The organism is Enterococcus sp. AZ194 (assembly GCF_051713825.1).
Taxonomy (GTDB): Bacteria; Bacillota; Bacilli; order Lactobacillales; family Enterococcaceae; genus Enterococcus_K.
Genome location: NZ_JBIOQR010000001.1, coordinates 2,160,001 through 2,217,671, shown reverse-complemented (window position 1 = coordinate 2,217,671; position 57,671 = coordinate 2,160,001). Strand labels below are relative to the sequence as shown.

At 38.8% G+C, this 57,671-nt stretch carries 44 protein-coding genes, 1 tRNA gene, 2 rRNA genes and 1 pseudogene (2 of these 48 only partly in view); 34 read left to right on the top strand and 14 right to left on the bottom strand.

Translation table 11 applies throughout. The annotated features are described in order from the left end of the window. Nucleotides 1-206, top strand: a pseudogene (locus IGI37_RS10290) (GyrI-like domain-containing protein); its annotated part reaches 67 nt to the left of the window's first position; the annotation flags it as partial. A 485-nt stretch (nucleotides 207-691) separates the two neighbouring features. Here IGI37_RS10290 and IGI37_RS10285 read toward each other — a convergent pair. Next, on the bottom strand, nucleotides 692-1,465 hold the full coding sequence (locus IGI37_RS10285; RefSeq protein WP_438761679.1) for a Cof-type HAD-IIB family hydrolase: 774 nt from the start codon (nucleotides 1,463-1,465) through the stop codon (nucleotides 692-694). A 188-nt stretch (nucleotides 1,466-1,653) separates the two neighbouring features. Here IGI37_RS10285 and IGI37_RS10280 point away from each other — a divergent pair, with 188 nt between their 5' ends. From IGI37_RS10280 to IGI37_RS10270, 3 genes are read left to right on the top strand one after another with little or no spacing between them, the layout of a single operon-like run. After that, entirely contained in the window at nucleotides 1,654-2,010 is a 357-nt protein-coding gene (locus IGI37_RS10280) for an SdpI family protein (RefSeq protein WP_438761677.1), read from the top strand. Beyond that, entirely contained in the window at nucleotides 1,991-2,710 is a 720-nt protein-coding gene (locus IGI37_RS10275) for a winged helix-turn-helix domain-containing protein (protein WP_438761676.1), read from the top strand. Before IGI37_RS10280 ends, IGI37_RS10275 begins: the two co-directional genes overlap by 20 nt. Next, nucleotides 2,710-4,137, top strand: coding sequence for an ATP-binding protein (locus IGI37_RS10270; protein ID WP_438761674.1), 1,428 nt, complete (start codon nucleotides 2,710-2,712; stop codon nucleotides 4,135-4,137). The genes IGI37_RS10275 and IGI37_RS10270 overlap by 1 nt, the downstream gene beginning before the upstream one ends. 538 nt (nucleotides 4,138-4,675) lie before the next feature. On the opposite strand, the gene IGI37_RS10265 is transcribed toward IGI37_RS10270, so the two are convergent. The 3 genes from IGI37_RS10265 to IGI37_RS10255 all read right to left on the bottom strand — a co-directional run bounded on the left by IGI37_RS10265 (nucleotide 4,676) and on the right by IGI37_RS10255 (nucleotide 8,424). After that, nucleotides 4,676-5,209, bottom strand: a complete 534-nt coding sequence (locus tag IGI37_RS10265) for a hypothetical protein (RefSeq protein ID WP_438761673.1) — start codon at nucleotides 5,207-5,209, stop codon at nucleotides 4,676-4,678. After that, nucleotides 5,206-5,961: a hypothetical protein gene (locus IGI37_RS10260; protein ID WP_438761671.1), complete on the bottom strand. Its 756-nt coding sequence runs from the start codon at nucleotides 5,959-5,961 to the stop codon at nucleotides 5,206-5,208. Before IGI37_RS10260 ends, IGI37_RS10265 begins: the two co-directional genes overlap by 4 nt. Before the next feature lie 336 nt (nucleotides 5,962-6,297). Further along, the gene (locus IGI37_RS10255) at nucleotides 6,298-8,424 is read right to left on the bottom strand and encodes an LTA synthase family protein (protein WP_438761669.1); all 2,127 of its coding nucleotides are present in this window, start codon (nucleotides 8,422-8,424) and stop codon (nucleotides 6,298-6,300) included. Between the two features lie 205 nt (nucleotides 8,425-8,629). Here IGI37_RS10255 and IGI37_RS10250 point away from each other — a divergent pair, with 205 nt between their 5' ends. After that, the gene (locus IGI37_RS10250) at nucleotides 8,630-9,802 is read left to right on the top strand and encodes a class I SAM-dependent rRNA methyltransferase (protein ID WP_438761668.1); all 1,173 of its coding nucleotides are present in this window, start codon (nucleotides 8,630-8,632) and stop codon (nucleotides 9,800-9,802) included. Between the two features lie 194 nt (nucleotides 9,803-9,996). On the opposite strand, the gene IGI37_RS10245 is transcribed toward IGI37_RS10250, so the two are convergent. Next, on the bottom strand, nucleotides 9,997-11,037 hold the full coding sequence (locus tag IGI37_RS10245; protein ID WP_438761667.1) for a tagatose 1,6-diphosphate aldolase: 1,041 nt from the start codon (nucleotides 11,035-11,037) through the stop codon (nucleotides 9,997-9,999). Between the two features lie 131 nt (nucleotides 11,038-11,168). Here IGI37_RS10245 and ybaK point away from each other — a divergent pair, with 131 nt between their 5' ends. After that, on the top strand, nucleotides 11,169-11,657 hold the full coding sequence (ybaK, locus tag IGI37_RS10240; RefSeq protein ID WP_438761665.1) for a Cys-tRNA(Pro) deacylase: 489 nt from the start codon (nucleotides 11,169-11,171) through the stop codon (nucleotides 11,655-11,657). 162 nt (nucleotides 11,658-11,819) lie between these two features. Here ybaK and IGI37_RS10235 read toward each other — a convergent pair whose 3' ends face one another. Beyond that, a complete protein-coding gene (locus IGI37_RS10235; protein ID WP_438761664.1) occupies nucleotides 11,820-13,094 on the bottom strand; it encodes an NAD(P)/FAD-dependent oxidoreductase in 1,275 nt (424 codons plus the stop codon). A gap of 129 nt (nucleotides 13,095-13,223) precedes the next feature. Here IGI37_RS10235 and gdhA point away from each other — a divergent pair, with 129 nt between their 5' ends. Together gdhA and IGI37_RS10225 are read left to right on the top strand one after the other, a co-directional pair. Beyond that, nucleotides 13,224-14,573, top strand: a complete 1,350-nt coding sequence (gene gdhA / locus IGI37_RS10230; RefSeq protein ID WP_438761662.1) for an NADP-specific glutamate dehydrogenase — start codon at nucleotides 13,224-13,226, stop codon at nucleotides 14,571-14,573. 113 nt (nucleotides 14,574-14,686) lie between these two features. After that, nucleotides 14,687-16,033, top strand: a complete 1,347-nt coding sequence (locus tag IGI37_RS10225) for a glucose-6-phosphate isomerase (RefSeq protein WP_438761661.1) — start codon at nucleotides 14,687-14,689, stop codon at nucleotides 16,031-16,033. Between the two features lie 269 nt (nucleotides 16,034-16,302). Here IGI37_RS10225 and IGI37_RS10220 read toward each other — a convergent pair whose 3' ends face one another. Further along, nucleotides 16,303-17,193, bottom strand: a complete 891-nt coding sequence (locus IGI37_RS10220) for an AraC family transcriptional regulator (protein ID WP_438761660.1) — start codon at nucleotides 17,191-17,193, stop codon at nucleotides 16,303-16,305. A gap of 224 nt (nucleotides 17,194-17,417) precedes the next feature. Here IGI37_RS10220 and bglB point away from each other — a divergent pair, with 224 nt between their 5' ends. From bglB to fucO, 10 genes are all read left to right on the top strand, one after another. After that, a complete protein-coding gene (gene bglB / locus IGI37_RS10215) occupies nucleotides 17,418-18,524 on the top strand; it encodes a beta-galactosidase BglB (RefSeq protein ID WP_438763632.1) in 1,107 nt (368 codons plus the stop codon). A gap of 167 nt (nucleotides 18,525-18,691) precedes the next feature. Then, nucleotides 18,692-19,708, top strand: a complete 1,017-nt coding sequence (locus IGI37_RS10210) for a TRAP transporter substrate-binding protein (RefSeq protein WP_438761658.1) — start codon at nucleotides 18,692-18,694, stop codon at nucleotides 19,706-19,708. A 22-nt stretch (nucleotides 19,709-19,730) separates the two neighbouring features. Further along, nucleotides 19,731-20,207, top strand: a complete 477-nt coding sequence (locus tag IGI37_RS10205; RefSeq protein ID WP_438763631.1) for a TRAP transporter small permease — start codon at nucleotides 19,731-19,733, stop codon at nucleotides 20,205-20,207. A gap of 2 nt (nucleotides 20,208-20,209) precedes the next feature. Further along, nucleotides 20,210-21,505, top strand: coding sequence for a TRAP transporter large permease (locus IGI37_RS10200; RefSeq protein WP_438761656.1), 1,296 nt, complete (start codon nucleotides 20,210-20,212; stop codon nucleotides 21,503-21,505). A 207-nt stretch (nucleotides 21,506-21,712) separates the two neighbouring features. Next, on the top strand, nucleotides 21,713-22,549 hold the full coding sequence (locus tag IGI37_RS10195) for a sugar phosphate isomerase/epimerase family protein (RefSeq protein ID WP_438761654.1): 837 nt from the start codon (nucleotides 21,713-21,715) through the stop codon (nucleotides 22,547-22,549). Between the two features lie 275 nt (nucleotides 22,550-22,824). Further along, on the top strand, nucleotides 22,825-24,291 hold the full coding sequence (gene rhaB / locus IGI37_RS10190) for a rhamnulokinase (protein ID WP_438761653.1): 1,467 nt from the start codon (nucleotides 22,825-22,827) through the stop codon (nucleotides 24,289-24,291). Continuing rightward, the gene (rhaA, locus tag IGI37_RS10185) at nucleotides 24,292-25,575 is read left to right on the top strand and encodes an L-rhamnose isomerase (RefSeq protein ID WP_438761651.1); all 1,284 of its coding nucleotides are present in this window, start codon (nucleotides 24,292-24,294) and stop codon (nucleotides 25,573-25,575) included. A 55-nt stretch (nucleotides 25,576-25,630) separates the two neighbouring features. Next, nucleotides 25,631-26,458 carry a rhamnulose-1-phosphate aldolase gene (rhaD, locus tag IGI37_RS10180; protein ID WP_438761649.1) on the top strand — a complete coding sequence of 276 codons (828 nt, stop codon included), beginning with the start codon at nucleotides 25,631-25,633 and terminating at the stop codon, nucleotides 26,456-26,458. 12 nt (nucleotides 26,459-26,470) lie between these two features. Beyond that, entirely contained in the window at nucleotides 26,471-26,782 is a 312-nt protein-coding gene (rhaM, locus tag IGI37_RS10175) for an L-rhamnose mutarotase (protein ID WP_438761647.1), read from the top strand. A 164-nt stretch (nucleotides 26,783-26,946) separates the two neighbouring features. Further along, nucleotides 26,947-28,098, top strand: a complete 1,152-nt coding sequence (gene fucO, locus IGI37_RS10170; protein WP_438761646.1) for a lactaldehyde reductase — start codon at nucleotides 26,947-26,949, stop codon at nucleotides 28,096-28,098. A 157-nt stretch (nucleotides 28,099-28,255) separates the two neighbouring features. On the opposite strand, the gene IGI37_RS10165 is transcribed toward fucO, so the two are convergent. The 3 genes from IGI37_RS10165 to IGI37_RS10155 form a co-directional block, all read right to left on the bottom strand. Further along, nucleotides 28,256-28,405, bottom strand: a complete 150-nt coding sequence (locus tag IGI37_RS10165; RefSeq protein WP_438761645.1) for a hypothetical protein — start codon at nucleotides 28,403-28,405, stop codon at nucleotides 28,256-28,258. Between the two features lie 817 nt (nucleotides 28,406-29,222). Next, nucleotides 29,223-31,019, bottom strand: a complete 1,797-nt coding sequence (locus IGI37_RS10160) for a glycerophosphoryl diester phosphodiesterase membrane domain-containing protein (RefSeq protein WP_438761644.1) — start codon at nucleotides 31,017-31,019, stop codon at nucleotides 29,223-29,225. 511 nt (nucleotides 31,020-31,530) lie between these two features. Then, on the bottom strand, nucleotides 31,531-32,127 hold the full coding sequence (locus tag IGI37_RS10155; protein ID WP_438761642.1) for a TVP38/TMEM64 family protein: 597 nt from the start codon (nucleotides 32,125-32,127) through the stop codon (nucleotides 31,531-31,533). A 312-nt stretch (nucleotides 32,128-32,439) separates the two neighbouring features. On the opposite strand from IGI37_RS10155, the gene IGI37_RS10150 reads away from it, so the two are divergent. Further along, entirely contained in the window at nucleotides 32,440-33,792 is a 1,353-nt protein-coding gene (locus IGI37_RS10150) for an Nramp family divalent metal transporter (protein ID WP_438761641.1), read from the top strand. Nucleotides 33,793-33,944: 152 nt separating this feature from the next. Here the strand turns inward: IGI37_RS10150 and IGI37_RS10145 are convergent, their stop codons facing one another. Together IGI37_RS10145 and IGI37_RS10140 are read right to left on the bottom strand one after the other, a co-directional pair. Beyond that, nucleotides 33,945-34,403 carry a threonine/serine exporter family protein gene (locus tag IGI37_RS10145; RefSeq protein WP_438761639.1) on the bottom strand — a complete coding sequence of 153 codons (459 nt, stop codon included), beginning with the start codon at nucleotides 34,401-34,403 and terminating at the stop codon, nucleotides 33,945-33,947. A gap of 12 nt (nucleotides 34,404-34,415) precedes the next feature. Continuing rightward, nucleotides 34,416-35,171, bottom strand: coding sequence for a threonine/serine exporter family protein (locus IGI37_RS10140; protein WP_438761637.1), 756 nt, complete (start codon nucleotides 35,169-35,171; stop codon nucleotides 34,416-34,418). 198 nt (nucleotides 35,172-35,369) lie between these two features. Between IGI37_RS10140 and IGI37_RS10135 the strand changes: the two genes are divergently transcribed. After that, a complete protein-coding gene (locus tag IGI37_RS10135) occupies nucleotides 35,370-35,930 on the top strand; it encodes a TetR/AcrR family transcriptional regulator (RefSeq protein WP_438761635.1) in 561 nt (186 codons plus the stop codon). A gap of 374 nt (nucleotides 35,931-36,304) precedes the next feature. Beyond that, nucleotides 36,305-38,200: an asparagine synthase (glutamine-hydrolyzing) gene (gene asnB, locus IGI37_RS10130; protein ID WP_438761633.1), complete on the top strand. Its 1,896-nt coding sequence runs from the start codon at nucleotides 36,305-36,307 to the stop codon at nucleotides 38,198-38,200. A 128-nt stretch (nucleotides 38,201-38,328) separates the two neighbouring features. Here asnB and IGI37_RS10125 read toward each other — a convergent pair whose 3' ends face one another. After that, nucleotides 38,329-39,135, bottom strand: a complete 807-nt coding sequence (locus tag IGI37_RS10125; RefSeq protein WP_438761631.1) for a Cof-type HAD-IIB family hydrolase — start codon at nucleotides 39,133-39,135, stop codon at nucleotides 38,329-38,331. 324 nt (nucleotides 39,136-39,459) lie between these two features. Between IGI37_RS10125 and IGI37_RS10120 the strand changes: the two genes are divergently transcribed. Then, nucleotides 39,460-40,899, top strand: a complete 1,440-nt coding sequence (locus tag IGI37_RS10120) for an NCS2 family permease (RefSeq protein ID WP_438761629.1) — start codon at nucleotides 39,460-39,462, stop codon at nucleotides 40,897-40,899. Nucleotides 40,900-41,125: 226 nt separating this feature from the next. After that, nucleotides 41,126-42,322: a multidrug efflux MFS transporter gene (locus IGI37_RS10115; protein WP_438761627.1), complete on the top strand. Its 1,197-nt coding sequence runs from the start codon at nucleotides 41,126-41,128 to the stop codon at nucleotides 42,320-42,322. Nucleotides 42,323-42,393: 71 nt separating this feature from the next. Here IGI37_RS10115 and IGI37_RS10110 read toward each other — a convergent pair whose 3' ends face one another. After that, complete coding sequence (locus IGI37_RS10110; RefSeq protein ID WP_438761625.1) at nucleotides 42,394-42,582, bottom strand: YjzD family protein; 189 nt, start codon at nucleotides 42,580-42,582, stop codon at nucleotides 42,394-42,396. Between the two features lie 108 nt (nucleotides 42,583-42,690). Between IGI37_RS10110 and dnaE the strand changes: the two genes are divergently transcribed. The 11 genes from dnaE to IGI37_RS10055 form a co-directional block, all read left to right on the top strand. Continuing rightward, nucleotides 42,691-46,023, top strand: a complete 3,333-nt coding sequence (gene dnaE, locus IGI37_RS10105; RefSeq protein ID WP_438761623.1) for a DNA polymerase III subunit alpha — start codon at nucleotides 42,691-42,693, stop codon at nucleotides 46,021-46,023. A gap of 170 nt (nucleotides 46,024-46,193) precedes the next feature. Beyond that, nucleotides 46,194-47,156 (top strand): 6-phosphofructokinase, encoded by a 963-nt coding sequence (gene pfkA, locus IGI37_RS10100; RefSeq protein WP_438761621.1) that lies wholly within the window; start codon nucleotides 46,194-46,196, stop codon nucleotides 47,154-47,156. Between the two features lie 109 nt (nucleotides 47,157-47,265). Continuing rightward, complete coding sequence (gene pyk, locus IGI37_RS10095; RefSeq protein WP_438761619.1) at nucleotides 47,266-49,032, top strand: pyruvate kinase; 1,767 nt, start codon at nucleotides 47,266-47,268, stop codon at nucleotides 49,030-49,032. Between the two features lie 299 nt (nucleotides 49,033-49,331). After that, nucleotides 49,332-49,886 (top strand): YceD family protein, encoded by a 555-nt coding sequence (locus IGI37_RS10090; protein WP_438761618.1) that lies wholly within the window; start codon nucleotides 49,332-49,334, stop codon nucleotides 49,884-49,886. Nucleotides 49,887-49,946: 60 nt separating this feature from the next. Further along, nucleotides 49,947-50,126 carry a 50S ribosomal protein L32 gene (gene rpmF, locus IGI37_RS10085; RefSeq protein ID WP_438761616.1) on the top strand — a complete coding sequence of 60 codons (180 nt, stop codon included), beginning with the start codon at nucleotides 49,947-49,949 and terminating at the stop codon, nucleotides 50,124-50,126. 179 nt (nucleotides 50,127-50,305) lie between these two features. Further along, the gene (gene gndA / locus IGI37_RS10080; RefSeq protein ID WP_438761614.1) at nucleotides 50,306-51,724 is read left to right on the top strand and encodes an NADP-dependent phosphogluconate dehydrogenase; all 1,419 of its coding nucleotides are present in this window, start codon (nucleotides 50,306-50,308) and stop codon (nucleotides 51,722-51,724) included. A 174-nt stretch (nucleotides 51,725-51,898) separates the two neighbouring features. Beyond that, nucleotides 51,899-52,585 carry a response regulator transcription factor gene (locus IGI37_RS10075; protein WP_438761612.1) on the top strand — a complete coding sequence of 229 codons (687 nt, stop codon included), beginning with the start codon at nucleotides 51,899-51,901 and terminating at the stop codon, nucleotides 52,583-52,585. Next, entirely contained in the window at nucleotides 52,582-54,087 is a 1,506-nt protein-coding gene (locus tag IGI37_RS10070; protein ID WP_438761610.1) for a HAMP domain-containing sensor histidine kinase, read from the top strand. Before IGI37_RS10075 ends, IGI37_RS10070 begins: the two co-directional genes overlap by 4 nt. Before the next feature lie 663 nt (nucleotides 54,088-54,750). Beyond that, nucleotides 54,751-56,310, top strand: a 16S ribosomal RNA gene (locus tag IGI37_RS10065). A 79-nt stretch (nucleotides 56,311-56,389) separates the two neighbouring features. Then, nucleotides 56,390-56,462, top strand: a tRNA-Ala gene (locus IGI37_RS10060). Nucleotides 56,463-56,657: 195 nt separating this feature from the next. Next, nucleotides 56,658-57,671, top strand: a 23S ribosomal RNA gene (locus IGI37_RS10055) (it continues 1,900 nt past the right edge of the window). The 16S and 23S rRNA genes sit together here with 1 tRNA gene alongside, the layout of an rRNA operon.

Sequence of the window (57,671 nt, the reverse complement as noted above, 5' to 3'; positions counted from 1 at the left end):
TACCTGCGCACACTTGGGCTATTTTTCCAAACAAAGGTCCGTTTCCTGAGACGCTGCAAGAAACAATGGCAAATATTTTTTCTGAATGGTTGCCTTCTTCTGACTATCAGCTAGTGGAGGCGCCTGAGATTACGTTCACAGAGTATTCTGAAAATCAAGAAGAGTTATATAGTGAAATTTGGATTGCAGTGAACAAGCCGTCCTAAATATCTTCAATTGAAAAAGTTTTAGGGCCCTTGTCAAATTGACGCGGGCCCTAGACTGTCTGAGGGAAAATAACAGATTATTTACTTTGTAGCTTATGAGTTATAGCGTTTGTGGTAAGGCACAAATTATGTAAAGAATAAGAGTAAATAGTGCCATGATAATAACAAAACTACCTAATAGTAGAGATTTATTTTTTTTAGTATATCCGTAAATAATTGAGCCAAGACTGATGAGAAAAAGAATAATAAAAATAACTAAAATTTCCATAAAGTAACTCCTTTACATAAACTAGCTGTAATCCATTTATTTTTTTGAATGTCTATCAAATCGTTTTATTTATAAAAAACATCTTGTTTATTCTATGCTATTGTCGAAAAAGAATCAACTAGCTTCATGATTTCTTAACAAAAAAAGACCACCCAAGAGGGCAGTCCAGAAAAGTCGTTGATAGTGCTAAACAAATACTTTTAAAAGGAAACGGTTGTTAGATTAAATCAAAGTGTTTAAGTGCGTGAACAATCCCGCCCTCTGTATTTTTCTTCGAAACGAAACTCGCGATTTCTTTTAGTTCAGTAATAGCATTGCCCATTGCGATTTTGTGGTCACAGGCTTCTAATAAAGCAAAGTCGTTTGGCCCATCTCCAAAACCATACGTTGGCACACCTTCAAGATTCATAACCTCTAAAAGTTTTGCAACGCCGCTTCCTTTTGAAATTCCTTTTTTTACAGTATCGATAGAGTAAGGACCATTACGGTAGAAAGTTAATTCAGGAAAGGCTTCGTGATAGACTTCATCTCCAGACTGACATAAAACGAGTAACATCTTAACGGGATGTTCTTTGAAACCAAGAGGATGAATCGGTGGCACTTCTGAATGAATAAAGTTATAAGAGTCAACTAGCGTTTGATTGTGGCCTGTACACCAAATATGTTCCTCATTGTAATAGGACAGAAGATCACCTTGTTTTTCCGTTAATTCATACATCCGTTGACATTCTTCTTCTGTAAAATAACTTGAGTAAACGGGTTCTCCATCAACACGAATAAAAGCCCCATTCATGACAATATTTGAGGTGATGCCGGCTTGTTCTTTGATTCCAATAATTTCAATTTCAGTACGGCCAGTAGCGATTACGGGTAAGACCTTATTTTTTTTAAGTGCACTCATAGCATTTGCGACTTCAGGTGTAATCTTTGAATGAGCGTCTAGTAGGGTTCCATCCAAATCAAAAAAGGCAACAGCACGGTAGTTTGACATAATCTAAGCTCCTCATAAAATATAATTTGTAACGATCCAATGAATTATTTTCTGTTATTTATAGTAACTTACTCTTTATCATATCAAAAATTGAATAAAACCAAAAGCTTTCGTGAAGAAATGTTGAAGATAATTGGTGTTGGACTGCTTTTAGAGTATACTATTAAGAGAAGGTAGGGGAGATTGAAATGATTTTTTTATATGTTGGAAGTTTTTTATTTGTTTTAGGACTTCTATTTAAACTAATACCTGCAAAGCGTCACTATCGTATGTATGGGTATCGGTCGGTATTGGCGGAAAAAAGTGATGCGCATTTTCGATATGCGCAAAAGGTCGGTAGCTGGAATTTCCTTATTTTTGGCGGTATGATGGCCTTGATTGGTTGGGGATTAAAGACGACAGAGCAGACGAACTTTTTTTTAATTGAAATGCTCGTTTTAGTCTTTCCAATCCTACCTATTTTTATTTTAACTGAAAAAAAATTAGAGAAATTTGATAAAAAATTCGGACAGGAGAGTGAAGCAAATGAACATCTTAATGATTGAAGATAATGAATCTGTTTCAGAGATGATGCAAATGTTTTTTTTGAATGAAGGCTGGGAAGCGACCTTCAAATATGATGGGAAAGAGGGCTTGGAGGCCTTTTTAAAAGAACCAGAAAAATGGGATATGGTGACATTGGACTTAAATTTACCAAGCATGGACGGTATGATGGTGGGACGAGAAATTCGTAAAATTTCAAGTACCGTTCCGATTATCATGCTGACGGCTCGTGATTCGGAAAGTGACCAAGTGATTGGGTTAGAGATGGGCGCAGATGACTATGTGACCAAACCATTTAGTCCATTAACCTTGATTGCTCGAATGAAAGCTTTGCACCGTCGTAGTGAGCTTGCCGAGCAGGGACCTGTAACAAGCCAAGAAAGTGATCAACTGTTTGATGTTCAGACGGCGCATTTTAAGATGAATACCAAAACTCGAGAAGCTTATCTGGCCGGAAAACCAATTGATGGGCTAACACCAAAAGAATTTGATTTACTCTTTACATTAGCTAAAAAACCGCGCCAAGTGTTCTCGCGTGAGCAGTTACTTGAATTAGTTTGGGATTACCAATATTTTGGTGATGAACGGACGGTCGATGCACATATTAAAAAGTTACGTCAAAAAATCGAAAAAGTGGGTCCACAAATTATTCAAACCGTCTGGGGTGTCGGGTACAAGTTTGATGATTCAGGTGTTGCCTAATGAGATACCTTTATCAACAATTGCTAGCTTTCTGGGGTGTCATTGCGTTGATTCTACTGATCGTAGGGGTATCTTTTACCCAATTTACCAAACAAACAATTGAAGATAATAATTATAAACAGCTTTCTGATTATGCTGAATCGGTTCAGAAATTGGCACAGAATAATCCGTTTGAAGAGTCGTTAAATTATACAGAAACTGTCTTAAGTCAGCAATCAGTAAATTTTGTGTTTATTGCTAAGAACAACCAAATTATCTATCCACAAAATAAAGAAAAAGAACTGAATGTTAAGATTTCTGAGAGTCAATGGTCGGCCTTTGCACGTGGCGAACGAAAAAAAGTGACGGATAAAAAGAACATCTATGGTGAAAATCAACCAACGTCTTATATGATGGTGCCCGTTAATCTGCAAGGAGAGTTCTACGGCGTCCTTATTTTGAGTCAACCCGCGAAGAATATCGAGGATAGCGTTCAATCGTTTACGGTCAATTTGTTTAAGGGCTTCATCATTTCGAGTATTATCGCGCTGATTGTGAGTTATTTATTTGCCTCATTTCAAGTGAAACGAATTACGCGGATGCGTGCGGCAACAAAAGAAATCACAAACGGGAACTTTGACATCGTATTACCGGCACACGACAAAGATGAGTTTGATGATTTAGCAGAAGACTTTAACAAGATGGCAAGCTCTCTTAAGGCCTCACAGGAGGAGATTGAACAACAAGAGGAACGGCGCAGACAATTTATGGCGGATGCTTCACATGAGATGCGGACACCACTAACGACCATCAATGGGTTATTAGAAGGGTTGGAATATAACGCGATTCCTGAGAGTCAAAAGGAAAATGCGGTTCGTCTGATGAAAAATGAGACCGAACGTTTGATTCGACTAGTGAATGAAAATCTTGATTATGAAAAAATCCGAACCAATCAGATTAGTATGGTCATCAAAAAATTTGATGGAACGCAGACATTAGCGAATTTGTTAACGCAGTTGGAGAATAAGGCGAATGCGGCAAACGATCAACTCATTTTAGAGACGTCAGAGTCAATCGAAGTCTATGCGGATTATGACCGCTTTGTTCAAATTATGGTGAACATTTTACAAAATGCGATCCAGTTTACCCAAGATGGTGAGATTCGCGTCAGTATTGAAAAAGGCTATCTTGAGACAATTATCAAAATTTCCGATACGGGAATTGGGATGAGTGAAGAACAACAAAGAAGTATTTGGGATCGCTATTATAAGGTTGATCCGTCAAGAAAGAATACGAAATACGGCGAGTCTGGTTTAGGCTTACCGATTGTACAACAGCTTGTTCGTTTACACAAAGGAAAGCTAGAAGTAGAAAGCGAGTTAGGTCATGGGACGACCTTTATGATTAGTTTCCCAGATGTCGAGCTGACAGAAGCAGAGTCCGTATAAAAAAGATGGTGGAGCCAGAGCATGGGACATAACTTTTTGAGTTATGTCCCAGCCTCTCTTTATCCGAATAAACGGTGGGTACAGAAGCAACTCCATCTGCACTACGTAAAAACCATACTCCGATCTCATCAATCTCTAAAGGTGAAACACCTTAAGAATTGAAGGACGTTGTTCCGCTCTCAACAACTTCTACGCATGAGACATGCTAGAGTTGAAGGTTCGGAAATAAGCTGAAATTCACAAAAATTTGAAGAGCACCATGTAGGAATCAATCAACATCGAAAGAAAGGCTTTCGTGTTTCTTGTCATTTCCGTGAATTCCTTCTTATTGCTGTAAAACACAACGAAGTATGAGTTGATGTTGCACAGTACCTACCTGGTTCTCGGAGTTAAACACTTCTGTCCCAACCGGTATTTTGTGCGCTTAAAAATGTATCTGTTCAATTTACAATTATCAAATTTTTATGGCTCTTTGACAAAGAGCAAAAAAAACGAACCTCCTTTAGCCAAAATAGGCTTAAGCGAGGTTCATTTTGATTTACAAGCTATCTACAGGGCAGATGAATTCGTCCATGTAAGGGCTATTGGCGATAGATTCATCTGGTGTTAAGACAACAATTGCCAGTTGTGTTCGTTTGGCAAGCTGCCGCAACAGAGGGAGAAATTCTTGGATTTGTTGAACAGAAAGAGTCGGGAAGACATTTCCAACAAGGATAGCTCGTTTTTGTAACAACAAATTATGAGCTAGTTGAAGTTTTAAGCCTTCCAAACTAGAGAGTTCATCTAATGATTTGGTGATGACCTCAGCATCTAGATTGACCAAAGCAAGTGTTTCTACCAGCTGTGACTTGGCTTCTTTTTTCTTTAATGATGAACCAAGTAGCAGATTATCTGTGATAGATAGATAAGGTACAGGTAACCATTCGAGATGAAGCAACCCAAACGGCGAATCAACGGTTTGAAAGACATACTCGATAAAGTAGGTCAGATCTTCATCCAAACGTTCTGATGGCTCTAAAATAGCAGTTAAATGTGTTTCTTCAAACAGGTCAGCTAGTTTATGAAAGGTCATCGTGACCACCTTCCTTTCTTTGTCCAGTGTTTAATAAAAAATAGGCTAATTGAACTAATGATAAAACTTATGGCAATGGCCATGGCACAAAAAACTTGTAAAGTAGTGATGAAAATATCGGATAACCAAAATTGATTGGTAAAGTCTACTTTAAAGAGACTGACATTATCAAAGGGTAGACCAATGACATAGGAATGATTTTCTGCAGCCTGTGTTGCTACACTGACTGTATAGTCGTTTAAATTTAACCAATGCAACACTTGAAAGTTGATCGTTTGTAGCAATGTCTCATAAGTCGTTTGAAAGACAAAAAGAATCGAACCGATGACTAGAGTGACAACTACTGCGGGCAGTAAAGATTCTACGAGTAACAAACGAAGAATTTCTCGAAACCGTAAACCGACGATACGCCATTGAAGGACTTCAGCTTTTTTTAAACGAAAGAAAGCCGTTAACATAAAGATCGCCAATAATAGAAATAGACCCATTAAAACATAGAGGACAGATTCATAGATATGAGTGACCTCAGTGACTTGATGACTATCTAAAGGAGGCGTGGCTGCGGGCTCCTTTAATTGTGACTCGATCAATGCGATTCGAGTCGCCACTTGGGTATGTAAAAGAAGAATCATCTTCTTTAAATTGAGTAGTAGAGTAAACAAGAACAAGAAGAGAGTAAAAAATAAACTATAGATAATAGAAAACTTTTTGTGGTAACGAATACTTGCCACTGCATAGGAAAGTGTCTTCATGCTTTTCACCTCATCATCAGTATAGGCAATGATTATGAATAAAGTATGAAGAACTGCAATAAAAAAAATGAAGGATTTACGAAAGGTGGGCGAACGCTCAAAGGAGTGTTTTTAATTTTGTTAGCTGTTTTTTAATTGAGGTGAGAGAGACTGAAGAGGTCAGGGAAAAGCGCTACGTCAAATGATGTGGAGGGCTAGAATGTAATCAACTATTCATACAAATTAAGTAGCTTTGTCGTAAGTCCGAAGTAGGAGTGTCTTTAGAAAATGGGTTAAAAAAAAGTCGAGATACACAAAAATTGAAAAGGCAATTTTGTGCATCTCGGCTTTAGTTGATTATTTGTCGGCGTCTTCTGTTGAAGGTTCGCCATTATATTGTTTATACGTTTCTGTCTTATACAAATCAACGGTTGATTTGTTTTTATTTTTGCTGAATACGCTTGTTGATTTATCGCCTAGTTTGTTTTCTTGAGCAATCAAACGGTCTAGAGAATTCTTATAAGTATAATCTGTTGGATCAACCGCTTCTAAACCACTCTCCGTGTAGAAACGAAGAAGGTCGCCATTGTTAATTTGATCAGATGTACTTAGTTGGTTATCGACTTCATCTTTCCAAGCGGCCACTTTTTGTGTTAACGATTCAGAAAGAGTTGTAACGGCTTGACCTGTTTGGTTTTCATAAACAGTTCCACCACGATAAGTGTAATCAGGAGTGACAAAATCACCATTTCTAAAGGCAACGACTTGGTCATGCTCTTTAGAGAATAAATCTTGACCTAGTTGGATATAATTACTTGTATCTACCCCTAATAAATGAAGCAGAGTAGGTAATGCGTCAACTTGACCGCCGTACGTATGATTAATTCCACCATTTTCTTGGCCAGGAATGTGAATCATATAAGGAACACGTTGCATTTGTGCATTATCAAAGTCTGTCCAAGTTTCTTTGTCTTTACCAAGTAAAGGCGCTAAGTTTTTATTACGAGATTCAGAAACACCGTAGTGGTCGCCGTAAAGGACAACAACTGAGTTTTCATATAAACCAGACGCTTTTAAGTAGTTAAAGAATTCTTCAACAGATTTATCTAGGTAGTTGGCTGTAGCAAAGTATCCGTTGATTGTTTCATCAGGTGTATCTGCTAGAGGGAAACCACCTTCGTCATTCGTAAATTGTGAATAAGGGTAGTGATTAGATACTGCGATAAATTTTGAGTAAAAAGGTTGTTGTAAGTGCTCCAAATATTGAACCGATTGATTAAAGAACGGTTTATCGTGCAAGCCATATTGGAATGAATTCTCATCGTTTACGTCATAGTAAGAAGCATCGAAAAAGTTTTCATAGCCTAAATGTTTGTACGTTTCGTTTCGGTTCCAGAAGTTCCCAGCATTTCCGTGGAAAACAGCACTTGAGTAACCTTGTGTTTGATCGAGAATAGCAGGGGCCGATTCAAACGTGTTTTTATCCCCTAATTGAGTGAATAATGATCCTTGATTTAGACCAAATAACGAGTTTTCCATTAGCGTTTCTGCATCACTGGTTTTCCCAGCAGCAACTTGATGGAAGAAGTTATCAAAAGCAAAGGTGCTATTGCTGTGATATAGGCTATTTAAGAACGGGGTTACTTCATGTTCCACGCCGTTTTCATCTTTTAATTTATAGTCTAATAAGAACTGTTGGAAGCTTTCTAAATGGATATAAATAACATTTTTTCCTTTAGCGATACCAAACATCTCATCATTTGGAGCAGCATAGTGATTCTTGACATATTCTTCAGCAGATTTCATATCATTGGCACTGGCTTGTGCACGAACTTGAGTTGTTTTGTACGTCGTCACACCATCATAAACGGTGAAGGCGTTAATCCCAAGATATTTGACAATATAATCACGTGAGAAGGTTCGAGTCAATAATTCTGGGCGAGACGCTTCTGCAAGTGTCAAGTTTCCAGAGAAAATCATCAAGGCGAAGGCTGAAATAGCCACGGCCATTGGAATACGTACAGGACGGGCATCCATTTTTATTTTCTTAAAGATAAGCAAGACAGCCATTACAATGACATCTAAGAAGTACACGATATCATAAGGGCGTAACAGGCGTAGCGCACTTTCACCTAATCCACTAGCAACTTTTCCGGCACCTAACATAGTATTTACAGTGATAAAATCCGTAAATTCGCGATAGTAGGTGACATTTGAGAAAAGTAGGACAGTCATTAAGAAATAAATGATCATCATCGTTATATAGGAAGCCTTGGTTCTTCTGATATATAACGCAATCCCCAACATGAATAGAGTTGTTGCAATTGGATTAATTATTAGAATGAAATACTGAAATGAGTTTTCTATACCCAAATTAAAGTCAAAATGATAAGCAAATAGATTTTTTATCCAAAATAATAAGGCTGCTAATGAAAAAAAGCCAAGCCGCGTGTTTAAAAATGCGGGAATTTTTAATTTTTTCAATTTTAACCTTCCTTTCCGTTGTAGGCAAAATGAAAACACATCAATGATTGCCATAACTTCTTTTCATTCTACTCGCAACAAGCTTTTGTGTCAATTGAAATAAGAATCTCCTAGCTATTTTAACGTTTTCTTTAATGATTGTCTCAGACAGTCCTTTCTTTTTTTGCTATACTAAACAAGATAGATTAGAAGAGCAGGTGATTACATGGAAATTAAGGTAACAAAACAAGCAGAAAAAAAGCTTCGTCGTGGCTATCCATTGCTACAAAAGGAAGATTTAATAAAGGAAGTTAAGCCAACAAATCAATGGGTTTCGTTTATAAATGAAACAGGACAGTTTCTTGCCAAAGGGTATTTAGGCGAACAAAATAAAGGAATTGGCTGGGTATTGAGCAAAAAAGACGAGCCGATTCACGAAGGTTTTTTTGAAAAACTTTTTATGACAGCAAAACAATCTCGTCAACGCTATTTCTCAGATGAAACGACGACCGCTTTTCGATTGTTTAATGGAGAAGGCGATGGATTGGGTGGGTTGATTATTGATTTGTATGACTCTTACGCCATTTTTTCGTGGTACAATCAGACGCTTTTCCAGAACAAAGAAGAACTTGTGGCAGCTTTCCAGCAAGTTTTTCCAGAAGTATCTGGCGCGTATGAAAAAATTCGTTTTTCTGATGCGACGCTGCCAGAAAGCCAATTTGTGTATGGTGAAAAAGCACCGGAGCCATTACTAGTAAAAGAGAATGGGATTAATTATGCAACCTATTTGGATGAGGGATTGATGACGGGGATTTTCCTGGATCAAAAAGAAGTGCGAGAAGAGTTATCTATGGGGCTTGTCGCAGGGAAAAGCCTTTTGAACATGTTCAGTTATACGGGCGCCTTTTCTGTGGCGGCAAAAATGGGCGGTGCGAGCCAAACAACTAGTGTCGATCTTGCCAAACGTAGCTTACCAAAAACGCAAGAACAGTTTCAAGTAAATCATTTAGGTTTAGAAGGAAATAAAATTGTTGTGATGGATGTTTTTGACTATTTCAAATACGCCGCTAGAAAGAAGTTAAGCTTTGATGTGATTGTCTTGGATCCGCCAAGCTTTGCTAGAAATAAAAAGAAAGTTTTTAGTGTCGCTAAGAACTATGGTGATTTAGTGGAAGATAGCGTGGATATTCTAACAAAAGAGGGTCTTTTGATTGCTTCAACCAATGCGGCCAATGTATCAAAAGAGAAGTTTCAAAAGATGATTGAAGCTAGCTTTAAGAAAAAGAACGTACGCTTTAAAAAGATTAACGAATATTCTCTTCCGGCTGACTTTAAGACAATCCCTGAATTTGAAGAAGGCAATTACTTAAAAGTCTTCTTTTATAAAGTTTCAAAATAAGAGACAAAAATACGGCTCATATTATAGAAGAAAAGCGTCAAAAATTTAAACCAGCTGAATAAACAGTTGGTTTTTTGAAAGATTTAAACAAACGACTCTTCGTTAGTGTTGGTGGGAGTCAAATAAGGACTGAGCCCAAAAGTTAGACTTTCAATCTAACTTTTGGGCTCAGTCCTTATTTGATAAAGAGAGAGTTATTTCATTACATCAATATCGAATACTTCGATATTTTCTAAGCCACCGTAACTGTCATACCAAGGTTTAGCGTATTGTGCGAGAATTTGGTTTAATTCTTCCACATTTTCTTTTCCTTGGGTATCAAGCCAGTTGATTAGTGCTTCTTTTCCTTGTTTACCATAAATTTCCACGCCATCACGCCAAGTAGCTCGACCACCTAAAATTCCTGAGTAGGTCGCGCCGTGTTTTCCAGCAAAGACTAACTCGTCTCTGAAAATTTCAGCAGGAACGCCTGCACTTAAATAGATAAATGGTCGTGTAGCGGCATCACTGGCCTCTTTGAAGTAAGCTGCTGCTTCTTCTTGGGTGTAGACGGGCGCCACGTTTTCAGCTGTATAGCCTTCGACAAGGTTAAATAAGACAGGAACTTCCACTTTTAGAATATCAATATAGTATTTATCTTTGGTAAATTCCTTAATGGTATCAATTACTTTTTTGGGTTTAATTTTAGCGAATTCAGGTGAATGGTCGTCTTGAATGTCATTATCATAAACGATTGGTTCGACAAATACAGGAATATCTGCAGCCAGTGCTTCGGTTCCTAGTCGCTCAAGAAAAGCATGTTTGATGTCCAATATTTCTTTTGGATCATCGGGGTTGTAATAAACCAAGACTTTGGCTGCATCGGCTCCTTTCTCAATTAATCGGTCTAGAGATTCGTTAGGTAATAATTCTGGTAAACGTCCAGGTGTTGAGACGTCATAGCCTGTTTTTTCATAAGACATAATCAAGCCAGCTTGAGGGTTTTTGGTGGCGATTCCTTTGAAGCCATATTCCTCATCTAATAAAATAGCACTGACATATTTTGTTAATTCTTGAGAGACTAGTTCTTTAAATTCATAGACATGATCCATAGTAAATTTCTCAGGGCCGACTGCTGCCTCCATCATTTTTTTCATAGAGCCGCGTTGGTCAATAGCTAAAGCTGCGATGACTCCTTGATTGTTTGAAAGTTGTTGCATTTTTTCAAATTTACCTCTAGAAATTCTTGTTTTCATTTCTGCGCCCTCCTATAAGCTTTTTATATCTTTAGTGTACGCCTAGTTATGCTAGGAACCAAACGATAAGGCCTTCTTTTTTAGTTGCGTTGAGAAAAAACTTTGGTAGACTAAAGGGGAGGTGAGCGAAGATGGCAAAGAAAAAAGCGCCAGCAAAAACCAACGCAATTCGTTTAGTTGAACAAAAAAAGATACCCTACAGTGAGCATGAATATGAATGGTCAGAGGAGCATGTGGGTGCGCTGGATGTAGCGGAGCAGCTGAATCAGAATACGAGTCAGATTTTTAAAACATTAGTGACGACCGGAAATAAAACGGGGCCAGTCGTGGCAGTTATTCCAGGAAATCAAGAACTAGATTTGAAAAAGCTTGCAAAAGCGAGTGGGAACAAGAAGATGGAGATGTTACACCTGAAGGATTTAGAGTCTGTGACAGGTTATATCCGTGGTGGCTGTTCACCGATTGGCATGAAAAAAAACTTTCCGACGTATATTGATGAGACGGCACAAGCTTTTGAAACCATCATTATTTCTGCTGGACGAAGAGGACTACAAATGGAATTAGCGCCAGCAGGTATTCAACAATTAACGAAGGCAAAATTTGTCGATTTACGATTATAAGGGAGCCAAAGACTATGTAATAGTGAGGTTGGGGCATGCTAGAGTTGATGTTGCACCGTATCTACCTGGTTCTCGAAGGGAAACAATTCTGCCCCAATCTTCATAAAACCCTCATGATTTAAGCGGGAATTCAGCGCGCTTTCATCGTGAGGGTTCTTTTTATTAAGTTAGGTAGGTATACTCCGCGACTTCTGCTGCGTGATGGCCGGCTACATGTCCAGTAACAAAAGCTGCTGTAATATTGAAGCCACCAGTATAACCATTTATGTCGAGTAGCTCCCCTGCAAAGAATAAGCCTTGTACAAGCTTACTTTCCATCGTTTTGGGATTGACTTCTTTTAATGAAATTCCACCACCTGTTACAAAGGACTTTTCGATGGGGAAGGTTTTAGAAATCGTGAACTCAAAACCTTTACATAATTGAATAAAGACGTCTAACTGCGTGTCAGTGACTTGTGGGGCACTAAGCTCATGTAAGTTCGCCTTTTCAAGGTAAAAGTCCAACAGACGCTCGGGTAAAAACCCTTTTAAAGCATTCGCTAGCGATTTTTTTGAGTCATTTAAAAGATTCTTAGCTTTTTCAGTTAATTCTTTAGCGGTTGTTTCGGGAAAACAATCGAGTCGAAGAGTGACAGGCTGTCCATTATTTTTTTCGAGTTCTTGATTAACAAAACTTGAACAACGGAGTGCTGCCGGACCTGAAATACCAAAATGGGTAAACAATAGGTCCATGATATGTTCAGTCACAACCTTGCCTTGTTCATTTAGTACCTGTAATGAAATATCATCGAGAGAAAGTCCTTGTAATGTCCGTTTTTCGATGAAGGCTTCCTCTGAAACCATTGGCGATTCTGTCGCGTAAAGTCGGGTGATGGAATGGCCAACTTTTTTGGCTATTTTGTAACCATCTCCTGTGGCACCTGTCGAAGGATAGGTTCTACCACCTGTTGTTAAAATGACACAAGGGGCCCGAAATTCTTCGAGTTCGGTGCGTAGCCCATAGATTTGGCCGTTCTTATGAACTAATTTTTCAACCTTTGAATTGAAATGAATCGATACCTGCAAGTCGATTAGACGCTGAAGGAGTGTTTCGATAATGGTTTTTGATTTGTTTGTAACAGGAAACATTCGTCCGTGATCTTCTTCCTTCAAATGAACCCCCTGACTTTCAAAAAAGTCCATAATATCAAAATTTGTCCATTGAGAGAAGGCACTGTATAAAAACTTGCCGTTTCCTGGAATATGCGCGATTAAATCATCAACGGGCCGATTATTTGTAACATTACAACGTCCGCCACCGGTCAGTAACAGTTTTTTTCCGGCTTTTTTATTTTTTTCAATTAATAAAACCTTAGCGCCATTCTCAGCAGCTGAAATAGCTGCCATCATGCCGCTGGTTCCTGCACCAACAACAATTACATCAAATGTAGTAGTCATTTTTATCACCTCAATCATGAGTCTAGCATAAATTATGGAAAAATTCAGAAAAAATTCACGCCTACTTGATGCCAAGAAGCAAAAAGTGCGATACAATAGGAGCTACAAAGAATGAAGGAGAGTGAAACTATGACAGAAGCAAAACAATATGTGGCGTCAATTCAACAAAAAATTCGGGAGAAAGATGCGGGGCAAGCAGAATTCATTCAGGCAGTGGATGAACTTTTGCCAACAGTTACGGCATTTTTAGAAGATCACCCAGAATATGTTGAACAAAACATTTTAGGTGTATTGGTTGAACCAGAACGAGTGATTCAATTCCGTGTTCCATGGCAAGATGACAAAGGGAACTGGCAAGTGAACCGTGGTTATCGTATCCAATATAACTCTGCATTAGGCCCATATAAAGGTGGATTACGTTTCCATCCAAGTGTGAATCTAAGTATCTTGAAGTTTTTAGCGTTTGAGCAAATCTTTAAGAACAGTTTAACAGGGTTACCTATTGGCGGCGGAAAAGGCGGGAGTGACTTTGATCCTAAAGGAAAATCGGACGCTGAAATTATGCGTTTTTGTCAAAGCTTCATGACAGAATTATCTAAGCATATTGGACCAAACATTGATGTTCCAGCAGGAGATATTGGCGTAGGCGGACGGGAAATCGGCTACTTATTTGGGGCTTATAAACGCTTAAAACAATATGATGCAGGTGTTTTAACAGGGAAACCATTAGACTTTTGGGGTAGCAAGGGTCGTACAGAAGCAACAGGCTATGGTTTGGTGTATTACGTCAAACATTTATTAGCTAATAGTAAGGATTCCTTTAAAGGCAAAGAAGTTTTCGTTTCTGGAAGTGGAAATGTAGCAATCTATGCTATCGAGAAAGCGCAAGAATTAGGTGCTAAAGTGACGACTTGTTCTGATTCTAGTGGTTTCATTTATGATGCAGAAGGAATTGATTTAGACTTATTAAAAGAAATTAAAGAAGTGAAACGGGAACGTTTAACAGCGTATGCTGAAAAACGCCCATCAGCAGAATATTTTGCAGGTCAATCTGTTTGGGCATTAGACAAACCGGTTGAGATTGCCTTACCATGTGCCACTCAAAATGAGATTAACGCAGAGCATGCGAAAAACTTAGTCAATAATGGCGTAAAAATTGTTGGTGAAGGGGCGAATATGCCTTGTTCTATCGATGCAGTAGAGGTCTTGCTTGAAAACGGCGTATACTACTGCCCAGGAAAAGCAGCCAATGCTGGTGGAGTAGCTGTTTCAGCGTTAGAAATGAGTCAAAATTCTCAACGCCTATCATGGACAAAAGAAGATGTTGACCAAAAATTAGATGGCATCATGTTGGCTATCTATGAAACTTGTCGCGATACAGCGAAAGCATACGGTGATGAGAAAAACTTAATGATGGGTGCCAATGTTGCTGGCTTTGGGAAAGTAGCTAAAGCCATGCTTGCACAAGGATTGGTATAGATTGATTTTTATAAGAAAAAGTCAGTTGATTTGCTCAATTTACTTGAAATAAATCGGAAAAAAACGTAAAGTAATACATGTATGAAGTATACTTTCAAGGAGGACAAAAAAACATGTCACACATTCAATTTGATTATTCAAAAGTAGCGCCATTTGTTAATGACCATGAATTGGACTATATGCAAAGTGCGGTAACAGCTGCGCACAATACTTTGCGCGAGGGAACAGGAGCAGGAAGCGATTTTCGTGGATGGATTGATTTGCCAAAAGAGTATGATAAAGCTGAATTTGCTCGCATTAAAAAAGCAGCAGAAAAAATCCAATCTGATTCTGAAGTATTGGTTGTTATCGGAATTGGCGGATCTTATCTAGGTGCACGTGCAGCGATTGATTTCTTAAATCATAGTTTCTTTAACTTATTGGACAAAGCGGATCGTAAAGCGCCACAAATCTTCTTTGCTGGAAATTCTATCAGCTCAACTTATTTAGCGGATTTAATCGAAGTGATTGGTGATCGTGATTTCTCTGTGAATGTCATTTCAAAATCTGGGACAACAACTGAACCAGCGATTGCTTTTCGTGTGTTTAAAGAATTGCTTGTAAAAAAATATGGTCAAGAAGAAGCAAACAAACGTATTTATGCCACAACTGATAAAGCAAAAGGTGCAGTAAAAGTTGAAGCAGATGCTGAAAACTGGGAAACTTTTGTGATTCCTGATGATGTCGGCGGACGTTTCTCTGTGTTGACAGCTGTTGGTTTATTGCCAATTGCAGCCAGTGGAGCAGACGTTGATGCCTTGATGCAAGGGGCAGCAGACGCTAGCGATGCTTACTCAAGCGATAAATTAGAAGAAAATGAAGCGTATCAATATGCGGCAATGCGTAACATTTTATACCGTAAAGGAAAAGTAACTGAATTATTGATTAACTACGAACCAGGAATGCAATATTTCTCTGAATGGTGGAAACAATTATTCGGTGAATCAGAAGGAAAAGACCAAAAAGGTATTTACCCTTCAAGCGCGAATTTCTCAACTGATTTACATTCTCTTGGTCAATACATCCAAGAAGGACGCCGCAACATCTTTGAAACAGTTGTAAAAGTTGAAAAACCTCGTAAATCTGTAGCAATTCCAACACAAGAAGCTGACTTAGATGGTTTAGGTTACTTACAAGGAAAAGAAGTTGACTTTGTGAACACCAAAGCTTTTGAGGGAACTTTGCTCGCTCATACAGATGGTGATGTTCCTAACCTATTAGTAAAAATTCCAGCAATGGATGCTTACACTTTAGGTTATGTTATGTACTTCTTTGAAATTGCTGTAGGAATCTCTGGCTACTTAAATGGCGTAAATCCATTTGACCAACCAGGTGTAGAAGCGTACAAAAAGAACATGTTCGCATTACTTGGCAAACCAGGCTTTGAAGAGTTAGCTAAAGAATTGAACGAACGTCTATAATAGTCAATAACAAGTTGATTGTTATTGAAGATACGAAAAGGAGAATCCGTTAAGGATTCTCCTTTTTCGTTATTTATCGACTATTTCCGAGGAAAGCCGACTCTGCCGAATTCTTTGGCAAAACTAGCTGCAATGACAGGAACAAGTGTCGTTACGGTAAGGTTGCTCCAGTAGTCATTTTTAAAAATCATCTATCGTTTTTCTGTAGATTCATTTAAGAGCTTGAACTAGTTATTTTTTTGTAGTATTTGCTGTCTTTTTCATCAAAATTAATGATGATCGAAGAAGATGATTTCTTGGTTTTGATGTTTTTTCAAATACTCTTTGGGAGTTAAACCAAATTCCTTTTTAAAGCTTTTTAGAAAATGAGGATAGGATTTAAAGCCACATTGAAGATAAATTTCGTTTGAATTTTTATAAGTGACTAAGAGCTGCTTGGCATAGAGCAGTCTTTTTTTGAGCACATAATTGTGGAAGGTAAAGCCCGTTGTTTTTTTGAACATGCGCGCGATGTAATATTTACTAACAAAAAATTTTTTCGCAACATCTTCAAGTGTTAGTGGGGCATCTAAATTTTCTGAAACATACACCATCAATTCTTCAATCATGCTATTTTCCAGAACCTCTTTAGGTTGAATTTCATTTTCCTCACGCATGACTAATTGGTTTAAGTACACTAACAAATTAATAAATTGTTGTGTATAGATCAAGTCCATTCCGTAGTCTTTTTTATTGATAGGCTTTTCTAGTTGGGACAGATAGGAACGAATCTGTTCGGGATCTGTTTGAATAATCTTACTCTTAGTTGTTCCTGTTGGGTGAAAGCAACGTTCTAGGTTTGTGTATTTGCTAGAGTGTGCCCGTAAAAAGTTTGGGGTAATAAACATATAAACCCGTTCAAATACCTCTGAATCTTGTTTAACAATACGATGCAAGTCTAAGCTGTTGATAAAAATAACAGAACCGGGTTTTAGCGAGTATTGTTTTCCGTCTAAATAGAAGTTAGCCGTGCCTGATAGGGTACAGTGAATCTCATAAAAATCATGATAATGATAGAGTGTTTTTTCTTGAATCACTAAGTCTTTTACGTGAAAGAGTTCATAGTCATTTGACAACATGGTGTTCACTAGTGAAGTATTGAGCAATTTCGGGTCAGCCATTCAAAATCCCTCCAAATTCCTTGGTTTTGTGTTTTTTATTATACACCAAAAACAAAATGAAAAGGCTTTATGTGCAATTTTTGACAGTAATTAGGCAATTTTTGCTATATATTCATTTTTGATAACTTGTTAAACTAAGAGCATGTTCGACGGGTGAAAGCGCTTTGTATAGGCTTTTATTTGAAAAAAGGCCGAAAACGGCTAGAGGAGAGTAAGTGAAGAAGATGATTATTAAACAAGAATTATTTGTGCCAAAAGAGACAGTTGAAGCAAAAATTGACTTGATGATTGAGAACTTAACAACAATCAAAGATAACAGTGGAGAGTTTCTTTTGGACTTTGATGGATTAAAAGTAGACGACAAGAGCTGGACTATTTGGAATTGGCCTCAAGGGGTTGGCTTGTATGGTATTTACAAAAATTTCCAAATTACAAAAAATGAAAAAGCCTTGAAAGTAGTCAATGACTGGTTTGATGGTCGTATGAAAGAAGGCGCACCACCGAAAAACGTCAATACCATGGCTCCACTATTAACTATGGCTTATCTTTATGAAGATACAAAGGATTCAAAATATATTCCTTACTTAGAACAATGGGCCGAGTGGGTGATGCATGATATGCCTAGAACAAATGAAAACGGCTTACAGCACGCAACATATGGTCCACCAAATACAAATCAGCTTTGGGATGACACGTTGATGATGACGGTTCTACCTTTAGCGAAAATCGGGAAATTATTGAATCGTCCAGAGTACTTGGAAGAAGCGAGACATCAATTCTTAATTCATATCAAATATTTGATGGATAAGAAAACTGGCCTTTGGTATCACGGCTGGACTTTTGAAGGAAATCACAACTATGCAGAAGCACTGTGGGCAAGAGGAAATTGTTGGGTGACCATTGCGATTCCTGAAATCATTGAGATTCTCGAGTTACCTAAAGGAGATGGGCTGAGAGAGTTCTTGCTCAACACGTTGAATGCACAAGTTGCTTCTTTGGCTAAGTATCAGCATGAATCTGGTTTATGGCATACCTTGCTGAATGATTCAAGTTCTTATTTAGAGTCTTCGGCTACAGCTGGTTTTGCTTATGGAATTTTAAAAGCTGTGCATAAAAAATACATTAGTAGTGACTATGAAGAGGTTGCTTATAAAGCAATGGCTGGACTTTTAGAAGAGATTGATGATAAAGGAGAAGTCCAACATGTGTCTGTAGGAACAGGAATGGGCGATGATCTCGAGTTCTACAAAAATATTGGAATGACCGCCATGCCTTATGGCCAGTCATTAACAATTCTGTGTTTGACAGAGTTATTGGTTTCTTATTGTTAGAAATTAGCAAGAAGATAGGATGTTTGGTCACTAAAATTTGTTTGAAAAATAGATATTAGTGGCCTTAAAATCCTTGTTCGAAGATAAAAAACGAACGTTATTTCTAAACTTGTGTTTAGGAGCAAGAACGAGTCATATGGGTAAATATGGAATCAGGAGGAAGAAGAATGAAAAAAAGGCACGTAATTTCTGGATTGATGTTTTCTGCTGTTGGATTAGCTATGTTAAGTGGTTGCAGTAGTTCGAAAGCGGATTCAGACGACAAAATTGTACTGCGTTATGCGTATGCAAGTAATAGCCAACCTGTTATCGATTCGATGAATGAATTTGGCAGATTGGTTGAAGAAAAAACGGACGGTAAAGTGGAAATTGAATATTTTCCAGATGGTCAGCTTGGTGGAGAAACAGAATTGATTGAGCTGACTCAGACAGGTGGAATTGATTTTACAAAAGTAAGTGGTTCAGCTTTGGAAAGTTTTTCTAAAGATTATGCCATTTTCTCAGTCCCTTATATATTTGATAATGAAGCGCATTTTTTTGAAGTTCTGGAAGATAAGACCATTATGGACGATGTGTATCACTCAACAGAAGAATTAGGCTTTGTCGGGGTGACATATTATGATTCTGGCCAACGAAGTTTCTATATGACAGATGGTCCAGTGAACACTCCTGAAGATTTAAAAGGGAAAAAGATCAGAGTTATGCAAAGTGAGACAGCGATTAAAATGGTCGAGCTATTAGGAGGATCACCGGTTCCGATGGGAAGTTCAGAAGTATACACTTCTTTACAGTCTAATTTGATTAATGGGGCAGAAAATAATGAGTTTGTTCTTCATACAGCAGGGCATGGTGGAGTAGCAAAGTACTATTCATATGATGAACATACACGTGTTCCGGATATCGTGATCATGAATGATGAAGTGAAGGAACGTCTCTCTGAGGAACAATATGATGCGGTACTTGAAGCGGCTAAAGAGTCAACGGAATTTGAGAAGAAGGTCTTCAAAAAAGCGGTCGAAGAAGAAAAAGCAACCGCAACAAAAGAGTACGGTGTCGTGTATAACGATGTCGATAATGCACCATTCCAAAAAGCAGTCCAACCCTTGCATGATCAGTTCAAAAATGACAAGGAATACAGTGAACTGTATAAAAAGATTCGTTCTGTAGCGGATGAAATGAAGTAGGAGGAGTTTAAAAATGAAAGCAGTGAGAAATGCTTTAGATAAGGTTTTAGAAATTTTTGGTTCCGTTCTTTTAGCAGTAATGATTCTTGTTGTTCTTTATCAAGTGTTTACTCGAACGGTATTAAACAATCCCAACACAGTAACAGAAGAACTGGTTCGGTTTGGTTTAGTTTGGTTATCTATGTTGGCGTCTGCCTATGTTGTAGGAAAAAGAAGTCACTTAGCAGTTACTATGTTGAGCGATAATCTTAGCGGGAAAAATAAACGTTTATTGGAAATTATCATCCAAGTTTTATTTTTAGTGTTTGCAGCCGTAATTATGGTCTTCGGTGGATGGAAAGCAGTGAGTGTTACCATGGGACAAATTTCACCTTCTCTCTCTATTCCAATGGGCTATGTTTATCTAGCTGTACCCGTATCAGGTGTGATTATGTTTATCTATAGTTTGCTGAATTTATTTGAGCAGCCATTAAAAAAAGAAAGTGAACAGGAGGGGTAGTCATGGCGTTACAAGCAGGTCTAATTTTATTCGTTGTTTTTGCCATATTGTTAGTTTTAGGAATGCCCATTGCGATTAGTGTTGCGGTTTCCTCAATTGCAACATTGTTGTTAGTTGTTCCATTTGATATTGCAGTTTTTACTTCTGCACAGAAGATGGTGTCTAGTTTAAATAGTTTTTCTTTAGTCGCGATTCCGTTTTTTGTCCTTTCGGGGATTATTATGAACGGCGGTGGGATAGCTGAAAAGCTCGTGAATTTTGCGATGTTGTTTGTAGGTCGAGTCCCTGGTGGGTTAGCGCATACCAATATTCTAGGAAATGCTTTATTTGGTTCTATGTCAAGTTCAGCCATTGCTGCATCAACAGCTATTGGTGGGGTGTTGATTCCTCAGCAAGTTAAAGCTGGATATGACCGCAAGTTTGCGACAGCGGCTAATATTGCTTCCGCACCAACAGGAATGGTTATTCCTCCAAGTACAGCATTTATTATGTATTCGTTAGTGGCTAGTGGCGCATCAATTTCTTCTTTATTTTTAGGAGGTTATTTAGTCGGAGCACTGTGGGCCTTAAGTATTATGGTGGTTGCGTACTTACATGCCAAAAAACATAAATATAAAACAATTAGTCGTTCAGAATTAGGTTCAGTCGGAACGGTTTTAAAAGAAGCTTTACCAAGTGTGATGTTGATTGTAATCATTATCGGCGGGATTTTGTCCGGTTTATTTACAGCAATTGAAGCCTCAGCAATCGCGGTCGCTTATTCTTTATTGATTGCTATTTTCTTCTACAAGACAGTGACTGTTAAGGATATCCCAAAAATGTTAAAAGATGCCGTATTGACGACAGGTACGATTGCGTTTTTATTAGCAACTTCTTCCATGATGTCATTTGCGATGGCTTTTACTGGCATTCCACAAGCAATTAGTGCTGCAATCTTAGGTTTGACAGATAACAAATTTATTATCTTATTATTAGTCAATATTGTGTTACTGATTGTTGGCATGTTCATGGATGTGGGCCCAGCAATTATGATTTTCACGCCAATTTTCTTACCAGTTGTTACAAGTGTGGGCGTAGATCCTGTTCACTTTGGATTATTTGCTATCATGAATTTGTGTGTGGGTTCAATTACACCACCTGTAGGTTCAGGATTATACGTCGGAGCCAGTGTCGGTGGAGTCAAAGCGGAGCAGATGCTGAAGCCACTAGTTCCGTTCTATGCTGCTATATTATTTGTTTTATTCTTAATTACGTATTTCCCACAAATTGTTATGTGGCTGCCAAATCTTGCTTCTTAATCAGATATAACCGACTTTTCGTAATCACCCCAATTTTTGCGAAGAGTTACGCAATAACCAGAAAAGGCAGCTTTTTATAGATAAAAGGGGGAGATTTGACAATAAATTAAAAAAAACTGAAAACAAGGGCTACCGATAATCTGCGGATTATCAGTAGCCTGTTTCCCGTTTTATCACCCAATGATAATAAAAAAAGGAGCGGTAAATATGCATAATTTAACGGTTAGAGGTCATGATTTATCTGGTAATCATTCCTATGTTAGCGCAAGCTTGCCTAAAAAAATAAAAGAAGTCGGGATTCACAACGTTCAACTGGCGTTAGCCATGTCCTTTCCCGATTTATCAAGTGGAAAAGAAAATCTATCACCAGGCTTTGGCACATATATGAAGAATAAGTTTATGGAGCAAGACGTACAAATTGCGATTTTGAGCTGTTATATCAATATGATTCATCCTAACCCAAAAATTCGCGAAGAAGTCTTACAGAAATTTGAAAGCTATCTGAAATATGCGAAATATTTTGGCGCGTCCATGGTAGCTTCAGAGACAGGCAATGTCTTAGAAGAAATTGTTTATACAGAAAAAAACTTTACGGAGGAAGCCTTTGAGCAGGCAGTCGATTCTATTCAACGATTGGTCGATTGTGGCGAAAAACATGGCATGATGGTCGGTATTGAACCTGGACTCAACCATCCAGTTTATTCAGTCGAGAAAATGAATGAAGTTGTACAACGCATTCGTTCTGATTATTTGGGTGTGATAATTGATGCGACGAATCTAATTACAGCCGAAAACTACACAGAGCAAACAAGTATCTTGCAAGAAGCCTTTACTCTTTTCGGGGAAAACATTGTCGCGATTCATCTAAAAGATTTTGTTATAGAAGACGGCAAGATTGTTCCAATAGCTGTTGGTGAAGGACTGATGGATGTCAAAGGACTGTTAGCGATTATTGATAAGAACAAACCATTGATAAATATCGTTTTAGAAGAAACCAAGGATGAAAAAATAGCACAAGCGAAACGATTGATTGCCTCATTATAGGAGGTGTTCATTACTAGAGCGCAAATAGCCGAGCTTTGATCAATCATTTCTGGCTCTCAACTTCGTGGACTTGATGGATGAGTCGAGCTACTGAAGTTGAGGACAGCTATTTTTAAATAAATACCAATATAGTGCAATTATCTATCAAAAATGTGTGATGTAATTGAACGGATTTCCGACTATTATTACTGTGTAAGTAGTTACTGTTAGCGATTTTATTTGAAAAGAATGATATCGCTTCATTTGTATCAATAAAGTGAAAGAGAGGGCGGAAGATGACAGAAACCTATATTGCTGTAGACATTGGTGCGTCTAGTGGTCGTTTAATGAAAAGCGAACGACAAGAAAACGGCCAAATCACCTTGGAAGAGATTCATCGTTTCAAGAATGGTTTTCGCATGAAGGATGGTCATAATCGTTGGGCGATTCACCAGTTAACGAATGAAATATTACTGGGTTTAGAAAAGGTAAAAAAATCAGGCGCGACTAAATGTTATGTGGGCATTGATACATGGGCAGTCGATTATTGTTTGTTGGATAAAGAGGGCGAATTATTGGAAGAGCCAATTTCTTACCGTGATGCACGAACAGAACAAGCAATTACACAGTTTTCTCAGCAGTTCTCAATGGAAAAATTATATGAAAAGACGGGTATTCAAATTCAACCATTTAATACGATTTTTCAGTTGTTTGTTGAAAACAAAGAGAAGCTAGCAGCCGCAGAAAAATTATTGCTGATTCCCGATTATCTTGGGTATGTTTTTACAGGAAACGCCGTCACAGAAAAGACGAACGCCTCAACTATGCAGCTACTTAATCCGGACGCACAAAATTGGGATGACGAGCTCTTGTCTTTAGTTGGGCTAAACCAAAAACAATTAGCACCACTAACGGATTCAGGAACGGTGTTAGGCGAATTACAAAGAGAAAAATTCCCGACCTTTGACCTACCGTGTGCGACTTTTATAACCGTAGCAACACATGATACAGCTTCAGCGGTTATTGGTACACCAGGAGAAGGCCAGGATTGGGCCTACATTAGTAGTGGAACGTGGTCATTATTAGGGGTTGAAACGACGGTATTTAACGTTTCAAGAGAAGCTTTTCTGGAAAATTACACGAATGAATGGGGCGCACATAATACGATTCGTTTCTTGAAAAATATTATGGGTATGTGGTTAATTCAAGAAGTTGCTCGTATGCAGGAATATCGATACAGCTATGCGGAGCTAGCCGATATGGCAGCTGCGACTCCAGCATTTCAACAGTTTATTAATGTGTTTGATGACAGCTTTCTCAATCCAGAGAATATGATTGAAGCAATCCAGCAGTATTGTGAAAAAACGCAACAGAAGGTTCCCAAAACAGCTGGTGAACTTGCGCGTTGTATCTATGATAATCTTGCTTTGTGTTATGCCGTTGAGCTTGAAAAAATGGAAGAACTGACCGGGACCGGGCGTAAAATTGATAAATTACACATTGTTGGCGGGGGCTCAAATAATCGCTTTTTAAATCAATTAACTGCCAATGCAACTGGGGTGACGATTGAAGCTGGACCAGGAGAAGCGACGGCGATTGGTAATATTTTAGTACAGATGATTACAACCGGTATTTTTACAGATTTGAAAGAAGCTAGAAAGGTCATTCAGCATTCTTTTGGTGTATCCATTCATCAGCCAGAAGCCTTTGATCAAACGATTATTGAGAAGTATAAAAAATTTTTAAAAGGAGCGACGAATTAAATGATAGGGAAACAAAGATATGAAGAAGCGAAAAAGAAATATGCGGCACTGGGTGTAGACACAGATGCGGTAATGAAAAAAATGGATGAGGTTAAAATCTCGATGCACGTGTGGCAAGGAGATGACGTAAAAGGATTTTTGAGTGATGATGAATTATCTGGCGGTATCTCAGTCACAGGAAATTATCCAGGAGTTGCTCGAACACCAGAAGAATTAAGAAACGATCTTGAACAGGCCTACGCGATGATTCCAGGGGACCACAAATTAAATTTACATGCAATCTACCTTGATACTGAAGAAAAAGTCGATCTAAATGAAATTGAACCAAAACATTTTGAAAAATGGGTTTCTTGGGCGAAGGAACAAGGCTTAGGACTAGACTTTAATCCAACCTTCTTTTCACATCCAATGTATAAAGATGGTTTCACGCTAGCTTCTGCAGAGAAAGAAGTTCGTGATTTTTGGATTGAGCATGGGAAACGTTCAAGAAAAGTTGCGGAATACTTCGGAAAAGAACTGGGTCAAGTTTGTGTGAATAATTTTTGGGTTCCAGATGGGTTCAAGGACAATCCAATCGATCGTTTAGCACCACGTAAACGTTTAATGGAATCACTAGATGAAATTTTTGCTGAAGAGCTGGACGAAAACTACACGTTAGATGCAGTGGAAAGTAAGTTATTTGGGATTGGTGCAGAAGCTTATACAGTTGGTTCGCACGAGTTTTATATGGGCTATGGTTTAACACGTAAAAAACTGGTTTGTTTAGATGCGGGACATTTCCACCCAACGGAAGTTATTTCAAATAAATTATCTTCTCTTTCTTTATTCAGCGAAGGTATTTTACTGCATGTGAGCCGACCAATTCGTTGGGATAGTGACCATGTGGTGATTATGGATGATGAGCTTCAAGAAATCGGGCGTGAATTAGTTCGTAATGACTTGTTGCCAATTACAAATATTGGGTTAGACTTTTTTGACGCAACGATTAATCGCGTTGCTGCGTGGGTAATTGGGACACGAAATACTCAAAAAGCGATTATGAAGGCGATGCTTGAGCCGACTGATTCGTTAAAAGAAATCGAGTTGTCAGGTGATTACACTACACGCCTAGCGATGGTGGAAGAGTTAAAAGACTTCCCATTTGGCGATGTTTGGGATTATTACTGTGAAACAAAAGGCGTGCCAGTTGGGTTAGATTGGTTACCACAAGTGAAGGATTATGAAAAAAACGTCTTGAGTACTCGTGGATTACCTGCAGAAAATGATAGCTGCCGATTTTCATAAACCGTTAAATAACAGTTGAGAAGCATAGAATAATAGAGGAGAGAGTGAGTATATAATGAAAAAATTAGATATTTTAAACGCGCCTTTTGTACAAGAAATGGTGAAAACAACGGCTAATCTTTACCGTTTAGGCTGGGATGAACGTAATGGGGGCAATATCTCTTATTTACTGAAAGAAGAAGAAGTTCTGCCTTTTCTTGATCCAAAAAAAGTAGTAAGAACGATTCCGATGATTTTTGACGGTAGTAAGTTAGCGGGTAAATACTTTATTGTTACGGGCTCTGGTAAATATTTCAAAAATGTTTGCGATGCACCTTCAGAAAATTTAGGTGTGGTTCGCGTCAGCCAAGATGGCAAAGCGGTTGAGTTATTATGGGGCTTAGAGTTTGGTGCGGTGCCAACAAGTGAGCTACCTAGTCATTTTATGAGCCACATTGCTCGTTTAGAAGTGGATCCTAGCAATCGAATTATCATGCATAACCATGCCAGTCATTTATTGGCAATGAGCTTCACTCATGAATTATCTGAAAAAGAATTTACTCGTACTTTATGGCAAATGTGTACCGAATGTTTAGTAGTTTTCCCAGAAGGCGTCTCAATTATTCCTTGGTTAGTTCCTGGAACGAATGAAATTGGTGAAGCAACAGCTGCCAAGATGAAAGAAACACGTTTAGTTTTATGGCCACAACATGGTATTTATGGAGCGGGTAAAGATATGGACGAAGTATTTGGACTTATCGAAACTGCAGAAAAAGCAGCAGAAGTTTATACCTACGTTTGTGCACAAGGAGGCGTGAAGCAAACGATTTCGGATGAAAACCTATGGGCGTTGGCAGATGCGTTTGGCGTTGAGCCCAAATCTGGTTACCTAAAAGCGAGATAGGGGCAAACGGGTATGATAAAAAAAGCTATAAAAATGAAAATCTATCCAGACAAACACGAGGAATATAAACGACGTCATGATGAGTTATGGCCTGAGATGGAACAAATGTTAAAGGAACATGGTGCGTTAAGTTACACGATTTTCCTTGATGCTAAAACGAGTACCTTGTTTGGCTATCTTGAGATTCAAGAAGAAGAGCGCTGGTCTCAGACGGCTCAAACAGAGATTAACCAAAAGTGGTGGGACTATATGGCAGATATTATGGAAACAAACCCAGATAATTCTCCTGTAGTCACTGATTTATTTCCTGTTTTTGAGTTATAATAAGAATAGAAGCAAACCGCTGAGGAACGATTCAACTAAGAAAACGGAGAATCGTTTCCTCGACGGATGTGTTTCTCATTTTGCTAAAACAAGCGGAGTGGGAAGATGAATATTTTTTTGTCAGTACATTTGTGAAAACACACACATGAGGAGGAAAACAAACAATGGTAAACAGAATGGTCTTAAACGAAACATCGTATTTTGGTAAAGGAGCAATTGCTGAGATTACTGGTGAAGTAAAAAAACGGGGCTTTAAAAAGGCCTTGGTGATTACGGACAAAGATTTAATTAAATTTGAGGTTGCAACAAAAGTAACGGCTTTATTAGATGAAGCAGGAATTGTCTACAGCACATATGATGGAATTGTACCAAATCCGACAATTAAAAATGTGACAGATGGGGTAGCCGCAGTGAAAGAAGCGGATGCTGATTGTATTATTGCTATCGGGGGCGGATCGCCTATCGATACAGCAAAAGCGATTGGGATTATCGTCACAAATCCTGAGTTTGCTGATGTTCGTAGTTTGGAAGGAGTTGCGGATACAAAAAATCCAAGTCTACCAATTTTAGCGGTTCCAACGACTTCTGGAACGGCTGCAGAGGTAACGATTAACTATGTTATTACTGATGAAGAAAATCATCGTAAATTTGTTTGTGTGGATCCCCATGATATTCCGATTGTCGCATTTGTTGATAGTGATATGATGATGGGCATGCCAAAAGCTTTAGCTGCTGCAACAGGCATGGATGCGATGACACACGCAATCGAAGGATTTATCACAAAAGGTGCGTGGGAAATGACGGACATGTTACACATAAAAGCGATTGAAATTATCGGGCGTTCATTGAGAGCCTCAGTAAATGGTGATCAAGCAGGCCGAGAAGAAATGGCTTTAGGTCAATATATCGCGGGTATGGGCTTTTCTAATGTAGGATTGGGTCTAGTTCATGGTATGGCGCATCCATTATCTGCGTGGTACAACATTCCTCATGGTGTAGCTTGTGCTTCGTTATTACCAACAGTGATGAAATTTAACAAAGACTTTACTGACGAAAAATATCGTGAAATTGCGATTGTTTTAGGTTTGGAAGGGGCTAAGACAATGAGTATTGAAGCAGTTCGCGATGCGGCTTGTGAGGCTATCGACCAACTAAGTAAAGATGTGGGGATTCCTGCAACTATTTCTGAATTAGGTGTGAAAGCAGAAGATATTCCACAAATCGCACAAGATGCCTTTAAAGATGTCTGCACACCGGGTAATCCAAGAGAGGCGACAGTTGAAGAAATTATCGCATTATACCAAAGTTTGATGTAAAAATTTAAAGGCTAGGGCATACTCGCTTGAGGTGTCTTAGTCTTTTTTGTGGTCTAGGAATTAGAGGAGACAAAAAAGACGTCTTGTAGTGGGTTTCTACAGACGCCTTTTACTGATTATCCGAACTGGAAGTATTCATTTTAACTTCGTACACTCCTTAAATGTGTTTTTTCAATTCTTTAATCGCTTCTTCAATAGTAATGCCATACGCAATATTGGCTTCATTACGTGCATCAATCGCTATGAATTCATTTTTAACACTATCAAATGCTACACGATAGGCTAAGTTTGTTTTTGTGAAAGTCATTGAATCGTCCTCCTTTGTTTCTGTTTTTAGGAGATCTTTACTCCACTGATTAATATAGCACTCGATTCGCAGATAGACAAAGAAAAGGACTTGCTATTGATTGGTTTTCTAGAAAATTTTCAAAATTATTTTCATTGGTTATTTTGTTTCTTTTAAACCGACAAGTAAACCAATTGTTAATGTGCAAAAAACAAGCGTTTGAATGATGACCATGTGTTCCACCTCCTTATTCTTATATATTTAGTATAAAACGAGTCACTGGTTTATACACGAACAGACTGTTTACACTTTGAGAACAAATTTGTCACCTAAATGAAAGGAAAATCAAAAGAAGCAAGAAGGTAAGTTAAGCGGTAGTGCGACCAGTAATTACAGTAAAGATAAAAAAGATTCGGACAGAAGTGTTTCACTCCGAGAACTGGGTAAGTACTGTGCAACATCAGCTTATGCTTCATTGTGTTTTACAGCAAACCGTATCTTCAGCTCTAGCCTGTCTCATGCGTAGAAGTTGTTGAGAGCGGAACAACGTCCTTCAATTCTTAAGGTGTTTCACCTTTAGAGATTGATGAGATCGGAGTCTTTTTGCGCAGTGAAGACCTTCAACTCTAGCATGTCCCATGCGTAGAAGTTGTTGAGAGCGGAACGCAGTCCATCAATTCTTAAGGTGTTCCACCTTTAGAAATTGATGGGGCGGAGTGAAGATGGAGTTGCTTCTGTGCCCACCGTTTATTCGGGAAATAGGAGCATGGGCATAACTTTTTGAGTTATGTACCATGCTCAACCTCGTCAATTTGACGGGGAACGCACAAACTTTGTCTTAGCCAACGCCTAGGACAAAGTTTACTAATTTATCAGAATAGGTCGTTTCTTCTGAAGAGTGGATTGTCTGATTCAATAAGTCCATTTGATCGGTTACCAGCCCATCTACGCCATAAAACATCATGCGGTTCATGGCATCTTTGTCATTGACTGTCCAAGCAAAGACTTTTTTGCCATCCGCATGGGCCGAGTCGATAAAGTTTCGATTGATTGTGCTGTATTCCATTGTTAAAAAATCAGCCGATGTCACAGGTGGACCGACAATATTGAAGGGTAGGATGTAGCCTACTTTAAATGCGGGTACGACTGTTTTTAAATCGGCCACTGTTTGATAGGTGAGACTTTGTATCAAATGGTGGTGCGTTAGAATGTCTTTTTCATACTTCTTAATGAAGTTGTTTACTAATTCAGGACTATCAAAACGAGTGGTTTTAATCTCGATGACTAGCTTTTGATTCAAACGATTGGCTTCGGCAAGGTAATCGTCAAAGGAAACAATAAAGGCTTTTTTTCCATTTTCTGTGAGCTCAATAGCTTGTAACTCTTTTAAGGTTAATTCTTGAGGCTTTTTATTGATGCCAGAAAGAGCTTTTAAATTAAAATCATGATAGACCACAAACTGGTGATCCTTAGTTTCTTGTACATCCATTTCTACATAGTCAGGTGTTAGCTTGGCCGTTTCTCTAAGCGCAGTCAGCGTATTTTGGACACCGTTTCGATTACTTACACCTCTATGTGAGACTGTGACAGGTCGAATAGTGGAAGCATTTGTTAAGTAAACTGTATTGTAAAGCCCGACGCCTATCCCAAATAAGATAGTTAACAGGAGAAGAAGGCCTATTTTTACAGTTGTATATTTTCTCTTACGAACAGGCTCTAAATAAAACCAGTCAGGAATATCTGGTAAAAATCCTTCATCATCCATAAAATCAACAATAATATAGAAGATTCCGACAGTTGATAAGACGATGTTAAGAAGGAGAGTAGCTTGTAATAAAGTCATCGCAAACACCGCGCTCGCTAATGCGTAATCAGGTAAAAACTGTTCGAATAAACCTTGGGCGAAGATAACTAGGATAAAAATGACGGAGGTGAGTAAGATAATAATCCCACCAATAAACACGAACTGTCCTATTATTGCAAAGAAGCGACTTCTTGTGACACGCCAGCTTTCTTTAATTGATGCGCGAAATCGTCTGTCTCTCAAAATCATTTCAGGTAAAGCAAAGATGACACGAATGCCTAAATAAATTAAAAAGAGATAACCCATCGCAAACCCAACAATGACAATCACACGGTTTTCGAAAATGAAATCCATGATAAAAGCTGGAATTTTAATTTTGGAGAGTAAATCTGAATTAAAGCTTAATCCACCAATCGGTAAAATCAGTAGAAAATAAAACAAGAAAAATAAAACGGTTATTGGCCGAATTTTTTTCATTTGAAGAAGGGTCATCCGCAATAGCTGTTGTAAACTAACGGGTTGTTTTTTCTTAATAAAATAAACACTCAGTAGTAAGAACGTAAATTCGAAAAAGACAAGTATTAAAACCGAGAGTAATACCAACAGGAGGGACGTCAAAACGCCAGGATGTCTCGTCAGGATGATTGATAGATTATCATAGGAGAGATAATCTATGGCGCCCTTTCTTAAGATAAACCGAGTGGTACTCCCTAATAGCGGCAAGACAATAAATAAGATAAGCCCATGCATTAACAGCACATCACGAAAATATGCTTGGGTACTTTGTAAAAAATCACGTGTATTAATCAAACTATTTTTTAAATATTTCATTTTCATCACCTACAAACCTATTCTATCGCATTTATACTCAAAAGAATCATTTTAACCTCTGAGATTCTTTCATTTTTTGAAAAAAAACGAGCATGGGACATAACTCAAAAAGTTATGCCCATGCTCCTATTTCCCGAATAAACGGTGGGTACAGAAGCAACTCCATCTGCACTCCGCCCCATCAATTTCTAAAGGTGGAACACCTTTAGAAATTGATGGACTGCGTTCCGCTCTCAACAACTTCTATGCATGGGACATGCTAGAGTTGAAGGTCTTCACTGCGCAAAAAGACTCCGATCTCATCAATCTCTAAAGGTGAAACACCTTAAGAATTGAAGGACGTTGTTCCGCTCTCAACAACTTCTACGCATGAAACGTGCTAGAGTTGAAGGTTCGGAAATAAGCTGAAATTCACAAAAATTTGAAGAGCAATTTTCGTGGATTTCAGCTTATTTTTTCGGAGTTAAACACTTCTGTCCCAACCTCGATAAGTGTATGTTTAATTGAAGAACTACCCTAATAATCCTGTTAAGAAGGTACCACCATAAATCAATGCTAGACTATACAAGAAAATGGATGCAGGCTTGGCTAGAATAATAATCAGTGTGAATTTTTTGACTGACATATTGGTCAAACCGGCCATCAAACAAAGTGCGTCGTCAGGAGCAACCGGTAGGAAGATGGCGAGAGCGAATAGTTTTTCAAAACGATTCTGGTTGTCTAACCACCCGATATATTTATTATACGTTTTCTCACTAATCATACAGAGAATAAATGGTTTTCCGTAGCGACGTCCGAGTAAGAAAATAATCACTGACCCGATTGAAATTCCTAAGTAGTTATAAATGAAACCAGCAGTAGGGCCGAAAATTAAGACACCCGCAGCACTACTAATCCCACCAGGAATGATGGGGATAACTACTTGTAAAATTTGGATTAAGACAAAGATGATGGGCCCTAAGATGACTGAGTCGCCAACTAATCCTCGTAAGGCATTAATATCTTTGAAGACACCAAGGTTTATGAAGTAAATGGTTAAGGCAATAGAGACGCCTATACCAATAATTGATATGATATTTATAATTCTTCGAGAAGCTGCAACGCTCATGTTCTCATCTCCTTTATCTATGTATGGTTATCGATTCGTTTATTTTCTTCTATATTAGTCTATCCTTATTTTGCCATGTCCTACTTGATTCGTCTAGGAACAATTTTGTAAGGTGAGTGTCACCTTAACTTATCTGATTATGAGTATAGGCCAAATTGGAGATGGCGTCATCAAACTTTAGTCGTATTTAGAAAATTTTAATAGAAAATATTTTACAGATTTCTTTTTTAGGAATATACTAGCTTTAGAATGTTTCGGCTAGCCTAAAAAAATAATTAATCTAACCGTTTGATAGCTGCAAGGAGTGGAAGTATGAAAGAAGAAAAAAAATTAATGGAGTACGCCAATGGGCCAAGTTTAGAAGAAATCAATAATACGGTAGAAGTGCCAAAAAATGCAAGTTTTCTTCGAACATTGCTTGCTTATAGCGGACCAGGTGCATTGGTTGCAGTCGGTTATATGGATCCTGGCAATTGGATTACTTCAATTGCTGGGGGTGCAGAATATAAATATGCCTTATTGAGTGTCATCTTATTATCGAGTTTGATTGCGATGCTTTTACAAAGTATGGCGGCCAAATTGGGGATTGTTACCGGACGAGATCTGGCACAAGCGACACGTCAGCATACGGGAAAGAAAATGGGTGTGGTGCTGTGGGTGATTACCGAGCTTGCGATTATGGCGACAGATATTGCTGAGGTAATTGGTGGTGCAGTAGCGTTGCAGTTGTTATTTGGGCTTCCTTTATTAGTTGGTGTTTTGATTACCACGTTTGATGTGTTACTTCTTTTGTTATTGACAAAGCTAGGATTTCGTAAAATCGAGGCGATTGTGGCAGTTTTAATCTCTGTGATTTTTTTTGTATTTGCTTATGAAGTGGCGTTGGCAGATCCAAATATTGGGGAAGTTTTAAGTGGTTTTATTCCTGATCCTAAGATTACCTCTGATAAATCGATGCTCTTTTTAGCATTAGGGATTGTTGGAGCGACGGTTATGCCGCACAATTTGTATTTACATTCATCCATAGCTCAAGCACGCAAATTTGATCGGAACAATGAGTCAGAAATTGCCAAAGCTATTCGTTTTACAACCTGGGATTCGAATATCCAACTGACGGTTGCTTTTATCGTCAATTGTTTATTACTTATCCTCGGTGGGGCTCTGTTTTACGGAACGAACAGTGACTTAGGGAAATTTGTTGACTTGTATGATGCACTAAAGGACCCCTCAATCGTGGGCAATATTGCTAGTCCAGTGTTGAGTATCTTGTTTGCTGTGGCCTTACTTGCTTCAGGTCAAAATTCGACCATTACAGGAACCTTGTCTGGGCAAATTGTTATGGAAGGATTTATTCATTTGAAAATGCCGCTGTGGATGCGTCGAGTAGTAACGCGCTTATTAGCGATTGTCCCAGTCATTATTTGTGTCATTTTGTATGGTGGAAGTGAGACGGCAGTCGAAGACCTACTATTATATACGCAAGTGTTTTTAAGTATTGCTTTACCTATCTCTATTATCCCATTGACGATTTATACCAGTGATAAAAAATTGATGGGTAAATTTGCTAATCCAATGTGGGTAAAAGTATTGGCATGGATCATTGCGATTGCTTTGACTCTATTAAATCTATTTCTGATTTATGGCACCTTAGTCGGATTAGACTAGGTTGTAACAAAGAACCTCGGTTGAAAAAGAATAATCTACTGTGAGAAAAAAGTGGTGGACGAACAAGTCTTGATTGGAATTGTTCGTTCATCACTTTTTTAAGCCTTAGTTTCGTAAGATTTTTCCTAAGTATTGTCCTGAAATCCTACCTCTTAAGCTTGCGTCCTTGCGTGGGCTTTGAGCCATTTGCCGTAGAGATTTTCCAGTAAGCTAATCACCATAAAACCACCAGCAATGGCGCCAGCTGTTACGATAACCAACCAGACATTTTTGGTTCCAGAAAGCGTATCTCCTAGAAGGAAATCACGGATTGCTTTGTAGGCAGGACCTCCAGGGACAAGTGGGACTAGGCTGGGAATGTTAAAAATAATCATCGGCATTTTTTTCTTGCGGGAAAAGAAGATACTGATTAAGCCGACCGCAATCGCCCCAAGAAAGTTGGCCAATCCAACACCTGTACCAAGTGGTTGACTGAGATAATAAATCATCCACCCAACAGCACCTGTTAGTCCACACGAAACTAAGGCGCGGCGAGGGATGTTTGTGAGTATGCCGAAAGTCACTGTGCTCAAAAAGCTAAATAATGCATGTAAAATTAAATTAAGTACCATAATTTATCTCCTTTATAGGAAGAGTTTAAAAACAAGCGCAATTCCGACGCCGATTGCACTTGCAACAAACAGTGCTTCAGTGGCACGAGCCATTCCGCTAATCAGATGGCCCGCTAAAATATCTCTGAATGAGTTGGTGATGGCAACACCAGGAACTAAGGGCATAACAGCCCCAATAATGATATTATCCATGCTGTTAGCAATGTTCTCGTGAACAAATAGGTAGGCCGAAACTCCGATAATAAAGGCGGCTAAGAAGTCATTTAGAAAACGAACATCTAACCATTTTTTTGTTAAAACAGAAACCGAGTAACCTAAGCTTCCTACAAGGAATGTCGGTAAGAAGTCAAGCCAAGTTCCACCAAAAATGTACATCAGGGTACAACTGACAATTCCAGCCGCTAAGATTTGTAAAGAAAGAGTAAAGTCGGGGGCCTCTTCTTCAATATGTGAAAGTCTATGGTAAAGCTCTGAGAGGGTGATCTCTTGGTTAGCAAATTTACGGGAAAGGTTATTCACTGCGGCAACCTTTTCTAAATTAATAGAGCGTTCGGTGATATTTTCTAATTGACTGCAATGACTGGAACGTAAACCCACAAAAATACCAGTAGCTGTTACGTAGCTGACGCTGTCGGTTTCTCCTGCATTGGTAGCAATACGATTCATTGTATCTTCAACGCGGTAAACCTCAGAGCCACCTTCAGTCATAATCTTTCCAGCCAGTAAGCAAGTATCTAAAACTAATTCTTGATGTGCGGTCGAACTCAATAAAAGTGCATCTCCTTTGCTAAATGATATAGACGTAGTGTAGCATGTGAGTGAATCAAGGACCAAGAGTTTTATGTTAGAAAATAAAAAATAACCAATAGTGTGTTTCGTTTGCAAAAGGAATGCGTGTTCAGTTAGAATAAAAAAACGAAAATGAATAATAACTATTATTTTTTCGAGAGAGAGAGGAGAATCCGCATGCGTCGGAAAATCTATACGAAAGAACAAATATTGAAAGCTGCTTATGATGTTGTTTCTACTGAAGGATTTGCTGGATTTACGGCTAGGAATATTGCTAAAAGAATGGGTATTTCTACTCAGCCGATCTATTTGGAATTTAAAAACATGGAGGATCTTAAAAATGAGCTCTTAGAAATGATTTTTATAGAGCTAAAAGATGAGATTTTTCCAATCCCACGAACAGGAGACAAAGTTGTAGATTTAGGTTTAAATTACATTGATTTTGCTAAAAATGATCACAATCTTTATTTAGCGTTGTTTGTTGATGAAGAGGGTGGAGGAAAGAAAATGCATGATTTTTCTTTCAGCTATTTTTCTTCAATCATTGAAAATGATCCGCAATATGCAAATCTAACAAACGAGCAAATAGAGACCTTGCATACAGGAACTTGGGTAGTTGTGACAGGGCTTGCTTCTTTGACTTCATCAGGAAGCATTAATCCAACACAAGACCAAATCATTTCATTAATTAAACGAACGATTTCTAATATAGTCGAACTGAAAGAAACAACCAAGTAGCTAGCTACCTGTCATAAAGCTAGTTAGGAACCCCCGTCAACAAGAAGCAGAAACAATTCATTTTGACTGTCTTTTATTGGGGAAAAAGAGGGGCCGAAAAGTTACTTGCTTTTGAATTGAGGGATAGATTCTTACTTGTTGATGCGAAAAACTTTCCAGTAATTGCTGGAAAGTTTTTTATTTACCTAAAAAAAATCTGAGAATGGTAGAAAATTTTTTTGAAAGGTGGTACTTTAGTAAGAGGATTTAATTTGTAAAACGAAAAACAAAAGAACTTACCATTAAAGTGAGTCTTTTTTACAAAATTAAAACGAGTGTATTGATAGCCTCGTTTTAAATTATTAGGAAGATAGAATAGGAAGTGGACAAAAGTAATGTGTGGAATCGTTGGCTTTGTAAATACAAAAGATCGTAAAGAAGAAATTGTTACAAGTATGATGGACCGGATTGTGCATCGTGGCCCCAATAGTTCAGGAAGTTATGTGGATAAGCATGTCGCACTAGGCTTTCGTCGACTAAGTATCATTGATTTGGAGGGTGGAACGCAGCCCATCTATAATGAAGACCGGACAAAAATCATTATTTTTAACGGAGAAATTTATAACTACCAACCCTTACGTGAAGAATTAATTCAAGCAGGGCATGTCTTTACGACGCATGCAGATACGGAAGTTCTTTTGCATGGTTACGAGGAGTGGGGAACAGATATTTTACAAAAAGTTCGTGGGATGTTTGCGTTTGTTATTTGGGACACAGAGAAAGAAGAGTTATTTGGCGCACGTGACTTCTTTGGAATCAAACCTTTTTATTATGCAGAAATGAATGGCACCTTTATGTTTGGTTCAGAGATTAAGAGCTTTTTACCACATCCTGACTTTAACAAAGAGTTAAACAAAGATGCCTTGAAACCTTATATGACCTTTCAATATTCACCGTTAAACGGAGAAACGTTCTTTAAAGGTGTGCATCGTTTACAAGAAGGCCATTATTTCATTTACAAAGATGGAAAAATGACGATTAAAGAGTATTGGGATGCCAACTTTGAACAAAAAGAAAACAAGACAAAAGAAGAGTGGATTCAAGCAATTGATGAAGCCGTGCAAGGGTCAATTGCAGCACACAAAATTAGTGACGTTGAAGTGGGTTCTTTCCTATCTAGTGGGGTCGATTCTAGTTATGTGGCGTCTGTGTTACGACCAGACCATTCGTTTTCTATTGGTTTTGATGACAAGACGTATAACGAAGCAATTGAAGCACGTAAGTTAACGAAGATGTTAGAATTGGATAATACAGCGGCGGTTATCGATGGCGATATGTCATTCAAAGCTTTCCCATTAATTCAATATCATTTAGATGAACCGGATTCGAATCCTTCTTGTGTACCCCTGTATTTTTTAGCTAACTTGGCTGCACAAAGCGTTCGCGTTGTTCAATCAGGTGAAGGGGCAGATGAATTATTTGCTGGCTATCAAACATATGGTTTTCATACAAACTCAAAAGCAATCCGTGTGTTAGCACAAGGATTGAAGAAATTACCAAAAGGAACACGTTATAGCTTAGGTAGAAAAATAGGCAAGATGAAAAACTTCCACGGAAGAATTCATTTATACGAATCATTGGCACCGGCCAAAGAATATTTTATTGGTCATGCGAAGGTCTTTGATGAAAAAGAATCAGTTGATTTCTTACAGCCAGATTATGCAAAAGGGCCTTCTGTTGCAGAAATTATGGCGCCACATTTTGCTAAAACCGAAGCTATTCAAGACGAAGTCAACAAGATGCAATATGTCGATGTTCATCAATGGATGCCAAAAGATATTCTATTGAAGGCAGATAAGTTATCGATGGCTAGTTCATTGGAATTACGTGTGCCGTTATTAGATGTTGAATTGATGCGTTTGGCCCAACAAATTCCAAGTAAATATTTGCTAAACCAAAACAATACGAAGGATATTTTCCGTCAAGCAGCCAACCGTCATTTACCAGAGGAATGGTCAAACCGAGTGAAGTTAGGCTTCCCAGTACCAATTAAAGTTTGGCTTAAAGAAGACCACGGCTACCAACAAGTCCGCGAATTGTTTGAAGCAGACTTTGCCAAAGAATTTTTCAATCAAGAGAAAATTATGCAGTTACTAAACGATCATCGTGATGGGAAAAGAGAAGAGCAAAGAAAGATTTGGACAATCTTTAGCTTCTTAACTTGGTACAAAGTGTTCTTTATTGATGAAGAAATTCCAACAACAGAAACGATTGAGTATGAAGTTGTTTAATAAATACTAAAAGAGGTTGGGACAGGAGTTGCTTCTGTACCCACCGTTTATTCGGATAAAGAGAGGCTAGGACATAACGTATGAAGTTATGTCCCAGCCTCTCTTAGTACGATATAATGGTCGTTCGATTATAAAGATAAATAATTTTCCAAATACTCGGCTAAACCATCTTCTTGGTTTGTTTTTTCAGTGATATCATTCGAGACTTTTTTTAACTCATCTGTACCATTAGACATAGCAACGCCCCACCCAGCGTATTCTAATAACTCTAAATCGTTATGTTCATCACCAAACGCGATGACATTTTCTCTAGAGATGTTTAAGTAGCTGGCTACTTCGTGAACGCCTTTTGCTTTTTGAATCCCTTTAGCGACAATTTCTAAGATGGCGTTAGGGCCACCCCAAGTACGAACATCTACAAATTCTCCATATTGATTACTTAAAGACTCAGAAACCTGTTTGGCGTATTGTGGTTGTGTGCGAACGAGTAGTGAAGTTGGGTCAGTTGTCATATTTTTAGTTGAGAGAAGATTACTTTGTGTCGCAGGAGCAGAAAAAAGTTTTGCATCATAAAACTCAAAACTATCGATAAAAAAGGTCTCTTTGTTTTCAGCTGCAATAAAATCCAAATTTAGGGTTTGTTTTTGAGCGAGAATATCAAACGCAATTTCTCGTTTGATTAAGGTTTCTCGTTCTCCTGCCCATTGTTGTTCGGGAAGATGCACGAGTGCGCCGTTAAAGTTGACCATGGGTGTTTTTAAGTTCAATTCTTTATAAAACTGATGACTCATACGATAAGGTCGGCCAGTAGCAATGCTAACGTAATGTCCAGAAGCCATGGCTTTTTTAAGCGTGGCAGCTGTCTTTACTGAAATTTTTGAGTCATTATTTAAAGTTGTACCATCTAAATCAATGGCGATTAATTTTTGATTCATAGTTGAAAACCTCCTTTTAATTCTAACTACCGATCAAAGAGTGTTGTTTAAGTCTAGCATATCTGCGTAATTTGGCAAGTTTGACTACACAAAATTCATCTCTCTTTTTCATTTGTTTTCATAAAAAAGAGAAATTGTTTAAAGTTCCTAATGGCAAAACACGAACATTAGAAAGAGGATTTCTGTTTTTGTTTAATAAAACGTTGAAATATTTTAAAAAACTCACTATAATTTGTATTTGTCCGGTGGAATAACGAAATTTGCAATTATTTATTTTTAAAATGAGTTCTTCCATCAAAAAATATTGAGGAGTGGAAAATTTTCATGGAAAATTTTTTCAAATTGAAAGAGAATGGTACAAAAGTTTCAACTGAGGTCATGGCGGGGGTCACAACATTCTTTGCGATGAGTTACATTTTATTCGTCAATCCGTCTATCTTATCTATTTCAGGTATGCCGTTTCAAGCTGTCTTTTTAGCAACAATTATTGCGTCAGTTATCGGGACACTTGTGATGGGACTATTTGCGAACGTTCCTTACGCACAAGCACCAGGAATGGGCTTAAATGCCTTTTTCACCTTTACAGTAGTAACTGTTTTAGGCTACACATGGCAACAAGCTTTGGCGATGGTTTTCCTTTGTGGGATGATTAACATCTTAATCACAGTGACCAAGATTCGTAAAATGATTATCAAAGCCATTCCAGAAAGTTTACAACATGCTATCGGCGGAGGAATTGGGATTTTCGTAGCTTATGTGGGAATCAAAAATGCCGGGTTACTTTCATTTTCTGCAGATCAATCAGCAATCACTAGCTCAATTGTTGATGGAGACAAGGCCGTTAATGTAACAATGAATAGTGGGGTTGTACCTGCTTTAGCGAATTTTAATAATGCGCCAATTTTACTTGCAGTGATTGGTTTAATTTTGATGACTGTCTTAGTGGTGATGAATGTTCGTGGGGCCATTTTAATCGGGATTGTTGGAACAACGATTATCGGAATTTTGATGGGCGTAGTTGATTTAGGTGCTATCCAATGGCAACAAAATTCATTAGGTAACTCAATTAAAGAATTAGGAACAACTTTTGGGGCCGCTTTTGGAGCAGATGGTATGCAGTCATTATTCAGTGACTCTTCAAAAATTCCACAAGTGTTAATGACAATTATTGCGTTTAGTTTATCTGATACATTTGATACAATTGGAACGTTTATCGGAACAGGTCGTCGTACAGGAATTTTCTCTAAAGAAGACGAACTTGCGTTGGAAGATAGTAAAGGTTTTACAACTAAAATGGACAAAGCTTTGTTTGCAGATGCGATTGCGACTTCTGTTGGAGCGGTGTTCGGAACTTCAAATACAACGACTTACGTAGAATCAGCAGCAGGGATTGGTGCAGGTGGACGTACAGGGTTAACTTCTGTCGTGGTTGCTGCGTTGTTTGCATTAAGCAGCTTATTCTCACCACTAATTGCTATCGTGCCAGCTCAAGCAACAGCACCTGCATTAATTCTTGTTGGGGTGATGATGTTAGCTTCATTCAAGGATATTGAGTGGACAGACTTGGAAGAAGCTGTGCCAGCGTTCTTTGCTTCTATTTTTATGGGGCTTTGCTATAGCATTTCATACGGAATTGCAGCAGGTTTCTTGTTCTACGCGGTGGTTAAAATTGCAAAAGGAAAAATCAACGAAATTTCACCAATTATTTGGGTCGTCAATATCTTATTTATTGCAAACTTTATTATTTTAGCTACAATAGTATAGATTAACTTCATGTTACGCCTCCTTGGTTTTAAACTGAGGGGGTGCTTTTTTGTTCCTAATGAAAAAATAATTTAGGAGAGATTGTAACGATAAAAATTAACTAAGTTAATCAATCAATTAAAAGGCATTTTTTTCATTTTACTCAAAATTTTTCTGTTCTTTGACTGTTTTGAATGTAACTCTTTTCAAAAATAGGGTATAGTTAAGTTGTGAGAGGGATGAAGCTATGAAAATAGAGTGGAAGAAAAATTTAATGGTGGCCTGGCTCGGCTGTTTTTTTACAGGTGCGAGCATTAGTTTGGTGATGCCGTTTATTCCTGTATATGTAGAACAATTAGGAACGCCAAAGAATCAAGTTGAATTATTTTCAGGATTAGCCATTTCTGTGACGGCTTTTGCAGCAGCAATTGTCGCACCCATCTGGGGGAATCTTGCCGATCGAAAAGGACGCAAAATTATGATGATTCGTGCTGCAGCGGGGATGACAATTACTATGGGGTCGTTGGCCTTTGTTCCTAATGTGTACTGGTTACTAATTATGCGTTTTTTTAATGGCGTTTTATCAGGTTATATTCCTAATGCGACAGCCATGATTGCCTCACAAGCACCGAGAGAAAAGAGTGGCTGGGCACTGGGGACGTTATCGACGGGAGCTGTTGCCGGTAACTTAATTGGTCCATCTATGGGTGGGGCTTTAGCGCAATTATTCGGCATGGAAAATGTCTTTATTATTACAGGATCTGTCTTATTGATTACGACTTTATTGACTATTTTTATGGTGAAGGAAGATTTTCATCCAGTTGAAAAAAGCGAGATGGTCGGAACCAAAGAGTTGTTTGCGAAAATGGACAATGTCTCAATTTTAATTGGTTTGTTTGTAACTACTTTAATTCTCCAATTGGGTGTGACGAGTATCAGTCCCATTTTAACTCTTTATATTCGTTCGTTAAGTGGTGACTCAGGGAACATTCTTTTTGTTAGCGGGTTGATTGTTTCAGTCGCTGGGGTTTCGGCGGTAATCTCCTCGCCAACATTAGGGAAGCTGGGGGATAAAATCGGTAATCACAAGGTCTTATTAGCCGGCTTAGTTTTGTCATTTTTCTGTTTCATTCCGATGGCGTTTGTCAAAACACCATTTCAACTAGGGGTGCTACGCTTCATTTTAGGTTTCTCAACAGGGGCTTTGATGCCTTCAATTAACACCTTGATTGGGAAAATTACACCAGAAGTGGGAGTCAGTAGAATTTACAGCTATAACCAAATGTTTAGTAACTTCGGACAAGTATTAGGTCCAATGGTTGGTTCAACAGTTGCTCACTCAATGGGCTACAGTTCGGTCTTTCTTGTAACGAGTTGTTTTGTATTGGCCAATATCATTTTATCGACCTTTAATTTTAGAAAAATGATGCGTAGTAAGTTTTAAACAGTTGAAAAGAAAAAAAAACCAGTTACAATAAAAATGTAACTGGTTTTCTTATGTTGAAAGCAAAAGTTTTAATGTTTGTGTGCTACTTCTTTAGCCGGTTGTGAGATAATTCCCACAAGAATAACGAATAAGCCTGTAAGAAGTGAGACAATTGTTGTAAGTACGAAATTATAAGTTCCATGTGTTAAGGCACTACCGATATAGCTGACAACCTGACCTAACATAAACGCCCAGAATAAAGTCACGATATAACGCATGAAGAACACCTCTTTTCTACTTATGAGTGTAGCATATTTTCTGAAAATGTAAAGAAATCCGAATGATGTTTTTCCCTCGATAAATAAAATAAAAGGAGGCGTTAGCGCTTGTTTCCACAATTATGTACAGTTACTTCGTATTCTTTACTGCAAAGTACAGTGAGAATCCCCAAATATGTAGAAGAAGCCAAGAAGCGAGGCTATCAAACGCTTGCTATTACAGATAAAAATACTATGCATGGGGCAGTTGAATTTTTTCAGGCTTGTCAAAGAGCAGAGATCAAACCAATTTTTGGTTTATGGCTTGATTATGAATCAAAGGTAACCGAGCGGTCGCATGGCATATTGTTATATGCCAAAAACTATACAGGCTATCAGCATTTAATGAAGTTATCTAGTTTTAAAATGACTACAGGTGTACTTTACCTAGAAGAACATAAAGAGTTACTCGCCAATCTTTTTGCAGTCATTCCCGAAGAAAATGAATTTTCCAATTTGGATGAGGAAGAATATCCGAAAGCTCTTGCTCGTTTAAAAGAAGTGTGTGCATTATTTGAAACAGGAAGTGTCTATGCAGGAGTTACGACACATCATAATCAAGAGCAACCACTGAAGTCATCACTATGGCTTGAGTTACAAAAAGAACAGGGTATTTGTCCACTAGCTATTCATGAAGTGCGCTATTTAGAGCCCTCTGAAGCTTTTGCGATTGAAGTTATGCGACATATTCAAGCGGGAACTCAGCTAGAAGGTGGTAAGGGTCAGCGAGCATTGGTAGAAGGCACTGATTATTTGGTCTTGGAATCGATTAAAAAACAAGAATTTTTGACTCAAGGGTGGCAAGAAGCTGTAACTCATGCGATGGAGCTTGCTCATGCGTGTCAAGTAGAGTTGCCTTTGCATCAAAAGCTCTTGCCTCATTATCCAGTCCCAGAAGAGTTAGAACCCCATGTGTATTTGAGAAATCTATGCCTTGAACGGATTGAAGGACGTATTGAGAACTTGACAGATGATTATTACAAACGGCTCGAGTATGAGCTTGGAATTATTCATCAAATGGGCTTTGATGATTATTTTTTAATTGTCTGGGATGTGATGGATTTTGCTCATAGGAACCAGATTGTGACCGGTGCAGGTCGTGGCTCTGGGGCGGGTTCCCTTGTGGCGTACGTTTTGTCAATTACCGATGTCGATCCGCTTCAATACAATCTATTGTTTGAACGATTTTTGAATCCAGAGCGTTATACAATGCCCGATTTTGATTTGGATATTCCAGATAATCGGCGAGAAGAAGTGCTTCATTATGTGAAAGAAAAATATGGTCAGTACCATATGGCTCAAATTGCAACCTTTGGAACGATGGCTGCTAAGATGGTTTTACGAGATGTTTCTCGAGTTTTTGGTCTGTCTCAAAGTGAAGCAAATCGTTGGTCACAAGCTGTTCCTAACGCACTGAAAATGACCTTAGCGAAGGCCTACGATGAATCCCAACGATTTGTTGAGCTTGTGAATACAAGTCCTCAAAATCAACTGTTGTATCAGACGGCTCAACAACTAGAAGGACTTCCTCGTCATGTCTCAACGCATGCGGCAGGTGTGGTGATTAGTGACCAAAACTTGTTGGAGTTAGTTCCATTGCAAGAAGGAACGGATGGAATATTTTTAACACAGTTTACAATGACAGATGTTGAAACGGTGGGTCTGTTGAAAATGGACTTTTTAGGCTTGCGAAACTTATCGATTATTGATAATACATTAAAATCGATTAAACGAGTGTACCATCAAGAAGTCGAGCTTAAAAAAATTCCTTTAGATGACCCTGAAACATTGCTTCTTTTTCAAAAAGGCGAGACTTCAGGCGTTTTCCAATTTGAATCAGCGGGGATAAGAAACGTATTACGTAAGCTTGGCCCGACGACGATTGAAGACATCGCTGCAGTAAATGCCCTTTATCGACCCGGTCCGATGCAAAACATCGATGCGTTTGTCCGGCGAAAGAAGGGCCAAGAACCAATTAATTACCTAGATGATAGCCTAAAAGAAATTCTTTCGAACACCTATGGAATCATCGTTTATCAGGAGCAGATTATGCAGGTTGCTTCGAAAATGGCTGGTTTCAGTTTGGGGCAGGCAGATATTTTACGGCGAGCGATTAGTAAAAAGAAAAAAGAAGTTCTCGATGAACAGCGACGAAACTTTGTGTCAGGTTCTGTTGAGCAGGGGCATACAAAGGAAAAAGCCAATCAGATTTACGATTATATTGAACGTTTTGCTGATTATGGATTTAACCGGTCGCACGCCTTTGCCTATTCATTTGTAGGGTTTCAGATGGCTTATTTAAAAGTTCATTATCCAGCCCCTTTTTATGGCGCGTTACTTCATTCCGTACGACATCATTCAACCAAAATGAAAGAGTATATTAGTGAAGCCAAACGACATAAGCTGGAAATTGTCCCGCCTTCGATTAACCAAAGTAACTATAGCTTTACAGTTAAATCAAAGAACCAATTATTAGTTGGCTTTAGTGGCATCAAAGGGATTCGACGCGATTTTATTCAAGCGATAGTAGAAGAAAGAAAAGCGGCTGGAAGTTATAAAAGTGTGGATCAATTTTTACTTCGACTCGATAAAAAATGGTTGAAAATCGAGTATCTAGAACCTTTAATTTCGATTGGCGTGTTTGATGAGTTGACACCAAACAGAAGGCAGCTATTAAAAGATGTTGAAGGGAAAATTCAAAACGTTTTGTTTAGCAGTGGCAGTGAGAGTCTGTTGGACATTCTTAGTTTAAAAGAAGAAGAAATTGATGATTATACGCTTGAAGAAAGACTGGAGTTAGAGGATAAGTATCTTGGTATCTATCTATCGGGGCATCCAACTGAAAACTACGAGCGGATTCATTTGGCAAAACAAGTCACACCCATTGCAGATATCTCACCAGGGCAAACCGTTCATCTATTGGTGTATATCAGAAGTATTCGGGAGATTCGGACCAAAAAAGGCGAGCAGATGGCTTTTATAGAGGGTAACGACGTCAGTGGGGAAGTTTCGTTGACGGTTTTTCCAAAAACTTATCGGATGAGTCGGACCTTTTTAAAAGAAAATCTAGTTATTCTTGTTTCGGGAAAAGTTGAAAAAAGTACGTACAACCAAGAGCTACAGGTGTTGGCAGAAACGATTCAGCTGGCTGATGAAGCAGATAAGGCAATCAGTAAAGAGACCTGTTATCTGCGCGTGACCGCTGAAAAAGACCAACCAGAAGTCATGACGCAGCTAAAACAAGTGTTTCGGAAAAATAAAGGATTGGTGCCAATCATTATTTTCTTTGAACAAAGTGGGAAAAAAATTGGGTTAAGTGCCGAAAATTGGCTAGAAGATAGCCAAGAAGTGAAAAATCAATTAAGCTATATATTAGGTGAAGGAAATGTCGTTTTCAGATAGTTTACGGTAAAATTTACTACGCGTTTTCAATATTTTTCATTTTTTTATTTATTTCCCAAGACATTTTGCTGTTTTAATGGTAAAATACATGTCGTGGTTAGTGTTAAAATAAGGTTTTATCTAAGTATTTTGCTTAGAAAAAAAGTATATTAATGAGGTGAATGATTGAGATGAAACGCATCGGTATTTTAACTAGTGGCGGTGACGCTCCTGGTATGAATGCAGCCATTCGTGCAGTGGTTCGCAAAGGAATTTATGAAGGTTTAGAGGTTTACGGAATCAATTACGGGTATGCTGGGTTGGTTGCCGGAGATATTCGTCGTCTTGATGTAGCAGATGTGGGTGACAAGATTCAACGTGGGGGAACATTCTTATACTCTGCCCGCTACCCAGAATTTGCGACAGAAGAAGGACAACTTAAAGGAATTGAACAGTTGAAAAAATTTGGTATTGAAGGTTTAGTAGTCATTGGTGGAGATGGTTCTTACCATGGCGCTATGGCACTAACCAAACGTGGATTTCCAGCTGTCGGCGTTCCAGGAACGATTGATAATGATATTCCAGGAACTGATTTTACAATCGGTTTTGATACAGCAATTAATACAGTTTTAGAATCAATTGACCGAATTCGTGACACAGCAACTTCTCATGTGAGAACTTTCGTTATTGAAGTAATGGGACGTAATGCTGGCGATATCGCTTTATGGTCAGGTGTTGCCGGGGGAGCAGATGAGATTATCATCCCTGAACACGACTTTGATATGGCCGTTGTTGCCAAACGGATTCAAGACGGACGTGACCGTGGGAAAAAACATTGCCTAATCATTTTAGCTGAAGGCGTGATGGGCGGAAACGAATTTGCAGATCAATTGTCTGAATATGGCGATTTCCATACACGTGTGTCTATTTTAGGTCACGTTGTTCGTGGTGGTTCACCAAGCGCACGCGACCGTGTTTTAGCAAGTAAGTTTGGATCATATGCTGTCGATTTATTAATGCAAGGTAAAGGCGGATTATGTATTGGGATGGAAGACAACAAGGTCGTTGCAGCAGACATCATTGATACATTAGAAAACAATCGTCACAAACCGGATTTATCTTTACACGAATTAAATCAACATCTTTCATTTTAAAAGGCAAAACTATCAAAAAGGTGGTAAGTCAAAGCTTGCCATTTGTTCGCATGGATTATTAAGCTTAACGGCTATTAATAAACAAATAAAACAGTAGGAGCGTTTAGTAATGAAAAAAACCAAGATCGTAAGTACATTAGGACCAGCCAGTAACAGTGTCGAACTTATTGCAGAATTAATTAAAGCTGGGGCGAATGTTTTCCGTTTTAACTTCTCGCATGGTGATCATGAAGAACAATTATCACGTATGACTATGGTTCGTGAAGCTGAAAAACAAGTAGGCCAAGGTGTCGCTATTTTGTTAGATACAAAAGGAGCAGAAATCCGCACGACCGTTCAAGGGACTGAAAATGGCAAAATTGAATTCTCAATTGGCGATGTAGTTCGCATTTCTATGGACGACACTTTAGAAGGTTCTAAAGAAAAAATTGCTGTAACTTATCCAGGTTTATTCAACGATGTTCATGTAGGTGGACACGTACTGTTTGATGACGGCTTAATCGATATGAAAATTATCGAAAAAGACGAAGCGACAAAAGAATTGGTTACTGAAGTTCAAAATGCTGGTCTTTTAGGCTCTCGTAAAGGGGTTAATGCACCAGGCGTTTCAATCAGCTTGCCAGGAATTACAGCAAAAGATGCAGACGATATCCGTTTTGGTTTAGATAATGATATCGACTTTATCGCTGCAAGTTTTGTTCGTAAAGCACAAGATGTGTTAGATATTCGTGAAATTTTAGAAGAAAAAGATATGAACCATGTTCAAATTATTTCTAAAATTGAATCTCAAGAAGGAATTGACAACATCGATGAAATCATCAAAGTATCTGATGGTATCATGGTTGCTCGTGGAGACATGGGTGTGGAAATTGCTGCTGAACTAGTACCATTAGCACAAAAACGTATTATCAAAAAATGTAACTTAGCAGGTAAATCAGTTATTACTGCGACTCAAATGTTAGAAACAATGCAACAAAACCCACGTCCAACTCGTGCGGAAGCTTCTGACGTTGCCAATGCCGTGTTTGATGGAACAGACGCGACAATGCTTTCAGGTGAGTCTGCAAATGGTGCTTACCCAGTACAAGCTGTAGCAACTATGGCTCGTATTGACGAAGAATCAGAACAAGCTTTATCAGAATTAGGCACTTTCCAAGTGAACCAATTTGATAAAACAGACGTAACAGAAACAATCGGTTTGTCAGTAGCTCGCGCTGCAAAAAACCTAGGCGTTAAAACAATTGTTGCAGCAACAGAATCTGGTTATACGGCTAAAATGATTTCTAAATACCGTCCAGAAGCTGATATCTTGGCTGTGACTTTTGACGAACGTACTCGTCGTGGTTTAATGTTAAACTGGGGTGTTTATCCAACAGTTACTGAAAAACCACAAACAACAGATGAAATGTTCGAATTAGCTGCAAACAAAGCAGTTGAATTAGGTTTTGCTTCTGAAGGAGACTTAATCATCATCACTGCCGGTGTTCCAGTTGGTGAACGCGGAACAACAAACGTAATGAAAATTCAAATGATTGGGTCAAAACTTTTAGAGGCACAAGGTGTGGGTTCTGAAACAGTCGTGGCTAACGCAGTGGTTGCTAAATCAGCTGAAGAAGCAGTGAAAAATGCAAAAGACGGTATGATTTTAGTTGTTCCAACAACAGATAAAGAATATATGCCAGCAATCGAAAAAGCTTCAGCAATCATCGTTGAAGATGGTGGATTAACTTCTCACGCAGCGGTTGTCGGAATTGCCAAAGATATTCCAGTAATCGTTGGTGCATCTGAAGCAACAACTGTCATCGCTGATGGTGAATTAATCACTGTAGATCCTCGTCGTGGGATTGTCTACCGTGGCCAAACAACAGCTATTTAAGCCATAAATAAATTTGTGTGAAATAGAGAACTTTTATTTCATGACTCAATTTAGAGCCTGTGACAGCAGTCAAATGACTAATGTCGCAGGCTTTGTTTTTTTCTGATAGGAATAGTCATAAAGATCAGGAAACTTCGATAGAATGGTTCGTTGGTCCAAGCAGTATTGTTTATTCATTTTAATCAAATAAAAAAATGCCTAAAGCTAATGGATGCTATGAAAAGGTGTCAAGAAAATTTCATTGACAAAGCTTTCTTAGCCCTGTATAATAGCTTTTGTTGCTTAGAGGTGATGAAAAAATGAAATGGTCTTTATTGGAATTAAGAAAATACCAAGAGACACCCCTGAATTTTAGTGAGACGCTTGACTTAAAAAGTGAGCTAATGAAGAGAGACAATTTAATAATGGATGTTGCTCCGGTTCAGGTAGAGGGTCTTGTGACGGTCACAAAAAGAGACTATCTTGTTCATTACAATATCCAAACAACAATTACTGTTCCTTCGACACGCTCATTAGAGCCAGTTGCGCTTCCAATGAATTTTGAAGTGGATGAAGTGTTCATGACAGAAGAACAGTATCAAAGTCGCGATGAGTTGATTCCAGAAGAAGAAATTCTTTTGTTGGAGACAGCACAGCTAGATCTTCAGCAATCCATCGAAGACAATCTGTTGCTTACAATTCCAATGCGAGTGCTAACGGATGAGGAGATGCAGTCTGACGAATTACCTAAGGGTGAGAGTTGGGAAGTTATTTCTGAAGAAGAGTATGCGCAAAGAAAAGAAGCGGTCAGCAATGAAATTGATCCTCGTCTTGCAAAACTATCTGAGCTTTTTAAAGCAGAGGATAACGAGTAAGATTGGAATATATTGTATCCTCGTGATACAAGTCTTTTTACAAGGAGGTGTAACAAGGATATGGCAGTACCAGCTAGAAAAACATCAAAAGCAAAAAAAGCAAAACGTCGTACACACTACAAATTAACAATTAATGGTTTGAACGAATGTCCAAACTGTGGTGAAATGAAAAAAAGCCATCACGTATGCGCAAGCTGCGGTTACTATGATGGTAAGGACGTTGCAACTAAAGAAGCATAATACATTTTTATATAGAAAAAATGTAAAACCCCAAGGCTAACCATGGAGCCTTGGGGTTTATTTTGTAAAAAATTAGTAATGAAGCGCTTAAATATGGACTCTTTTGTTTTCAATCGCCTTCTATTAGGATATAATGAGAGAGATTATAGAGGAAACTCAAAGATGTAGGAGGAAGTCAAATGACAAAACAACAAATCGGTGTTGTCGGTATGGCCGTAATGGGGAAAAACCTAGCACTAAATATTGAAAGCCGTGGATACTCAGTAGCCTTGTTTAACCGTACAGGATCAAAAACAGAAGAAGTGGTGAATGAGCATCCAGACAAAAATTTTAAGGCAACTTTTACGGTGGAAGAATTTGTTGCCTCTATTGAAAAACCACGTCGTATTTTATTAATGGTTAAAGCGGGAGCCGCGACAGATGCAACCATTCAAGATTTACTTCCTCATTTAGATAAGGGAGATATTTTGATTGATGGTGGGAATACCTTCTTCCAAGATACGATTCGCAGAAACGAGATGTTAGCTGACTCTGGAATTAACTTTATCGGAACAGGTGTTTCTGGTGGAGAAGAGGGCGCGTTAAAAGGCCCTTCAATCATGCCTGGTGGCCAAAAAGAAGCGTATGAGCTTGTGGCACCTATTTTAGAACAAATCTCTGCTAAAGCTGAAGACGGCACGCCATGTGTTACATACATTGGTCCTAATGGGGCAGGTCACTATGTAAAAATGGTTCATAATGGAATTGAATATGGCGACATGCAGTTAATTGCTGAATCTTATGATTTAATGCAAAACATTTTAGGCGTTTCAGTGGATGAAATGGCAGATATCTTCAAAGAATGGAATGAAGGCGAATTAGATAGTTACCTAATTGAAATTACCGCAGACATTCTTACACGTAAAGACGATGAAGGAACAGGGAAACCAATTGTCGACGTGATCCTAGATGCAGCAGGTAACAAAGGAACAGGGAAATGGACAAGCCAAAGTGCACTTGACTTAGGTGTACCATTGCCGTTGATTACGGAGTCTGTCTTTGCTCGTTATATTTCAGCGTACAAAGAAGAACGTGTGGCAGCAAGTAAAGTCTTGCCAAAACCAACTTTTACTTTTACAGGAGATAAAAAAGAGTTTATCGAAAAAATCCGTGAAGCGTTATACTTCAGCAAAATTATGAGTTACGCGCAAGGGTTTGCTCAATTACGTGTTGCTTCAAAAGAATATGACTGGGATTTACCATTTGGGGAAATTGCGAAAATTTGGCGTGCAGGTTGTATCATCCGCGCCGGCTTCTTACAAAAGATTACGGATGCATATGATAAAGAACCTGATATTGAAAATCTATTACTTGATGATTACTTTATGGAAATTACTAGAAAATACCAACAAGCAGTACGTGAAGTAGTTGCTTTAGCTGTTCAAGCAGGTGTGCCAGTGCCAACCTTCTCATCAGCAATTGCTTACTTTGATTCTTATCGTTCAGAAAGATTACCAGCTAACTTAATCCAGGCGCAACGAGATTACTTCGGAGCGCATACGTATGAACGCGTAGATAAAGAAGGAATCTTCCATTACTCTTGGTACCATGAGGAATAATAAGTAAATAAGAACCGTCGATTTTTTCGGATTGAAAGACTGAGGCTCAACTCTTTCAGTTGGGTCTCAGTCTTTATTTTGCAAGGTTATAAAAACACTATAGATTTTTTGTGGAATAACCGTTATAATGATGTGGTTTCGAAAAAGCTTGAGAAGAGAAAGGATAAAGCATAAATGAGTAATATTCTAATCATTGAGGATGAAAAGAACTTAGCCCGTTTTGTTGAATTAGAGTTGAAGCATGAAGGTTACAATACAGAAGTTCATTATAATGGACGCACGGGGCTTGAAGCTGCGCTTAATAGTGAGTGGGATGCCATTCTTTTAGACTTGATGTTACCAGAGTTAAACGGCTTAGAAGTATGCCGTCGTATACGTCAGGTGAAGAATACGCCAATTATAATGATGACGGCTAGAGATTCTGTGATTGACCGGGTATCTGGTTTGGACCATGGCGCCGATGACTATATCGTAAAACCTTTTGCGATTGAAGAACTACTTGCTCGTTTGCGTGCATTATTACGTCGAATTGATATTGAAGGTGACAAAAATGTTGCCAAACAAACAACTATCACTTATCGCGATTTAACGATTGAAAAAGAAAATCGTGTCGTAAGAAGAGATAGTGAAGTAATCGAATTAACGAAGCGCGAGTACGAACTGTTACTAACGTTGATGGAAAACGTAAATGTGGTCTTAGCCCGCGACGTTTTACTGAATAAAGTCTGGGGTTATGAAACAGAAGTTGAAACAAACGTAGTAGATGTTTATATTCGTTATCTACGTAATAAAATCGATGTTTCAGGAGAGGAAAGTTATATTCAAACCGTCCGTGGAACAGGTTATGTGATGCGCTCGTGAAAACCCAAAAATTGAAAAGCGCGGAAAAAAGAGAACTAAAGGGGCCTTCTTTGACTATCAAGTGGGCCTTGGCTAGTTCTTTCTTTATATTCGTAGTATTCACTATTTTTGCCGTCATCACCTATAAATCATCGGTCAATTTGATTGTTGCAAAAGAACGAGGGAACCTTGAGAAAACAACAGCAGAGGTAGTCTCTCGGTTAGCGAATTCTGACAAAGAGTTAACCATTACAGATGCCTATAAGAATTTATCAAATGCTTCTTTTTCAGATGGTCAGCAGTACGAAAAAACCACAAGCATCGAAGGCGTTCTCATGCAAATTGATCCGTTTATCTCAGAATTAGGTCAAGAAGGGTTAAACTTGTATGTCTACAATCTTGACGAAGAACTTATTTTTGAAACGCAAAACCGAAAGCAGAAGCTGTTTCAAGAGACAAGGAAGTCGCCAACGATTATTACCTTGGATGGTAAAGTCGGGTTTTTATCGATTGAAGTGATTTATTCAAAAGGCACAAGAGAGAAAATTGGTTATGCCCAGACGTTTTATGAGTTGACCTCATTTTATGAGATTAAAAATAAACTTCTATTAACCTTGATTGTTCTAGAGATTGTTTCCTTAATTTTAAGTAGCGTATTAGGGTTTTTCCTATCGTCTTATTTTTTAAAACCGCTAAAAGAATTGAGAGATACCATGGATACAATCAGAAAAGATCCGCAATCTGATATACACATGAAAGAGATAAAAACCAATGATGAGCTAGCTGACTTATCAGAAATCTTCAATGAAATGCTTGATCGTATGAGATTCTACATTGAGCAGCAAGAACAATTTGTTGAAGATGTCTCCCATGAGCTTAGAACACCTGTCGCTATTATTGAAGGGCATTTGAGTTTGCTAAATCGTTGGGGGAAAGATGATCCTGAAGTCTTAGATGAGTCATTAAATGCAAGTATGCAAGAGATTAGTCGAATGAAAAGTTTGGTTCAAGAAATGCTTGATTTGTCGAGGGCAGATCAGGTTGATGTACATTATGCTAATGAGGTCACGAATGCAAAGGAAGTCGTCTATCAAGTCTATAACAATTTTAAGATTTTATATCCTGACTTTGTGTTTACTTTAGATGATGATCTTTCAAAAGAAATCAAGGTGGGAATTTTTAGAAACCATTTTGAACAGATTATCATTATCATATTAGACAACGCGGTTAAGTACTCAACGAAGAGACAAGAAGTTCATATTTCAATTTCTGCTTCGCGCAATGAGTTTGAAATTGCGATTCAGGATTTTGGTGAAGGGATTTCTGAGACAGATTTGAAGAAGATCTTTAATCGGTTTTATCGTGTTGATAAGGCAAGAGCTAGAAATAAAGGTGGAAACGGGCTAGGTTTATCAATCGCGAAACAATTGGTTGAAAGTTATAAAGGAAGAGTCGTTGCTGAAAGTGCCTTGAATCGAGGAACGATTTTCCGTATTTTCATCCCGATTGTGAAAGAAAAATAAATTTTTATTTGTAGAAAAGGACTCCTAAACTATGTTTAGAGAGTCTTTTTTTTTTAGGCAGCGAACGTTGGGCGCATAAAGGAATGAAATGATAGGAGAAAATGCTTAAAAAACGAGAGATGCCACTGTTTTTTCGGATAAAATTCGTGTTTAAGAAAAGTTTGGAAAACTTGCTATTTATAGTTGATTTTTTCTGTAGGTATTGCTATATTAGTATTTGTTCGAGTCGTTATTTCCTTTTATGTTTGTTGAAAAAAAGTTTTAGATTTTTTGTTGACTCTTATAAAATATAATGATAGAATAACAAAGTCGCTCGAGAGAGACGGCAGAATAACAGTTGATAAATCAATGGAAATTGTTTAAAAAGTTGTTGACAAATAACAGCCGAGCTGATATTCTAATTAAGTTGCTGAAACAAGCGATTAACTGATTTGAAAAAAAGAAGTTAAAAACTTTTATAAAAAAGAGGTTGACATTTGACTACTCAACTGATATGATATAAAAGTTGCTGAAACAGCAATTGTAGACCTTTGAAAACTGAACAAAGTAAGACAAACCAAATGTGTAGTGTGTACTTGATTAGTCAAGTCACAAACATTTAACAAGCAAGCAATATGCTAGCAAACAAATTGAGCTTAACAATCTTATGATTGTTCTAACTTTTATTATGAGAGTTTGATCCTGGCTCAGGACGAACGCTGGCGGCGTGCCTAATACATGCAAGTCGAACGCTTTTTCTTTCACCGGAGCTTGCTCCACCGAAAGAAAAAGAGTGGCGGACGGGTGAGTAACACGTGGGTAACCTGCCCATCAGAAGGGGATAACACTTGGAAACAGGTGCTAATACCGTATAATAATTGGAACCGCATGGTTCTAATTTGAAAGACGCTTTCGGGTGTCACTGATGGATGGACCCGCGGTGCATTAGCTAGTTGGTGAGGTAACGGCTCACCAAGGCCACGATGCATAGCCGACCTGAGAGGGTGATCGGCCACACTGGGACTGAGACACGGCCCAGACTCCTACGGGAGGCAGCAGTAGGGAATCTTCGGCAATGGACGAAAGTCTGACCGAGCAACGCCGCGTGAGTGAAGAAGGTTTTCGGATCGTAAAACTCTGTTGTTAGAGAAGAACAAGGATGAGAGTAACTGTTCATCCCTTGACGGTATCTAACCAGAAAGCCACGGCTAACTACGTGCCAGCAGCCGCGGTAATACGTAGGTGGCAAGCGTTGTCCGGATTTATTGGGCGTAAAGCGAGCGCAGGCGGTTTCTTAAGTCTGATGTGAAAGCCCCCGGCTCAACCGGGGAGGGTCATTGGAAACTGGGAGACTTGAGTGCAGAAGAGGAGAGTGGAATTCCATGTGTAGCGGTGAAATGCGTAGATATATGGAGGAACACCAGTGGCGAAGGCGACTCTCTGGTCTGTAACTGACGCTGAGGCTCGAAAGCGTGGGGAGCAAACAGGATTAGATACCCTGGTAGTCCACGCCGTAAACGATGAGTGCTAAGTGTTGGAGGGTTTCCGCCCTTCAGTGCTGCAGCTAACGCATTAAGCACTCCGCCTGGGGAGTACGACCGCAAGGTTGAAACTCAAAGGAATTGACGGGGGCCCGCACAAGCGGTGGAGCATGTGGTTTAATTCGAAGCAACGCGAAGAACCTTACCAGGTCTTGACATCCTTTGACCATTCTGGAGACAGAACTTTCCCTTCGGGGACAAAGTGACAGGTGGTGCATGGTTGTCGTCAGCTCGTGTCGTGAGATGTTGGGTTAAGTCCCGCAACGAGCGCAACCCTTATTGTTAGTTGCCATCATTTAGTTGGGCACTCTAGCGAGACTGCCGGTGACAAACCGGAGGAAGGTGGGGATGACGTCAAATCATCATGCCCCTTATGACCTGGGCTACACACGTGCTACAATGGGAAGTACAACGAGTCGCGAAGTCGCAAGGCTAAGCTAATCTCTTAAAGCTTCTCTCAGTTCGGATTGTAGGCTGCAACTCGCCTACATGAAGCCGGAATCGCTAGTAATCGCGGATCAGCACGCCGCGGTGAATACGTTCCCGGGCCTTGTACACACCGCCCGTCACACCACGAAAGTTTGTAACACCCGAAGTCGGTGAGGTAACCTTTTGGAGCCAGCCGCCTAAGGTGGGATAGATGATTGGGGTGAAGTCGTAACAAGGTAGCCGTATCGGAAGGTGTGGCTGGATCACCTCCTTTCTAAGGAATATTACGGAAACTACACGGTTTATCAACACTTTGTTCAGTTTTGAGAGGTTTACTCTCAAATCGTTATAATGGGGCCTTAGCTCAGCTGGGAGAGCGCCTGCTTTGCACGCAGGAGGTCAGCGGTTCGATCCCGCTAGGCTCCATAAACAATCAATTCGTTGATTGTTTAACTAAATTTTATTTTGTTCATTGAAAACTGGATATTGAAGTAAAAATTAATTGAAACAAACCGAGAACACCGCGTTGAATGAGTTTTTTAAGAAGTTCAATTGCTTATTTTCTTGACTACGTTCCTATCGCTAGGAAAACGAGTCAAAACCCAACCGTAAGGTTGATAAGGTTAAGTGAATAAGGGCGCACGGTGGATGCCTTGGCACTAGGAGCCGATGAAGGACGGGACTAACTCCGATATGCTTTGGGGAGCTGTAAGTAAGCGATGATCCAGAGATTTCCGAATGGGGAAACCCAGCATTTTTCATAGAATGTTACTTTCCAGTGAATACATAGCTGGTTAGAGGTAGACGCAGAGAACTGAAACATCTAAGTACCTGCAGGAAGAGAAAGAAAATTCGATTCCCTGAGTAGCGGCGAGCGAAACGGGAAAAGCCCAAACCAACAAGCTTGCTTGTTGGGGTTGTAGGACTCCGATATGGTAGTTCTTTCAGATAGTCGAATGACTTGGAAAAGTCAGTCAAAGAGGGTAAAAACCCCGTAGACGAAATTTGGAAGGCACCTAGGAGGATCCTGAGTACGGCGGAACACGAGGAATTCCGTCGGAATCCGGGAGGACCATCTCCCAAGGCTAAATACTCCCTAGTGACCGATAGTGAACCAGTACCGTGAGGGAAAGGTGAAAAGCACCCCGGAAGGGGAGTGAAATAGATCCTGAAACCGTGTGCCTACAACAAGTCAAAGCCCGTTAATGGGTGATGGCGTGCCTTTTGTAGAATGAACCGGCGAGTTACGATTACATGCGAGGTTAAGTTGAAGAGACGGAGCCGTAGCGAAAGCGAGTCTGAATAGGGCGAATAAGTATGTGGTCGTAGACCCGAAACCATGTGATCTACCCATGTCCAGGTTGAAGGTGCGGTAAAACGCACTGGAGGACCGAACCCACGTACGTTGAAAAGTGCGGGGATGAGGTGTGGGTAGCGGAGAAATTCCAATCGAACTTGGAGATAGCTGGTTCTCTCCGAAATAGCTTTAGGGCTAGCCTCGGAATTGAGAATGATGGAGGTAGAGCACTGTTTGGACTAGGGGCCCATCTCGGGTTACCGAATTCAGATAAACTCCGAATGCCATACATTCATATCCGGGAGTCAGACTGCGAGTGATAAGATCCGTAGTCGAAA

What these genes read in the sequence shown, in the direction of transcription:
- rpmF (WP_438761616.1), top strand. Translation starts at nt 49,947, where the DNA reads ATGGCAGTACCAGCTAGAAAAACATCAAAAGCAAAAAAAGCAAAACGT.
- IGI37_RS10210 (WP_438761658.1), top strand. Translation starts at nt 18,692, where the DNA reads ATGAAAAAAAGGCACGTAATTTCTGGATTGATGTTTTCTGCTGTTGGA.
- asnB (WP_438761633.1), top strand. Translation starts at nt 36,305, where the DNA reads ATGTGTGGAATCGTTGGCTTTGTAAATACAAAAGATCGTAAAGAAGAA.
- rhaB (WP_438761653.1), top strand. Translation starts at nt 22,825, where the DNA reads ATGACAGAAACCTATATTGCTGTAGACATTGGTGCGTCTAGTGGTCGT.
- gndA (WP_438761614.1), top strand. Translation starts at nt 50,306, where the DNA reads ATGACAAAACAACAAATCGGTGTTGTCGGTATGGCCGTAATGGGGAAA.
- IGI37_RS10275 (WP_438761676.1), top strand. Translation starts at nt 1,991, where the DNA reads ATGAACATCTTAATGATTGAAGATAATGAATCTGTTTCAGAGATGATG.
- IGI37_RS10125 (WP_438761631.1), bottom strand. Translation starts at nt 39,135, where the DNA reads ATGAATCAAAAATTAATCGCCATTGATTTAGATGGTACAACTTTAAAT.
- IGI37_RS10075 (WP_438761612.1), top strand. Translation starts at nt 51,899, where the DNA reads ATGAGTAATATTCTAATCATTGAGGATGAAAAGAACTTAGCCCGTTTT.
- rhaA (WP_438761651.1), top strand. Translation starts at nt 24,292, where the DNA reads ATGATAGGGAAACAAAGATATGAAGAAGCGAAAAAGAAATATGCGGCA.
- IGI37_RS10270 (WP_438761674.1), top strand. Translation starts at nt 2,710, where the DNA reads ATGAGATACCTTTATCAACAATTGCTAGCTTTCTGGGGTGTCATTGCG.
- IGI37_RS10245 (WP_438761667.1), bottom strand. Translation starts at nt 11,037, where the DNA reads ATGAAAACAAGAATTTCTAGAGGTAAATTTGAAAAAATGCAACAACTT.
- bglB (WP_438763632.1), top strand. Translation starts at nt 17,418, where the DNA reads ATGATTATTAAACAAGAATTATTTGTGCCAAAAGAGACAGTTGAAGCA.
- IGI37_RS10195 (WP_438761654.1), top strand. Translation starts at nt 21,713, where the DNA reads ATGCATAATTTAACGGTTAGAGGTCATGATTTATCTGGTAATCATTCC.
- IGI37_RS10150 (WP_438761641.1), top strand. Translation starts at nt 32,440, where the DNA reads ATGAAAGAAGAAAAAAAATTAATGGAGTACGCCAATGGGCCAAGTTTA.
- IGI37_RS10265 (WP_438761673.1), bottom strand. Translation starts at nt 5,209, where the DNA reads ATGACCTTTCATAAACTAGCTGACCTGTTTGAAGAAACACATTTAACT.
- IGI37_RS10120 (WP_438761629.1), top strand. Translation starts at nt 39,460, where the DNA reads ATGGAAAATTTTTTCAAATTGAAAGAGAATGGTACAAAAGTTTCAACT.
- ybaK (WP_438761665.1), top strand. Translation starts at nt 11,169, where the DNA reads ATGGCAAAGAAAAAAGCGCCAGCAAAAACCAACGCAATTCGTTTAGTT.
- pyk (WP_438761619.1), top strand. Translation starts at nt 47,266, where the DNA reads ATGAAAAAAACCAAGATCGTAAGTACATTAGGACCAGCCAGTAACAGT.
- IGI37_RS10165 (WP_438761645.1), bottom strand. Translation starts at nt 28,405, where the DNA reads ATGACTTTCACAAAAACAAACTTAGCCTATCGTGTAGCATTTGATAGT.
- IGI37_RS10135 (WP_438761635.1), top strand. Translation starts at nt 35,370, where the DNA reads ATGCGTCGGAAAATCTATACGAAAGAACAAATATTGAAAGCTGCTTAT.
- IGI37_RS10225 (WP_438761661.1), top strand. Translation starts at nt 14,687, where the DNA reads ATGTCACACATTCAATTTGATTATTCAAAAGTAGCGCCATTTGTTAAT.
- IGI37_RS10280 (WP_438761677.1), top strand. Translation starts at nt 1,654, where the DNA reads ATGATTTTTTTATATGTTGGAAGTTTTTTATTTGTTTTAGGACTTCTA.
- IGI37_RS10110 (WP_438761625.1), bottom strand. Translation starts at nt 42,582, where the DNA reads ATGCGTTATATCGTGACTTTATTCTGGGCGTTTATGTTAGGTCAGGTT.
- IGI37_RS10285 (WP_438761679.1), bottom strand. Translation starts at nt 1,465, where the DNA reads ATGTCAAACTACCGTGCTGTTGCCTTTTTTGATTTGGATGGAACCCTA.
- IGI37_RS10145 (WP_438761639.1), bottom strand. Translation starts at nt 34,403, where the DNA reads ATGGTACTTAATTTAATTTTACATGCATTATTTAGCTTTTTGAGCACA.
- rhaD (WP_438761649.1), top strand. Translation starts at nt 25,631, where the DNA reads ATGAAAAAATTAGATATTTTAAACGCGCCTTTTGTACAAGAAATGGTG.
- IGI37_RS10090 (WP_438761618.1), top strand. Translation starts at nt 49,332, where the DNA reads ATGAAATGGTCTTTATTGGAATTAAGAAAATACCAAGAGACACCCCTG.
- fucO (WP_438761646.1), top strand. Translation starts at nt 26,947, where the DNA reads ATGGTAAACAGAATGGTCTTAAACGAAACATCGTATTTTGGTAAAGGA.
- IGI37_RS10155 (WP_438761642.1), bottom strand. Translation starts at nt 32,127, where the DNA reads ATGAGCGTTGCAGCTTCTCGAAGAATTATAAATATCATATCAATTATT.
- IGI37_RS10250 (WP_438761668.1), top strand. Translation starts at nt 8,630, where the DNA reads ATGGAAATTAAGGTAACAAAACAAGCAGAAAAAAAGCTTCGTCGTGGC.
- rhaM (WP_438761647.1), top strand. Translation starts at nt 26,471, where the DNA reads ATGATAAAAAAAGCTATAAAAATGAAAATCTATCCAGACAAACACGAG.
- IGI37_RS10200 (WP_438761656.1), top strand. Translation starts at nt 20,210, where the DNA reads ATGGCGTTACAAGCAGGTCTAATTTTATTCGTTGTTTTTGCCATATTG.
- IGI37_RS10235 (WP_438761664.1), bottom strand. Translation starts at nt 13,094, where the DNA reads ATGACTACTACATTTGATGTAATTGTTGTTGGTGCAGGAACCAGCGGC.
- IGI37_RS10260 (WP_438761671.1), bottom strand. Translation starts at nt 5,961, where the DNA reads ATGAAGACACTTTCCTATGCAGTGGCAAGTATTCGTTACCACAAAAAG.
- IGI37_RS10115 (WP_438761627.1), top strand. Translation starts at nt 41,126, where the DNA reads ATGAAAATAGAGTGGAAGAAAAATTTAATGGTGGCCTGGCTCGGCTGT.
- pfkA (WP_438761621.1), top strand. Translation starts at nt 46,194, where the DNA reads ATGAAACGCATCGGTATTTTAACTAGTGGCGGTGACGCTCCTGGTATG.
- gdhA (WP_438761662.1), top strand. Translation starts at nt 13,224, where the DNA reads ATGACAGAAGCAAAACAATATGTGGCGTCAATTCAACAAAAAATTCGG.
- IGI37_RS10160 (WP_438761644.1), bottom strand. Translation starts at nt 31,019, where the DNA reads ATGAAATATTTAAAAAATAGTTTGATTAATACACGTGATTTTTTACAA.
- IGI37_RS10220 (WP_438761660.1), bottom strand. Translation starts at nt 17,193, where the DNA reads ATGGCTGACCCGAAATTGCTCAATACTTCACTAGTGAACACCATGTTG.